This is a genomic window from Caballeronia sp. LZ062, from assembly GCF_031450785.1.
Classification (GTDB): domain Bacteria; phylum Pseudomonadota; class Gammaproteobacteria; order Burkholderiales; family Burkholderiaceae; genus Caballeronia.
The window spans coordinates 683,580-741,087 of the sequence record NZ_JARTWB010000002.1; the positions used below are offsets into that span (position 1 = coordinate 683,580).

At 63.6% G+C, this 57,508-nt stretch carries 50 protein-coding genes and 2 pseudogenes (1 of these 52 running past the window's edge); 28 read left to right on the forward strand and 24 right to left on the reverse strand.

Going from position 1 to position 57,508, the window contains the following annotated elements; genetic code table 11:
* The 4 genes from iolC to P9239_RS09270 form a co-directional block, all read right to left on the reverse strand.
* Nucleotides 1-1,256: the 5' portion of a 5-dehydro-2-deoxygluconokinase gene (gene iolC, locus P9239_RS09255; RefSeq protein WP_309750165.1), read on the reverse strand. Its footprint begins 751 nt before the window's first position; the window shows 1,256 of its 2,007 coding nt (coding positions 1-1,256); its start codon is at nt 1,254-1,256; its stop codon lies beyond the left edge, outside the window.
* A gap of 17 nt (nt 1,257-1,273) precedes the next feature.
* Nucleotides 1,274-2,062: an ATP-binding cassette domain-containing protein gene (locus tag P9239_RS09260; protein ID WP_309750166.1), complete on the reverse strand. Its 789-nt coding sequence runs from the start codon at nt 2,060-2,062 to the stop codon at nt 1,274-1,276.
* Between the two features lie 11 nt (nt 2,063-2,073).
* Nucleotides 2,074-3,243: an ABC transporter permease gene (locus tag P9239_RS09265; RefSeq protein WP_309750167.1), complete on the reverse strand. Its 1,170-nt coding sequence runs from the start codon at nt 3,241-3,243 to the stop codon at nt 2,074-2,076.
* Between the two features lie 138 nt (nt 3,244-3,381).
* The gene (locus P9239_RS09270) at nt 3,382-4,434 is read right to left on the reverse strand and encodes a sugar ABC transporter substrate-binding protein (protein WP_309750168.1); all 1,053 of its coding nucleotides are present in this window, start codon (nt 4,432-4,434) and stop codon (nt 3,382-3,384) included.
* A gap of 229 nt (nt 4,435-4,663) precedes the next feature.
* Here P9239_RS09270 and P9239_RS09275 point away from each other — a divergent pair, with 229 nt between their 5' ends.
* From P9239_RS09275 to P9239_RS09285, 3 genes are read left to right on the forward strand one after another with little or no spacing between them, the layout of a single operon-like run.
* A complete protein-coding gene (locus tag P9239_RS09275; protein WP_309750169.1) occupies nt 4,664-5,542 on the forward strand; it encodes a MurR/RpiR family transcriptional regulator in 879 nt (292 codons plus the stop codon).
* Entirely contained in the window at nt 5,532-6,536 is a 1,005-nt protein-coding gene (iolG, locus tag P9239_RS09280) for an inositol 2-dehydrogenase (protein WP_309750170.1), read from the forward strand. The genes P9239_RS09275 and iolG overlap by 11 nt, the downstream gene beginning before the upstream one ends.
* A complete protein-coding gene (locus P9239_RS09285; protein WP_309750171.1) occupies nt 6,533-7,549 on the forward strand; it encodes a Gfo/Idh/MocA family oxidoreductase in 1,017 nt (338 codons plus the stop codon). Before iolG ends, P9239_RS09285 begins: the two co-directional genes overlap by 4 nt.
* 42 nt (nt 7,550-7,591) lie before the next feature.
* On the opposite strand, the gene P9239_RS09290 is transcribed toward P9239_RS09285, so the two are convergent.
* Both P9239_RS09290 and P9239_RS09295 read right to left on the reverse strand, forming a co-directional pair.
* Nucleotides 7,592-7,927: an XRE family transcriptional regulator gene (locus P9239_RS09290; RefSeq protein ID WP_309750172.1), complete on the reverse strand. Its 336-nt coding sequence runs from the start codon at nt 7,925-7,927 to the stop codon at nt 7,592-7,594.
* A complete protein-coding gene (locus P9239_RS09295) occupies nt 7,924-8,268 on the reverse strand; it encodes a type II toxin-antitoxin system RelE/ParE family toxin (protein ID WP_309750173.1) in 345 nt (114 codons plus the stop codon). The genes P9239_RS09290 and P9239_RS09295 overlap by 4 nt, the downstream gene beginning before the upstream one ends.
* A 228-nt stretch (nt 8,269-8,496) precedes the next feature.
* Between P9239_RS09295 and P9239_RS09300 the strand changes: the two genes are divergently transcribed.
* On the forward strand, nt 8,497-8,724 hold the full coding sequence (locus P9239_RS09300) for a sulfurtransferase TusA family protein (protein ID WP_206466644.1): 228 nt from the start codon (nt 8,497-8,499) through the stop codon (nt 8,722-8,724).
* A gap of 72 nt (nt 8,725-8,796) precedes the next feature.
* Here P9239_RS09300 and galU read toward each other — a convergent pair whose 3' ends face one another.
* A complete protein-coding gene (gene galU / locus P9239_RS09305) occupies nt 8,797-9,678 on the reverse strand; it encodes a UTP--glucose-1-phosphate uridylyltransferase GalU (RefSeq protein WP_244846848.1) in 882 nt (293 codons plus the stop codon).
* A gap of 74 nt (nt 9,679-9,752) precedes the next feature.
* On the reverse strand, nt 9,753-12,620 hold the full coding sequence (locus P9239_RS09310; RefSeq protein WP_309750174.1) for a valine--tRNA ligase: 2,868 nt from the start codon (nt 12,618-12,620) through the stop codon (nt 9,753-9,755).
* A 208-nt stretch (nt 12,621-12,828) separates the two neighbouring features.
* Between P9239_RS09310 and P9239_RS09315 the strand changes: the two genes are divergently transcribed.
* From P9239_RS09315 to P9239_RS09345, 7 genes and pseudogenes are all read left to right on the forward strand, one after another.
* Nucleotides 12,829-15,183, forward strand: a complete 2,355-nt coding sequence (locus P9239_RS09315) for a UvrD-helicase domain-containing protein (protein WP_309750175.1) — start codon at nt 12,829-12,831, stop codon at nt 15,181-15,183.
* A complete protein-coding gene (locus P9239_RS09320; RefSeq protein WP_309750176.1) occupies nt 15,180-15,932 on the forward strand; it encodes a 5'-methylthioadenosine/adenosylhomocysteine nucleosidase in 753 nt (250 codons plus the stop codon). The genes P9239_RS09315 and P9239_RS09320 overlap by 4 nt, the downstream gene beginning before the upstream one ends.
* A gap of 606 nt (nt 15,933-16,538) precedes the next feature.
* Nucleotides 16,539-16,796, forward strand: coding sequence for a hypothetical protein (locus P9239_RS09325; protein WP_309750177.1), 258 nt, complete (start codon nt 16,539-16,541; stop codon nt 16,794-16,796).
* Entirely contained in the window at nt 16,793-17,257 is a 465-nt protein-coding gene (locus tag P9239_RS09330; RefSeq protein ID WP_309750178.1) for a hypothetical protein, read from the forward strand. Before P9239_RS09325 ends, P9239_RS09330 begins: the two co-directional genes overlap by 4 nt.
* A 121-nt stretch (nt 17,258-17,378) precedes the next feature.
* A complete protein-coding gene (locus P9239_RS09335) occupies nt 17,379-19,283 on the forward strand; it encodes a propionate--CoA ligase (protein ID WP_309750179.1) in 1,905 nt (634 codons plus the stop codon).
* A gap of 160 nt (nt 19,284-19,443) precedes the next feature.
* Nucleotides 19,444-19,791 (forward strand): annotated as a pseudogene (locus P9239_RS09340) (BPSL0067 family protein).
* 29 nt (nt 19,792-19,820) lie between these two features.
* Nucleotides 19,821-20,231, forward strand: coding sequence for an STY0301 family protein (locus P9239_RS09345; RefSeq protein WP_309750180.1), 411 nt, complete (start codon nt 19,821-19,823; stop codon nt 20,229-20,231).
* 66 nt (nt 20,232-20,297) lie between these two features.
* On the opposite strand, the gene P9239_RS09350 is transcribed toward P9239_RS09345, so the two are convergent.
* A complete protein-coding gene (locus P9239_RS09350) occupies nt 20,298-21,578 on the reverse strand; it encodes an MFS transporter (protein ID WP_309750181.1) in 1,281 nt (426 codons plus the stop codon).
* Between the two features lie 322 nt (nt 21,579-21,900).
* On the opposite strand from P9239_RS09350, the gene P9239_RS09355 reads away from it, so the two are divergent.
* On the forward strand, nt 21,901-23,559 hold the full coding sequence (locus P9239_RS09355; protein ID WP_309750182.1) for a methyl-accepting chemotaxis protein: 1,659 nt from the start codon (nt 21,901-21,903) through the stop codon (nt 23,557-23,559).
* Between the two features lie 1,433 nt (nt 23,560-24,992).
* On the opposite strand, the gene P9239_RS09360 is transcribed toward P9239_RS09355, so the two are convergent.
* Nucleotides 24,993-26,465, reverse strand: coding sequence for an HDOD domain-containing protein (locus P9239_RS09360; RefSeq protein WP_309750183.1), 1,473 nt, complete (start codon nt 26,463-26,465; stop codon nt 24,993-24,995).
* A 145-nt stretch (nt 26,466-26,610) separates the two neighbouring features.
* On the reverse strand, nt 26,611-28,494 hold the full coding sequence (locus P9239_RS09365; RefSeq protein WP_309750184.1) for a bifunctional diguanylate cyclase/phosphodiesterase: 1,884 nt from the start codon (nt 28,492-28,494) through the stop codon (nt 26,611-26,613).
* A 499-nt stretch (nt 28,495-28,993) separates the two neighbouring features.
* On the opposite strand from P9239_RS09365, the gene P9239_RS09370 reads away from it, so the two are divergent.
* The 3 genes from P9239_RS09370 to P9239_RS09380 are packed head-to-tail and all read left to right on the forward strand — an operon-like array spanning nt 28,994 to nt 31,398.
* Nucleotides 28,994-30,268, forward strand: coding sequence for an EAL domain-containing protein (locus tag P9239_RS09370; RefSeq protein ID WP_309750185.1), 1,275 nt, complete (start codon nt 28,994-28,996; stop codon nt 30,266-30,268).
* A 34-nt stretch (nt 30,269-30,302) separates the two neighbouring features.
* Nucleotides 30,303-30,875: a peroxiredoxin gene (locus P9239_RS09375; protein ID WP_309750186.1), complete on the forward strand. Its 573-nt coding sequence runs from the start codon at nt 30,303-30,305 to the stop codon at nt 30,873-30,875.
* 34 nt (nt 30,876-30,909) lie between these two features.
* A complete protein-coding gene (locus tag P9239_RS09380; protein ID WP_309750187.1) occupies nt 30,910-31,398 on the forward strand; it encodes a hypothetical protein in 489 nt (162 codons plus the stop codon).
* A 16-nt stretch (nt 31,399-31,414) separates the two neighbouring features.
* On the opposite strand, the gene cydB is transcribed toward P9239_RS09380, so the two are convergent.
* The gene (cydB, locus tag P9239_RS09385) at nt 31,415-32,422 is read right to left on the reverse strand and encodes a cytochrome d ubiquinol oxidase subunit II (RefSeq protein WP_309750188.1); all 1,008 of its coding nucleotides are present in this window, start codon (nt 32,420-32,422) and stop codon (nt 31,415-31,417) included.
* 25 nt (nt 32,423-32,447) lie between these two features.
* Complete coding sequence (locus P9239_RS09390; RefSeq protein ID WP_309750189.1) at nt 32,448-33,911, reverse strand: cytochrome ubiquinol oxidase subunit I; 1,464 nt, start codon at nt 33,909-33,911, stop codon at nt 32,448-32,450.
* 223 nt (nt 33,912-34,134) lie between these two features.
* Between P9239_RS09390 and sugE the strand changes: the two genes are divergently transcribed.
* From sugE to P9239_RS09425, 7 genes are all read left to right on the forward strand, one after another.
* A complete protein-coding gene (gene sugE, locus P9239_RS09395) occupies nt 34,135-34,455 on the forward strand; it encodes a quaternary ammonium compound efflux SMR transporter SugE (protein ID WP_309750190.1) in 321 nt (106 codons plus the stop codon).
* A gap of 278 nt (nt 34,456-34,733) precedes the next feature.
* A complete protein-coding gene (locus P9239_RS09400; protein WP_309750191.1) occupies nt 34,734-35,363 on the forward strand; it encodes a DUF4126 domain-containing protein in 630 nt (209 codons plus the stop codon).
* Nucleotides 35,360-37,960 (forward strand): ABC transporter permease, encoded by a 2,601-nt coding sequence (locus P9239_RS09405; protein WP_404980047.1) that lies wholly within the window; start codon nt 35,360-35,362, stop codon nt 37,958-37,960. The genes P9239_RS09400 and P9239_RS09405 overlap by 4 nt, the downstream gene beginning before the upstream one ends.
* Nucleotides 37,961-37,981: 21 nt before the next feature.
* Complete coding sequence (locus P9239_RS09410) at nt 37,982-38,416, forward strand: group II truncated hemoglobin (RefSeq protein ID WP_309750192.1); 435 nt, start codon at nt 37,982-37,984, stop codon at nt 38,414-38,416.
* A gap of 83 nt (nt 38,417-38,499) precedes the next feature.
* Nucleotides 38,500-39,231, forward strand: coding sequence for an alanyl-tRNA editing protein (locus P9239_RS09415; protein ID WP_309750193.1), 732 nt, complete (start codon nt 38,500-38,502; stop codon nt 39,229-39,231).
* On the forward strand, nt 39,228-39,821 hold the full coding sequence (locus tag P9239_RS09420) for a DUF924 family protein (RefSeq protein WP_309750194.1): 594 nt from the start codon (nt 39,228-39,230) through the stop codon (nt 39,819-39,821). The genes P9239_RS09415 and P9239_RS09420 overlap by 4 nt, the downstream gene beginning before the upstream one ends.
* A gap of 66 nt (nt 39,822-39,887) precedes the next feature.
* Nucleotides 39,888-40,763, forward strand: a complete 876-nt coding sequence (locus P9239_RS09425) for a DUF5672 family protein (RefSeq protein WP_309750195.1) — start codon at nt 39,888-39,890, stop codon at nt 40,761-40,763.
* A 16-nt stretch (nt 40,764-40,779) separates the two neighbouring features.
* Here P9239_RS09425 and P9239_RS09430 read toward each other — a convergent pair whose 3' ends face one another.
* From P9239_RS09430 to P9239_RS09475, 10 genes and pseudogenes are all read right to left on the reverse strand, one after another.
* A complete protein-coding gene (locus P9239_RS09430) occupies nt 40,780-41,526 on the reverse strand; it encodes an SDR family oxidoreductase (protein ID WP_309750196.1) in 747 nt (248 codons plus the stop codon).
* 11 nt (nt 41,527-41,537) lie between these two features.
* On the reverse strand, nt 41,538-42,122 hold the full coding sequence (locus P9239_RS09435; protein ID WP_309750197.1) for a TIGR00730 family Rossman fold protein: 585 nt from the start codon (nt 42,120-42,122) through the stop codon (nt 41,538-41,540).
* A complete protein-coding gene (locus tag P9239_RS09440; RefSeq protein ID WP_309750198.1) occupies nt 42,122-42,859 on the reverse strand; it encodes a TetR/AcrR family transcriptional regulator in 738 nt (245 codons plus the stop codon). Before P9239_RS09440 ends, P9239_RS09435 begins: the two co-directional genes overlap by 1 nt.
* A 160-nt stretch (nt 42,860-43,019) precedes the next feature.
* The gene (locus P9239_RS09445; protein WP_309750199.1) at nt 43,020-43,586 is read right to left on the reverse strand and encodes a diacylglycerol kinase; all 567 of its coding nucleotides are present in this window, start codon (nt 43,584-43,586) and stop codon (nt 43,020-43,022) included.
* On the reverse strand, nt 43,583-44,614 hold the full coding sequence (locus P9239_RS09450; RefSeq protein WP_309750200.1) for a glycosyltransferase family 1 protein: 1,032 nt from the start codon (nt 44,612-44,614) through the stop codon (nt 43,583-43,585). Before P9239_RS09450 ends, P9239_RS09445 begins: the two co-directional genes overlap by 4 nt.
* 28 nt (nt 44,615-44,642) lie before the next feature.
* Nucleotides 44,643-45,419: pseudogene (locus P9239_RS09455) on the reverse strand (UDP-2,3-diacylglucosamine diphosphatase); the annotation flags it as partial.
* Between the two features lie 266 nt (nt 45,420-45,685).
* Nucleotides 45,686-46,189: an RDD family protein gene (locus P9239_RS09460; protein ID WP_309750202.1), complete on the reverse strand. Its 504-nt coding sequence runs from the start codon at nt 46,187-46,189 to the stop codon at nt 45,686-45,688.
* 7 nt (nt 46,190-46,196) lie between these two features.
* Complete coding sequence (locus P9239_RS09465; RefSeq protein WP_309750204.1) at nt 46,197-46,949, reverse strand: DUF3106 domain-containing protein; 753 nt, start codon at nt 46,947-46,949, stop codon at nt 46,197-46,199.
* A 28-nt stretch (nt 46,950-46,977) separates the two neighbouring features.
* Nucleotides 46,978-47,430, reverse strand: coding sequence for a DUF3619 family protein (locus P9239_RS09470; RefSeq protein WP_309750205.1), 453 nt, complete (start codon nt 47,428-47,430; stop codon nt 46,978-46,980).
* On the reverse strand, nt 47,427-47,990 hold the full coding sequence (locus tag P9239_RS09475; RefSeq protein ID WP_309750206.1) for an RNA polymerase sigma factor: 564 nt from the start codon (nt 47,988-47,990) through the stop codon (nt 47,427-47,429). Before P9239_RS09475 ends, P9239_RS09470 begins: the two co-directional genes overlap by 4 nt.
* A 369-nt stretch (nt 47,991-48,359) precedes the next feature.
* On the opposite strand from P9239_RS09475, the gene P9239_RS09480 reads away from it, so the two are divergent.
* The 5 genes from P9239_RS09480 (at nt 48,360) to pssA (ending at nt 53,439) form a co-directional block, all read left to right on the forward strand.
* Complete coding sequence (locus P9239_RS09480) at nt 48,360-50,123, forward strand: acetolactate synthase 3 catalytic subunit (RefSeq protein WP_309750207.1); 1,764 nt, start codon at nt 48,360-48,362, stop codon at nt 50,121-50,123.
* A 109-nt stretch (nt 50,124-50,232) separates the two neighbouring features.
* A complete protein-coding gene (gene ilvN / locus P9239_RS09485) occupies nt 50,233-50,724 on the forward strand; it encodes an acetolactate synthase small subunit (RefSeq protein ID WP_008341906.1) in 492 nt (163 codons plus the stop codon).
* Between the two features lie 68 nt (nt 50,725-50,792).
* A complete protein-coding gene (gene ilvC / locus P9239_RS09490) occupies nt 50,793-51,809 on the forward strand; it encodes a ketol-acid reductoisomerase (RefSeq protein ID WP_175944239.1) in 1,017 nt (338 codons plus the stop codon).
* A 105-nt stretch (nt 51,810-51,914) separates the two neighbouring features.
* Entirely contained in the window at nt 51,915-52,559 is a 645-nt protein-coding gene (locus P9239_RS09495) for a phosphatidylserine decarboxylase (protein ID WP_309750208.1), read from the forward strand.
* A gap of 13 nt (nt 52,560-52,572) precedes the next feature.
* Nucleotides 52,573-53,439 (forward strand): CDP-diacylglycerol--serine O-phosphatidyltransferase, encoded by an 867-nt coding sequence (gene pssA / locus P9239_RS09500; protein WP_309750209.1) that lies wholly within the window; start codon nt 52,573-52,575, stop codon nt 53,437-53,439.
* Between the two features lie 76 nt (nt 53,440-53,515).
* Here the strand turns inward: pssA and P9239_RS09505 are convergent, their stop codons facing one another.
* A complete protein-coding gene (locus P9239_RS09505; protein ID WP_309750210.1) occupies nt 53,516-54,220 on the reverse strand; it encodes a glycine zipper 2TM domain-containing protein in 705 nt (234 codons plus the stop codon).
* A 638-nt stretch (nt 54,221-54,858) separates the two neighbouring features.
* Between P9239_RS09505 and P9239_RS09510 the strand changes: the two genes are divergently transcribed.
* Entirely contained in the window at nt 54,859-57,258 is a 2,400-nt protein-coding gene (locus tag P9239_RS09510) for an AAA family ATPase (protein WP_309750211.1), read from the forward strand.
* Nucleotides 57,259-57,508 lie beyond the last annotated feature (250 nt).

The window sequence follows — 57,508 nt, forward strand, 5'->3', positions numbered from 1 at the left end:
AGTTGCAGCTCCTTTTCCGTCTGCGCGACCGCTTCGACGAACGCGCCTTTGAGCCTAGAAATGCGCGCTTCGCTTGCGCCCGTTTGCTGCACGAGTTCGAAGAACTGGTTGCGATGATCGAATGCAAAACCCAGCACTTCGTCCCATGCCTTGCGCGCGGGGCTCACGCGATGCAGCCGTGCGAGCGTCGCATCGCGGTCGGGGCGGCGCATGCGTGCTGGGTCTTGTTTGGCCGACGCGAGGAAATAGTCGAGTTCGGCGGGCGTCGGCATCGCGGGCGCGCAGCCGTGTCGCGAAACGACGAGCGCGCCGCATGCATTCGCCGCGCTCGCGCAGGCTTCGAGCGGCGCGTCGCGCAGCCATCCGGAGAGGAAGCCCGAAGCGAATGCATCGCCTGCGCCGAGCACGTTCAGCACTTCCACTTCGACGCCGCCGTGAACCGGCGCATCGTCGATGGAAGCGGGCACCGCGCCTTCAATGATCGAGCATCCGAGCGGCCCGCGCTTCACCACGAGCGTCGCGCTCGTGACGGTACGCACCATCGTGAGCGCATCGATGAGACGGTCTTTGCCGCCCGCGATACGGAACTCTTCTTCGGTGCCGATCACGAGATCCATTAGCGGCAAAATGCGCTGCAAATGCGCGGTCACGCCTTCGTTGGCGACAAAGCGCGTTTCGCCGTCGGCCTTCCCCGTGAGACCCCACAGCACCGGCCGATAGTCGATATCGAGAATCGTGCGCACCTGATTGCGTCGCGCATATTCCAGCGCGCGGCGGCTCGTGCGGTTCACGTGCTCCGTCGAGAAGTGTGTGCCCGTGATCAGCAGCGCCTTCGATGACGCGATATACGCTTCGTCGAAATCGCTTTCGTCGACGGCCATGTCCGCGCAGTTCTCGCGATAGAAGACGAGCGGAAACGTATCGCGATCTTCTATGCCGAGCAGAACGAGCGCGGTCAGCCGCTCGGGATCGGTTCGAACATGGCTGATATCGCAGCCTTCGCGCGCGAGCGTTTCGGTGAGAAAGCGCCCCATGTGATCGTTGCCGACGCGAGCGAGCATCGACGACTTGAGCCCGAGCCGCGCGCAGCCGAATGCGATATTCGCCGACGATCCGCCGAGATACTTCGCAAACGTCGATACGTCTTCGAGCCGCGCGCCGACTTGCTGCGCATACAGATCGACGGCGAGACGCCCGAGGCACACGATGTCGCGCGTGCGGTCCGGTGCGAAGCGAGAGAAGTTTTGTGCAGGCATGAATGAAGTCCTCGGTATCAGATGGTCGCGCCTTCGAGTTCGCCGATCATCTTTTGCATCTCTGCGCCGCCCGCCATCATGTCGAGCACTTCGTTCTTCGTGATGGTGTCCTTCGTGAAGGTGCCCATCGAACGGCCGCGATTGAGCAGCGTGAACGAGTCGCCGATCGGATACGCGTGATGCACGTTATGCGTGATGAAGATCACCGATATGCCTTTTGCGCGCGCCTTGTGAATGAGCTTGAGCACGTTGAAGCTCTGCTTCACGCCGAGCGCGGCCGTCGGTTCGTCCAGAATCAGCACGCGTGCGCCGAAGTGAATGGCGCGCGCAATCGCGAGACATTGCTTTTCGCCGCCGGACATGGTGCCGATGGGCTGATGCGGATCACGCACGTGGATGCCCATTTCCGCAAGTTTGGCGCGTGACGTTTGGGCGGCGAGATCGAGGTCCATCACGCTGAAAAGGCCGAAACGTTTCTTCTGCGGTTCGCGGCCCATGAAGAAATTGCGCGCGACCGACAGAAGCGGCACGAGCGCCAGATCCTGATACACCGTCGCGATGCCCAGATCGAGCGCCTCTTTCGGCGATTCGAAATGCACGGGCTTGCCATCGACCAGATACTGACCGGAAGAGGGCGCATGCACGCCGGCCAGCGTCTTGATGAGCGTGGACTTGCCCGCGCCGTTATCGCCGAGCAGACAGTGCACTTCGCCGCGTTTGAGCCGCAGCGTCACGCCGTTGAGCGCAATCACCTTGCCGAAGAACTTGCTGACGTTTTCGAGCGCGAGAATGTTGTCGTCGTTCATGGCGTTCGTCCTCATTGCGCCTGCGACACGCGGCGGCGCACGTAGTGATTGAAGAGCACGGCGATCAGCAGCATCACGCCGAGAAACACGCGGAACCAGTCGGAGCTGACGTTCGTGTACGTGATGCCGATTTGCACAACACCAAAGATTAGCGCTCCGAAACATGCGCCGACGACCGAACCGTAACCGCCCGTGAGCAACGTTCCGCCGATGACCGCCGCGATGATCGCTTCGAATTCCTTCTGCAGGCCGCGATCCGCCGCCGCCGAGCCGATGTCGCACACTTGCAGCACGGCGAAGAGGCACGAGCAGAACGCGGTCAGCACGAAGAGCGATATCTTCACGCGCTTGACCGGCACGCCGACGTTCTTCGCGGCGTTCGAATCGCCGCCGACCGCGAGAATCCAGTTGCCGTAGCGCGTTTTCGCGAGCACGAACGCGCCGATCGCCGCGAGCACGAACCACCAGATGATGACCTTCGGAATGCCCGGCACGAGCGGTTCGCCGCTATCCAGCAGCTTGCCGATGCCCAGATGCGCGAGCCACGTGAAGAAGCCGTGCAGCGCGACGCCATGAAAAAGCGTATCGGCGACCCAGTCCTTCTGCGCGAGATCGCCGACACCGGAGATGATCGTGCGGTCCGCGAACATGATCGACAGTGCGAGCGTCAGACCGCGCAGAATGAACAGAAACGCGAGCGTGACGATGAACGACGGCAATCGCGTGCGCATCACGAGATAGCCGTTGAGCGCGCCGAGCAGCATGGACGCGACGAACGCAAAGAGAATCGAGACGGAGATCGGCCAATAAAAATAGACCGAAGGCAGCGCGACCATCATGCCGGCAAAGCCGATCATCGAGCCGATGGACAAGTCGAACTCACCCGCGATCATCAAGAGGCACGCGCCGACCGCGAGTAATCCTAAGTAAGCGGCGACCTGTGACCAGTTCATCACGCCGTCGAGGTTGAACATGCCCGACGAACCCGCGCCGAAGCCGAACACCAGGAACACGAGCACCGTGCCCGAAATGGCCGCGAATTCCGGGCGATTCAGGAAATGCCCGAACCACGACTGCCGGCGCACGCGCTCGTCCGATAGCCTGTCCTTGTCGGTCGCAGCGTCGGCGCTGTCGTGCTGGGGATTCGCGTGTGGAGGATAGTGCTTGCCGGCTACGCCCATGATGGCTCCTTGAAACGATAGCGATGCAGTAACGATGCGTGCGTGCCTGCCGCGCCCACGCATGGACGCCGCAGAGGGTCATGTCGGAGAAAAGCGGGCGGCCCGCCCGGGGCGCCGCCCGAAGCGGTCAACCGTGCATTAGCGATACTGCCCGGCGTACTTCACGACCTTGTCGAGATTGTCTTTAGTGATGAAGCCCGGGCCCGAGCGGATGTTCTTCGGGCCATACGACGGCTGCAAGCCATACGTCTCGAGGCGCGCCTTGAACTTGGGATTCGCTTCGAGAAGCTGGCGGATCTTCGCCGGATCGGTGGTGTGCTCCTTCTTCACGATGGAGAGCACCGCGACCGGAATGTAGCCCTGCAAGTACGGTTGCTGATCGATGGCGAACTTGATCGTGCCGTCCTTGATCGCCTTCGCGATGTCATCGGAGAAGTCGAAGGTCACGAAATAGACCTTGTTTTGCAGGCCCATTTGTGTGACGGCTTTGAGCGTCGCGGACGCGGGCGTCGGTCCGAGCGTGAGAATCGCCTGCGTATCCGGATGATTGCGCAGGAACGCCGACACCTTCGACTGGATCTCGGTCGGGTCCTGTCCCGAGTCCACCGTGGACGCCTTGTAGTCCACGCCGATGGCATCCGCGAAACCGCGGCAACGATCGAACGACACGGTGTTCGTCGCGATATGGTTCACGCACAGGAACGACTTCACGCCGGCCGCTTTCGCCTTTTCGCCCGCCGCCTTGCCCGCCACGTACTCCGGTTGACCGATGTGCATGATCGCGCCCAGTTGTGCGCTCTGTTCCTCGGTGCCGGAATTGATCGTGACGAGCGGGATCTTCTTGGCCGTCACCTTGTTGAGCGCGCTCTTCAGCACGTCGAAGTCTGCGATCGTCGTGATGACGCCGTCGTAATTGCGCGCGGCGGCCTGTTCGATGAGACGCGCCATGTCGGCGATGTCGCCGTTGGGCGGATTGCGATAGTCGGTCTGGACGTTGAAGTCCTCGTCCGCCTGTTTGATCGCGTTCTTGATGGTGTTCCACCACGAGTCCGAGTCCGGCGCGTGGCTGATTAGCACGAATCTGGCGTCCGGCGCCGCGTGAGCGGGGGACGTCGTGAACAACGCGGCGCTGCACAGCGCAGCAGCAGCCGCCAGCGCGCGCAGCGCGGCCCGACCGTTGCAAAGGGTCATTGTCTCCACCTATCTCGGTTGTTGTCTGGTGTGATCTTTTAGCGAGCCGTTCAGAGGCCCAGAGGCCGCTCGAACCATGCTCACGAGCAAGAGTAGGTCAGTTTTCAGCGGCCTGCAATAGATATTTCAACGGTGCGACAAATGGAAAATGCTTTCCAATTTCCGCGCACGCTTTCTATAATCGCCAGCACCGGCGCTCGCTTTCGGGCACCGACGAACCGGGCTTTCCATGCAGGATGAAACCAGTACCGACGTGCTTTCCGTCGACGACCTGATGCAGCGGATCACCGATGCCTACGACTCGCTGCCGCGCCAGTTGAAGAGCGTGGCGTCGTATATCGAGCAGCATCGGCAGAGCGTGATGATGGACCGCACGAGCGATATCGCCGCGTCGTGCGGCGTGCATCCGTCCGCGGTCGTGCGTTTCGCGCAGCGTTTCGGCTTCTCCGGCTTCTCCGACCTTCAGGCGGTGTTCCGGCAGGCGTATGCGGGCGGGAGCACGGCGCAGAGCTACCAGCAGCGCATCCGCAAGCTGATCGACGAGAAAGCTGGCGTCGCGTCGGGCGTTTCCGTGGCGCGCGAATTCATCGCGGCGAGCCGCGCGGGCCTCGACGAACTCGAAGCCGGAATCGACGACGCGCAGTTCGAAGCCGCCGTCGAGATGCTGGAGAAGGCGGAGAACATCTATGTGATCGGCGTGCGCCGCTCGTTCGCGGTGGCGAGCTACATCGTCTATGCGCTCGGCCATACGAAAAAGCGCGTGCATCTGATTTCGGGCGTCGGCGGCATGTTCCGCGAACAGATTCGCAGCGTGAAAAAGGGCGATGTGCTGATTGCGATCAGCTTCGCGCCGTACGGCAAGGAGACGCAATACTGCGTGCGCGCGGCGCAGCATCACGGCGCGGCGACGCTCGTCATCACCGATAGCCAGCTTTCGCCGCTCGCGCGTCACGCGAGCGCGAGCCTGCTCGTGAAGGAGGGCAGCGCGTTCGCGTTCCGCTCGCTCACGAGCACCATCTGCCTGTGCCAGGCGCTGTTTATCGCGCTCGCGTACCGGCTCGAATTGAACGTCGAAGAATCCAGGGAGACAGGCGGTTATGACGATTGACGTGGCGGTGTTTGGTGCGGGGCGCATCGGCAAGATTCACGCGGCGAATCTGGCGCGGCAGCCGGGCGTGCGGCTGAAGTATGTCGTCGATGTGAACCGTGACGCGGCGGCCGCGCTTGCGGAACAGCACGGCGCTCAGGTGGCCGATATCGACGGCGCAATGGGCGATGCGACGATCGGCGCGACCGTCGTGTGTTCGAGCACGGACACGCACGCGGACCTCATCATGCAGTCGGCCTCACAGGGCAAGCACGTGTTCTGCGAGAAGCCGGTGGACCTCACGCTCGAACGCGCGCGCGCCTGCGCTGATGCGGTGGAGCGCGCGGGCGTCGTGTGCATGATCGGCTTTCAGCGGCGCTTCGATCCGACGTTCTCGGCGCTGAAGGCGCGCGTCGAAGCGGGCGAGATCGGCGATCCGGAAATGCTGATCGTCACGAGCCGCGATCCGGGCGCGCCGCCGGTGGAGTACATCAAGCATTCGGGCGGCATCTTCAAGGACATGCTGATCCACGACTTCGACATCTTCCGCTGGATGCTCGACGACGAAGCGGAGACGCTGCACGCGACCGGCAGTTGCCTCTCCGATCCGGCTATCGCGGATGCCGGCGATATCGACTCGACCGCGGTGACGATCCGCACGAAGCGCGGCCGGCTGTGCCAGATCAACACGGCGCGGCGCGCGGCGTATGGCTACGATCAGCGGTTCGAATTGCTCGGCAGCGCCGGCATGCTTCAGGCGGGCAACGTGCGTCCGACCGAAGTCACCGCATATTCGAAGACTGCCGTCTCGTCGGACGTGCCCGAAGCGTTCTTTCTCGAACGGTATCGCGCGGCGTATGCCCTGGAAATCGCGCATTTCTTCGATGCCGTGAATCGCGGCAAGCCGGTGCGCACGACGGTCGCGGACGGCCTGAAGGCGCTGGAACTGGCCGAAGCCGCGACGCTTTCGTGGCGCGAGAAGCGCATCGTGCGGCTTGCGGAGCAAGCGGCGTGAGCGCGGTTCGTGTGGGACTCGTCGGGCTCGGGCGGCTGGGACGGCGCCACGCCGAGAATCTCGCGTGGCATGTGCCGTGCGCGAAGCTCGTTGCTGCTTGCAGTCCCGTCGACGAGGAACGCGCGTGGGCGCGCGAACGCCTGCCGGAGCTTGCGCTCTACGCGGACTACGACGCGCTGCTCGCCGACGCATCGGTCGATGCGGTGTGGCTCGTCACGCCGACATCGCTGCACGCGCGGCAGATCATCGCCGCGCTGGACGCGGGCAAGCACGTCTTCTGCGAAAAGCCGCTCTCGCTCGATCTCGCCGAATGCGACCGCGTGATCGAGGCGCACGCGCGGCATCCGCAGTTGCATGTGATGATCGGCTTCGTGCGCCGCTTCGACGCGAGTTATCGCGATGCATTCGAGCAGGTCGCGAAAGGCGCGATTGGCCGGCCGTTCATGGTGCGCTCGCAGACCTGCGACAAGAACGACCCCGACGGTTTCTTCGTGCGTTTCGCGCCGACTTCGGGCGGACTCTTTCTCGATTGCAGCGTGCATGACATCGACCTCGCGCGCTGGATGCTCGGCAATCCGCGTGCAAAGCGCGTGTTCGCGAGCGGGACGATAGCGATTCACGAAGGCTTGCGCGAATGCGGCGATATCGACAACGGCGTGGGTGTAGTCGAATTCGACGATGGCCGGCTCGCCATGTTCTACGCCTCGCGCACGATGGCGCATGGACATGATACGCAGACCGAAGTAATCGGCACGGCGGGCGCGTTGTCGGTGGGGCGCAATCCGCGGCTCAACCGCGTCGAGATCGCGGATGAGCACGGCATGCGCAACGCGTGCACGCCGACGTTCTTCGAGCGTTTCGAGGACGCGTTCTTGCGCGAGGCGCAGGCGTTCGTCGCGTTGCTGAACGACGGTACGCCGACTGGCCTCACGCTGAACGACGCGCGGGAGGCGACGCGCATCGGCATCGCGTTACGCGAAGCGTATGCGAGCGGGCGGCCGGTGGATCTGTGAGCGCTGCGGTAGGCATCGCCCGCGTTCGAGTTGGTCCCGCCGTCACCCCACGACCAGCGTGACCGGCTTGCCTATGCGGGCGAGCATCTCTACGAGCGAGTCAATCGTGAACTTGCTCGTCTTTTTGTTGACGACGTCCGATACGCGCGGCCGGGTGACGTGAAGAACCACGGCGGCATCAGCTTGCTTGAGATGTTGGGCTTCGATCCAGGCCGCCAGCTCGTCCATGAGTTGCTCTTTGAGAGCGAGAGTCTGACCGATGAGCGCCTGCGACTCGGTTTGATACCGGCGCGCTTCCGCAGGCGTAAAACCGAGCTCTGCGAAGATGTTCGCATCTCGCTTGGTCACGTGCCGGACTTTCGTGTCAACCTTGTTCATGTTCGTGCCTTTCTTTCCCGAACGATCGCCCGATAGCGAATGGCGGCGATCATCTTGTCGTGCGTTGACGTCGTTTGCGATTTCTTCTGGAAGCAATGCAATACGAAAACCGCTTCTTCGAATTTCGCTACGTACATGACGCGATAGATTCCGCTTGTGTCCCTGATGCGGATCTCCCGCACACCGGGGCCAACATCGTCAAAGGGCTTCCAGTCTTCGGGATCAAGCCCGACTTGCAAACGGCCAAGCTGAAAGCCTGCTTCGCGCCGTGCCGCCGAGGGGAACTCAAGAATGTCGTCATAGGACGAGCCGACCCAGCGGATTTCTTTCTCATCGGTCATTGTACAAAATTTGATACAGCGTTGTCGTCACTTACGGTCGAAAGACGCGTGGCACACGAAGACTGCGAAGGGTGATGCAAGAGAGTTGGCGAATTTATCCGCTCGCACTAAAGGCGTTAAGTGGAAAACTCCCAAGTGAGGAGAAGAAAAGCAACGAGCGGGCGGCCGGTGGATCTGTGAGCGCTGCGTTAGAATCCAACCACCAGGCACACGGAAGGTTCAATCGCGATGGAAGTTCACAAGGAAGTCGATGCACGCGGGCTCAACTGCCCGTTGCCGATTCTGCGGGCGAAGAAGGCGCTGGCCGACATGACGAGCGGCCAGATTTTGAAAGTGCTCGCGACCGACCCCGGTTCGCAGCGCGATTTCGCTGCGTTCGCCAAGCAGACTGGCAACGAAATCGTCGAGTCGAGTTCGCAGGACAAGACGTTCATCTTCTTGATGCGGCGCCGCTGAAAATCAGACGCCCAAAGCAAAATGCCCGTCACGAACGTGACGGGCATTTTTTTGTGCAAAGGCCGTTGACGCTTAGCCTTCGAGAACCGGCGAACGCGTGCGCAGGTATTCTTCGAAGTCCTTCGCCACTTCCGGATGGCGCAGCGCGAATTCCACCGTCGCCTTCAGATAGCCGAGCTTGCTGCCGCAATCGAAACGCGTGCCGTGATACTTGTACGCGAGCACTTGCTCATCCGACAAGAGCGACTGGATCGCGTCCGTCAGTTGGAGCTCGCCGCCCGCGCCGGGCTTGAGCGCGCGGATGTGGTCGAAAATGCGCGGCTTGAGCACATAGCGGCCGACCACGCCGAGGTTCGACGGCGCAACCGCCGGCTCCGGCTTCTCGACGATGCCCGACAGCTTGACGATGTTGTCTTCCCACTCCTTGCCGTCGATGATGCCGTACGACTTCGTCTCTTGCGGCGGGATCTCTTCGACGCCGATCACCGAGCTGTGATAGTGGTCGAACACTTCGATCATCTGCGACATGACGGGCGGCCTGCCGTACAGCAAGTCGTCCGCGAGGATGACGGCGAACGGGTTGTCGCCGACGAGCTTTTCGGCGCACAACACCGCGTGACCGAGACCGAGCGCCTCGGCTTGCCGCACGTAGAAGCAGTCGACGTGGCTCGGCTTGATGCTGCGCACGAGCTCGAGAAGCTTCTCTTTGCCGCGCGCCTCAAGCTCGGCTTCGATCTCATAGGACTTGTCGAAATGATCCTCGATGGCACGCTTGCTGCGGCCGGTGACGAAGATCATTTCGGTGATGCCGGCGGCCATCGCTTCCTCGACCGCGTATTGAATCAGCGGCTTGTCGACGACAGGCAGCATTTCCTTCGGGCTGGCCTTGGTCGCGGGGAGGAACCGCGTACCGAGACCCGCAACGGGAAAAACCGCTTTGGTAACTTTTAGCATGTGATGACCCTGATCCTCTTAATCATTTAGAACTTCGAGCGAAGCGACTGACAGGGTGTAAAAACTAACCCTAATCAGACCGGCAGTCGCAATAATTGCGCCTGAAGCTTTTCGATAGTGGTTTTGTATTCTGCCAGCCTTTTGCGCTCCTGTTCAACGACAGCGGCCGGCGCTTTTGCAACAAAGCTTTCATTACCGAGCTTGGCGTTACATTTGACGATCTCGCCGTTCAGACGTTCGACTTCTTTCGTCAAACGCTCGCGCTCCGCCGCCACGTCGATCTCCACTTTCAGCACCAGCTTGTGTCCGCCGACGATCGCCACCGGCGCGCCTTGCGCTTCCTTGTCGAGCGCCGCTTCGTCGTCGATGATCTTCACTTCCGCGAGGCGCGCGAGCGCCGCGACGTACGGTGCGAACGACGCAAGACGCGCGGCGTCGCCGTGTGCGAGCAAAGGCACCTTCACCGCGGGCGACAGGTTCATTTCGCCACGCAGATTACGACATGCATCGATGACTGCCTTCAGTTCGGCGGCCCACTGTTCAGCGGATTCATCCAGCTTTTTCGTCTCGGCGCGCGGATACGGCTGCGTCATAATCGACGCTTCGCCTTCCTGCGCGCCGGCCGGATAAGCATCCGTCAACGGGGCGACTTTCTGCCACAACGCTTCGGTAATGAACGGAATGATGGGGTGCGCGAGACGCAGCACCGTTTCCAGCACGCGCAACAGCGTGCGGCGCGTGGCGCGCTGCTGCTCGGGCGTGCCGTTCTGAATCTGCACCTTCGCGAGTTCGAGGTACCAGTCGCAGTACTCGTCCCACACGAACTTGTAAATGGCGCTTGCGACATTGTCGAAGCGATAGTCCGCGAAACCTTTCTCGACTTCCGCTTCCACGCGCTGAAGCAGCGACACGATCCAGCGGTCCGCCTGCGAGAAATCGGTGTAGCCGCCGGGTCCGCAGTCGCCGGGCTTGCAACCGGCCACGTTCGCAAAACCGCAATCGTGACCTTCGCAATTCATCAAAACGAAACGCGTGGCGTTCCAGAGCTTGTTGCAGAAATTCCGATACCCCTCGCAGCGTGCCAGATCAAAATTCACATTGCGACCGAGCGTGGCCATCGACGCCATCGTGAAGCGCAGCGCATCCGTGCCGAACGCCGGAATGCCCTCTGGGAATTCCTTGCGCGTCTTTTTCTCGATCTGCGCGGCCTGCTTCGGATTCATGAGACCGCTCGTGCGCTTGGCGACGAGCGTTTCGAGGTCGATGCCGTCCACGATGTCGATCGGATCGAGCGTATTGCCCTTGCTCTTCGACATCTTCTGGCCTTCCGCGTCGCGCACGAGGCCGTGCACATAAACGGTATCGAAGGGCACCTTGCCGGTGAAATGCGTGGTCATCATCACCATCCGGGCGACCCAGAAGAAGATGATGTCGAAGCCCGTCACGAGCACCGACGAAGGCAGAAACGCCTTCAGTTCCTTCGTCTCGTTCGGCCAGCCGAGCGACGAGAAGGGCACGAGCGCGGAAGAGAACCACGTGTCGAGCACGTCTTCGTCGCGCTTGAGTGAGCCGGTGTAGCTCTCGCGCTCGGCGTCGGCGCGGGCTTCTTCTTCGGTCTTCGCGACGAAGATTTCGCCGTTTTCGCCGTACCACGCGGGAATCTGATGCCCCCACCACAATTGACGCGAGATGCACCAGTCCTGAATGTTTTCGAGCCACTGGTAGTAGGTCGTGCTCCAGTTCTCCGGCACGAACTTGATCTTGCCGCTGCGCACGACATCGAGCGACGTTTCCGTGATCGACTGGCCCGGATTGAACGTGCCTTCGGGCGCGGGCTTCGTCATCGCGACGAACCATTGGTCGGTGAGCATCGGCTCGATGACGACGCCCGTCCGGTCGCCGCGCGGCACCATTAGCTTGTGCGGCTTGACGGAGTCGAGCAGACGTTGCGCTTCGAGATCGGCGACGACCTGCTTGCGCGCCTCGAACCGGTCCATGCCGCGATACTTCTCGGGCGCGTTGTCGTTGATCTTTGCGTCGAGCGTGAGGATCTCGATTTGCGGCAGCTTGTGACGCTGGCCGACCGCGTAGTCGTTGAAGTCGTGCGCGGGCGTGACTTTCACGACGCCCGTGCCGAACTCGCGGTCCACGTAGTCGTCCGCGATCACGGGAATCTCGCGATCGCACAGCGGCAGCACGACCGTCTTGCCGATCAGATGCGCATAGCGCTCGTCCTCCGGATGCACCATCACGGCGACGTCGCCGAGCATGGTTTCGGGGCGCGTCGTCGCGACCGTCAGATGCCCCGAGCCGTCCGGCAGCGGGTACTTGATGTGCCAGAGGCTCCCGTTCTCTTCCTCGCTCACGACTTCGAGATCGGACACGGCGGTGCCCAGCACCGGGTCCCAGTTCACGAGCCGCTTGCCGCGATAGATGAGCCCTTGTTTGTAGAGCGTGACGAAGACGTCGCGCACGGCGGCGGACATCTTGTCGTCCATCGTGAAGTATTCGCGCGACCAGTCGATCGACGCGCCGAGCCTGCGCACCTGCCGCGTGATGGTCGAGCCGGATTCCTGCTTCCACGCCCACACGCGCTTCAGAAACTCTTCGCGGCCCAGATCGTGGCGCGAGATGCCTTGCGCATCAAGCTGTCTTTCCACGACGATCTGCGTCGCGATGCCCGCGTGGTCCGTGCCCGGCACCCACAGCGTGTTTTCGCCGAGCATGCGGTGATAGCGCGTGAGGCCATCCATGATGGTCTGGTTGAACGCGTGCCCCATGTGCAGCGTGCCGGTGACGTTCGGCGGCGGCAGTTGAATCGAGAAATTCTTCGCACCTTCCTTGAAAGTGGGCGCGGAATAGCCGCGTTTCTCCCATTCCGGGCCCCACTGGGACTCGATGTTCTGGGGCTCGAAACTCTTCGCAAGCGTGCTGTCGCTCATCGTGAAATCTGCCGAAAAATGCGTGAAAAGATGCGGGGTAATCACCGATTATAAGGTTTGAGGCGCGCAATCGGACGAATCCGGGCGCGGCCGGTCCGCGGTCGCGAATGGCTCGCCCGGCGACGCCATCGGCGCGGTCTTATAATGGTCGGCTCGCCGGCGACTCCTTGCCGGCTTCTTCGGTGCGCTTGCCGCCGCTCACTTTCCCATGCCCGATTTACTCGCCAATCTCAATCCCGAACAGCTCGCCGCCGTGACGCTGCCGAACGAGCCCGCGCTGATCCTCGCGGGCGCGGGCAGCGGCAAGACGCGCGTGCTCATCACCCGCATCGCGTGGCTGATCCAGCAGGGTTACGCATCGCCGCAGACCATCCTAGCCGTCACGTTCACGAACAAGGCGGCCCGCGAGATGCTGTCGCGTCTGTCGGCGCTTTTGCCCATCGACACGCGCGGCATGTGGATCGGCACGTTCCACGGCCTCTGCAACCGCATGTTGCGCGCGCATTACCGCGACGCGGGCCTGCCGCAGTCGTTCCAGATTCTCGATACGGCGGACCAGCTTTCCGCGATCAAGCGGCTCATGAAGGGCCTGAACGTCGACGACGAGAAGTATCCGGCGAAGAACCTCCAGTACTTCATCAACAACGCGAAGGAACAGGGGCTGCGTCCGAAAGACGTCGATGCGACCGACAACTTCAACCGCAAGTTCGTCGAGCTGTACGAGGCTTACGACCAGCAATGCCAGCGCGAAGGCGTCGTCGATTTTCCGGAACTGCTGCTGCGCTGCTACGAGTTGCTCGCGCACAATCCGCCGCTGCGCGCGCATTATCAGGCGCGCTTTCGCAATATCCTCGTCGACGAGTTTCAGGACACCAACAAGCTGCAATACGCGTGGCTGAAGCAGCTCGCGGGTGAGCACAACGCGATCTTCGCCGTGGGCGACGACGATCAATCCATCTACGCGTTTCGCGGCGCGAACGTCGGCAACATGCACGATTTCGAGCGCGAATTCCGCGTGCGCAATCTCATCAAGCTGGAGCAGAACTACCGCTCGCACGGCCATATTCTCGATACCGCGAATTACCTGATCGCGAACAACGCGCGGCGGCTCGGCAAGAATCTGCGCACGGACGCGGGACACGGCGAGCCGGTGCGCGTCTACGAAGCCGCGACCGATTCGCAGGAAGCGGGCTGGATCGTCGAAGAAATCAAGGCGCTCATCAACACCGGCCTCGCGCGTGGCGAGATCGCGGTGCTGTATCGAAGCAACGCGCAGTCGCGCACCATCGAACATACGCTCGTGAACGCGGGCATTGCGTATCGCGTGTATGGCGGCCTGCGGTTTTTCGAGCGTCAGGAAATCAAGCACGCGCTCGCGTATCTGCGCCTGATCGACAATCCGAACGACGATACCGCGTTTGCCCGCGTGGTCAATTTCCCGACGCGCGGCATCGGTGCGCGTTCCATCGAGCAACTGGCCGACGCCGCGCGTCTCTACAACTGTTCGATGGCCGCCGCCGTGCCTTACGTGACCGGCAAGGCAGGGTCGAGCCTCGGCGCGTTCGCGACGCTCATCGCCAAAATGCGCGCTGAAACGCAGCAGATGAGCCTGCCGGAAACGGTCGAATACGTCGTGCGCGCAAGCGGCCTTGCCGCGTTCTACGAAACCGAGCGGGAAGGGCAAGACCGGCTGGAGAACTTGCAGGAGCTGGTCAACGCCGCGGCGGCGTTCGTGAGCGAAGAAGGCTACGGGCTGGATACGCCCGCGCGCTCCATTCCGCTGCGCCCCGGCGCGACCGCCGCGCAGGAGATCAGGGCGGTCAGCGAGGACGGCGAGATTGAAGTGCTGGATGCGCCCGGTATCGCCGATCCCGCCCAGAATCCCGACACCATGACGCCGCTCGCGGGCTTCCTGTCGCATGCATCCCTCGAAGCGGGCGACAATCAGGCGCAAGCCGGACAGGACGCCGTGCAGTTGATGACCGTCCACGCTGCGAAGGGGCTGGAGTTCACGGCGGTGTTCATCACCGGGCTGGAAGAGGGGCTCTTTCCGCACGAGAACAGCGCGCAGGAGTCCGACGGTCTGGAAGAAGAGCGGCGGCTCGCGTATGTCGCGATCACGCGGGCGAAGGAGCGGTTGTATCTGTCGTTTGCGCAGAGCCGGATGCTGCACGGCCAGACGCGCTACAACATCCGCTCGCGGTTCTTCGACGAACTGCCGGAAGGCTCGCTCAAGTGGCTCACGCCGAAAGTGGAGGCGGGCGCGCGTTGGGGCGGACGCGCCGACAACGCCGGCTGGGGCCGCGACTGGTTCGCGCGGCCGGGACAGGAACGCGGCGCGCAATCGACGGCGAGCGCGGCGCTGCCTTCGTTCGCGAACGAACAGCGCGCAGCCGATACCGGCTTCAAGGTCGGACAGGCCGTGTTTCACACGAAGTTCGGCGAAGGCACCGTGACCGCGCTCGAAGGCTCCGGCGGCGATGCGCGCGCGCAAGTGCGCTTCAAGCGGCACGGCGAAAAGTGGCTCGCGCTGGCCGTGGCGAAGCTGCAGGCGGTGGAATGAAGCGGCTCGCCATCATGGCGGCGCTGCCGCAGGAACTGGGCGACCTGATCGCACACATGCGCGCCGCGGGCGACGTGCGCACGGTCACGCTCGGCAAGCGCGAATACCACGTCGGCGAGGCGCATGGCGTGCCGGTCGTCGTGACGCTCGCGCGTATCGGCAAGGTCGCGGCGGCGGCCACGGCGAGCGCGCTCATCCACGTGTTCGGCGTCGAGGCGATTCTCTTCACCGGCGTCGCGGGCGGCGTGCGCGCGGACGTGCGCGTGGGCGATATCGTCGTCGCGAACGCGCTGCTCCAGCACGATCTGGACGCGTCGCCGTTTTTCCCGCGCTACGAAGTGCCGCTGCTCGACCGCACGCATCTCGACGCCGACACCGCGCTCTCGGATGCGCTCGCCGCTGCGGCGCTCGCGTTCATCGAGGCCGAGGGCGACGCGCTCGCCGACCGCTTCGCCGTCATGCGGCCGCGTGTGCATCGCGGGCTCGTGGTGAGCGGAGACAAGTTCATCGCGAGTCACGAGGGCGTGACCGCGCTGCGCGCCGCTTTGCCGGACGCGCTCGCGGTCGAGATGGAGGGCGCGGCGCTCGCGCAGGTTTGCTACGAGCACGGCGTGCCGTGCGCGGTCGTGCGCACGATTTCCGATACCGCCGATGCCGCCGCGCCCGCGTCCTTCGCCGAATTCCTGACGGCGATTGCGGGGACGTATTCGTCGGGCGTGTTGTCGCGGTACTTGATGCGAGCCGGCTGAAGTCAAGTGCGCGGCGGCCGGAAAAGCGGTCAACGGATCGGCCGCTGAAGCCGGCCAAGATCGGGCGCCGCGCGTTAGTCGTCGCACCTGCGCTGGGCACGTCGTCTCGGGACTTGTGGGCGGCAAGCCGCGCTTATTTCTTGACACGCATCGGCTAGTGAGTCGGTCACTCGTCTGTGTTCCGTGACGTAGCCGCCCCTTGGCTGCGCATGTCGCGTCCCGGAGTTCATGCGACGCCGAACTGCGCCTGCGCCTGACGCGCATCGGCACTAAGTCGGCAAAAGTCTGTGCTTCGTGACGTAGCCGCATCTGGGCTGCGCGCGTCGCGTCCCGGAGTCCGTGCTAGCCGAGCTGCGCCGTGCGCCTGACACGCATCGGCCGCTGAGTCGGCCACTAGGTCAGCTACCCGTCTGTGCTCCGTGACGTAGCCGCATCTGGGCTGGGCAAGTCGCGTCCCGGAGTTCCTCGACACGCATCGCCACTGAGTCAGCCACCGTCGCGCGTGTCCGGACCCGATGTCACACGCCGCAAATCCCGCTTGTTATTGAGAATGATTCTCAATACAATCCCAGTCATGCATCGTGAACGCACGACTGGAGGCCCGACGTGACCAACGATCCGAATGCCAACCGCGTGACAGGCGAACCGCGAGATGCCCACGCGCGCTGCGCTATCGCCGCGAACGCCGCGAAAGTCCTCGAAACCACGCGCCGCGCTTGGAGCGACGCGCCCGCCGCGCCGTCCCAGGCTAGCGCCGAACGGCGGCCACCGCGCGCCGCACAACAGAAGCGCGTCGTGCCGCGCCGATCCCGCTGGGCGAGTGTCGTCGCCGCGTTCAACGAATGGAGCCCGAAACCGCTGTGAACGCCGACGACCTTACTTTCAACGCCCTCGACAATCGAATGCTCGACGCGAGCCGCTTCCCGCTCGTGCGCGTGCGTCGCCACGCAATGCAGCCGGGCTACGCGTTCGCGTGGTCCGCGCAGATGCGCCGTCTACTCGCGCTCGCGACGCCGTTCGTCATCGTCGCCGAGCACAGCGACGACGAAACGCCCGACGACTTCGCTCTGCGCGCCGCGTGGCTGCGCACGCATCGCGTGGCGCTCGCCGCATACTGCCGCGGATTCGTCGTGATCGAACCGCGCATCGAGGCGCGGGCGACGACGCGCGAAACGCTGCGCACACTCACGCAAGACAGCGGCGTGCGAACGGTCGTCGTATCGAGCATCCGCGTGGCAGGCGAACTCGCGCCCGTGCTGCTGAAACACGGCGCGGCACAGGCGAGCGCGCCGCCATCTCGCAGATCGAGCAGCCGCGCGGTTTGAGCGCGCCGGACTGCGCATGATCAGGGCGCGCCCTCTCTAGGCAGGCATTCGCCGGCTGCTCTATGCTGTGGAGCGAGTCAGACACAGGCTCGCCACGGATTGCATCTTGCAGAGGACGCGCATGCCGACTTACCGAGAAGCGTATCGCCAGTCGATCGAAGAGCCCGAAGTGTTCTGGGCCGAACAGGCCCGCCGCATCCATTGGCACACGCCGTTCCAACAGGTGCTCGATGCGAGCAATCCGCCCTTCGCGCGATGGTTCGTCGGCGGGCGCACCAATCTCTGCCATAACGCGGTCGATCGCCATCTCGCCTCGCGCGCGCAGCAGGACGCGCTCGTCTACGTCTCGACGGAAACGGGCATCGAACGCCGCTACACGTATGCCGAACTGCACGCGGAAGTGAACCGCATGGCCGCCGTCATGCGCTCGCTGTCGGTCAAGAAGGGCGACCGCGTGCTCATCTATCTGCCGATGATCCCCGAGGCGCTTTTCGCGATGCTCGCGTGCGCGCGCATCGGCGCGGTCCATTCGGTCGTGTTCGGCGGCTTCGCGGCGCCGAATCTCGCGGCGCGCATCGACGATGCCGAGCCCGCGCTCATCGTCACCGCCGATGCAGGCGCGCGCGCGGGCAAGGTGATCGATTACACGCCGCTCGTCGACGAAGCCCTGTCGCGCGCCGAATTCAAGGTGCCGCAAGTGCTGCTGATCGACCGGCAGCTTGCGCCCGAGCGCCTGCAAGCGAGCTATCTCGTCGCTTACGAGCCGCTGCGCGAACAGTTTTTCGATGCACACGTTCCGTGCGAATGGCTCGAATCGAACGAGCCGTCCTATGTGCTCTACACGTCGGGCACCACCGGCAGGCCGAAGGGCGTGCAGCGCGATGTCGGCGGTTACGCGGTCGCGCTCGGGGCGTCGATGGAGCATATCTTTCAGGGCGCGCCAGGCGACACGATGTTCACGGCATCGGATATCGGCTGGGTCGTGGGGCACAGCTACATCATTTATGCGCCGCTGATTGCGGGACTCACGACCGTCATGTACGAAGGCACGCCCGTTCGCCCGGACGGCGGCATCTGGTGGCGGCTCGTCGAGCAGCACAAGATCAACCTGATGTTCACGGCGCCCACCGCGATCCGCGTGCTGAAGAAGCAAGACCCGGCGCTGATGGCGAAATACGACCTGTCGAGCCTGCGCACGCTTTTCCTCGCGGGCGAACCGCTCGACGAGCCCACCGCGCAGTGGATTCAGAGCGCGCTGCAGAAGCCCGTGATCGACAATTACTGGCAGACCGAAACCGGCTGGCCGATGCTCGCCATTCCCCGCGGCATCGAGGAATTGCCGTCGAAGCTCGGCTCGCCCGGCGTGCCGTCGATGGGCTTCAACCTGACGCTGCGCAACGAGTTCACCGGCGAGCCGTGCGCGCCGGCCGAAAAGGGCGTCGTGACGCTCGGCTATCCGCTGCCGCCGGGCTGCATGCAGACGGTTTGGGGCGACGACCGTCGCTTCGTCGAGACGTACTGGCAGAGCGTGCCGAACCAGATGGTCTATTCGACGTTCGACTGGGGCGTGCAAGACGAGGACGGCTACGTGTCGATTCTCGGCCGCACGGACGACGTCATCAACGTGGCGGGGCATCGCCTCGGCACGCGCGAGATCGAGGAGGCGCTGTCGGCGCACGCGGCGGTCGCGGAAGTCGCGGTCGTCGGCGTGACGGACGCGCTCAAGGGACAGACGGCGACGGCGTTCGTCGTACTGCGCGACGCCGATCGCATCGAAGCGCCCGGTGCGCGCGCAGGCATGGAAGCGGAGCTATGCCATGCGGTCGATACGCAACTCGGCCCGATCGCGCGTCCGGCACATGTGCATTTCGTCTCGATGCTCCCGAAAACGCGCTCGGGCAAGCTCCTGCGCCGGGCCATTGCCGCGCTGGCGGAAGGGCGCGATCCGGGCGATCTACCGACTATCGAGGACGCCGGCGCGCTAGCGCAGATCAGAGCGGCGCTGGAAGGGTCCGCCAAGCGATAAGGCAGACATGCGGCATTGATTTTCCGCAAGCAATGCCGCAATTTGGCGCTCGCAAGCGAGATCCGCTGAGCGGGCAAAGCATACGATCAGGAGACCTTTCCAATGGAGGGTCTCCATGTCCTACCGTTATCCCGACGCAGCGAAGCTGGAAGGCACCGACATGGTCGGGACGCATCAGTGCGTCGATCTCGTCAAACACTACGCGCACGCGCCTGTGACCGCTTTGTGGCGCGAGGGGCCGCGCGTGCTCGACACCGCGTTGATTCCGGCCGGAACCGCCATCGCAACGTTCGTCGAGGGCAGATACCGCAGCCACGCTCACGGTAATCATGCGGCGCTTTTCCTGCGCCGCGAGGGCGATTGCATCTGGGTGATGGATCAATGGGCGCACGACGAGGACAACTAGCCCGTCGTTTCATCGCGACTGATCTGCCGCAAAGGTAGGCTGAAGAACGGTCATTTCGCGGACCCGAGCAACAACGCGGACGCGTTTTTCATCATCGAATGAGGTCGCGCGTGAAGTCATGCAAGTGTTGGATGCGGACCGTGATCGGCGCTGCGCTTCTGGCGGCAGCGGCTGCGGCCGCCGCCATCGAGATCGAATGCCCTGCACGTGTCACGATGCAACCGGCCGTCATCACCGATGCGCCGGACGGATGGCAGCCGCAGCAACGGCGCACGATCCTCTCGGTGCAGGACGTCGTCGTGACGATCGGCCCGCCGGAGCAACGGCACGATCTCAAGCCGGAAATCACCGTGATCAACGGCCGCAAGTCGTACAACTGGCAGTTCGTCGCCGCTGAGAACGAGGAGGGCGTCTGGCTGTCGTGCGGATACGGCAACACGATCCTGCTCTCGCGCAAACTCACGACGCCGGTATCGCGATGTCGGGCGCATGAGCCCTTCGTCGAGAATGGCTACAGGAAGCTCGTCGCGGACTGTCGTTGACGGTGCGCGTAAAGACAAACGCCCGGCCACGTTTCCGTGACCGGGCGTTCTGCTGAAACACTCCGCTCAAGCCTTCGCGTCGTGCGTCTTCGGCAGAAACACCGTCAGCACGCCGATCAACGGCAGGAAGGCGCACAGCTTGTACACGTAGTCGATGCTCGTCACGTCCGCGAGATGCCCGAGCACCGCCGCGCCGACGCCGCCCATGCCGAACGCGAAGCCGAAGAACAGGCCCGCGACCATGCCGACCTTGCCCGGAATCAGTTCCTGCGCATAGACGAGAATCGCCGAGAACGCCGACGCCAGCACGAGCCCGATCACCACCGACAACACGCCGGTCCAGAAGAGGTTCACGTACGGCATCAGCAACGTGAACGGCGCGACGCCGAGAATGGAGACCCAGATCACCGCCTTGCGTCCGACCTTGTCGCCCACCGGCCCGCCGATGATCGTGCCCGCCGCGACCGCCGCGAGGAACACGAACAGATGAATCTGCGCGGCCTGCACCGATACGCCGAACTTGCTGATCAGGTAGAACGTGAAATAGCTCGTGATGCTCGCGAGATAGAAGTACTTCGAGAAGACGAGCAGCACGAGCACGCTCATCGCCATCACGACTTTCTCGCGCGGCAGCGCCGCGTGCGCCGACTTCGCGCGGCCTTTCTTGATCGCCGGATGCCGCTTGTACCAACGGCCGATGTTCGCGAGCACGAACATGGCGAGCAACGCCGCCGCCGAGAACCACGCGATGCTGCGCTGGCCGTGCGGAATGACGATCAGCGCGGCGAGCAGCGGCCCGAGCGACGAACCGGCGTTGCCGCCCACCTGAAACAGCGACTGCGCGAGGCCGTGCTTGCCGCCGGACGCCATGCGCGCCACCCGCGACGATTCCGGATGAAACACCGACGAACCGCAGCCGACGAGCGCCGCCGCGATCAGCAGCGTGCCGAAGTTGCTGGCAATCGACATCAAGAGCAAGCCAGACAGCGTGAAGCCCATGCCGACGGGCAGCGAATACGGCTTCGGATGCTTGTCCGTGTACAGCCCGACGATGGGCTGCAAGAGCGACGCGGTGATCTGATACGTCAGCGTGATGAGGCCGATCTGCCCGAACGTCAGCGCGAACTCGCTCTTGAACATCGGGTAGATGGCGAGGATCAGCGACTGAATCATGTCGTTCAGCAGATGCGAGAAGCTGATCGCACCGAGCACGGAATACACGGTGCGCTGCACGGGCGCCGCTGCCGTGGACGCGTTCGCCGCGGCACTTGCAGCCGGGGTCGCCCCATTGACTGCCGACGCGCCGCCCGAACCCGGGAAAGCGCCTTTGTCGATACTCGTTTGCATGGTGTGAGGGAGAGAAAGCCGTGGGTCTCGACTACGTTGTCTTGCCCGCGATTGATGCGGGAACGGAATGCCTGACAAGTTTAGGATGGCTCGTGCGCGTTGTCATGCCAAGGTTTGTCGCGAATCGGACACGGAACGGCCGCTGAATCGGCGCTAATGATCCGACTAAACGAATTTTGTCCGGTTATAAACACGCGACGCGCGGGCGAACGACTGTGCTTGCCGCGCTAAAGAAAAGCCAGACGCCTGCCGTAGACCAGCGATGTGGGCGTGCCGCACAGCGGGCGTACCGTTTTAAGAACAATGACTCGGGGATGAATCGATGAAACTCTTTCCGCTACGCGGCGCGGGCTTGTTGCCGGCCACCGGTTCTGCCCAGGCGGCCCAGGCTGCACGGAGCGAGAAGGCCACGAAGCGCGCGCTGTCCGTGAAGGCGTCGCTGCGCCTCGCGTTCGGCCTCGTGCTGGCGGGCACGCTGGGTATCGGCGCCATCGCGCTCACGCAGATCAGCCGGCTCAACGGCGCGACTGAATCGATCTATTCGCAGGGCTACGTCGCGAGCCGCGCGGCGGAGGAAACGCGCGGCAATCTGCTGCGCGCGAGCCGCTCGCAAAAGATGCTGCTCACCGCATCGACGGCGAAGGAGCGCGACGAACTAGGCAGCCAGATCGAAGAGGCGCTCGCGCAGATCGGCACGGAACAGTCGCAACTGGCGCAGTACATCGATCACGCCGATACCGGCGCGCTCGCGCAACAGAAGCGGTTCGCAGCCGCGCTCGCGACGTGGAGCGGCAATGTGCGCACCTTCGTCAAGCTGGTGAAGGAGCAGCCGCTCGATCTCTCGCAGATGAACTGGCAAGTCGGCATGCAGGACGTTTCGCTGCTCGTCGAAACCGGCAAGCTCGAGAAGATGGTCGACGAACTCGTCGCGCGCCGGGGCGCCGCGGCGAAAGCAACCATCGACGCCGCCGCGTTCATCTTCCATTCGTCGTTCGTCATGGTGTCGATGCTGACCGTTGCGCTCTTCGTGCTCGCGATCATCGTCAGCGAATGGGTGGTGCGGCGTCTGTCCGGTCAGCTTGGCGGCGAGCCCGGCTATGCCAAGGAGATCGCGAGCCGCATCGCGTCCGGCGATCTCGCCTATCCGATTCGTCTCAAGCGCCGCGACGACGCCAGCATGCTCTACGCGTTGTCCGAGATGCAGTCGGGCTTGTCGGCGACGGTCGGCGACATCGCGGCGAGCGCGGAAGCCATCGCATCGGCATCGAGCGAGATCTCGACCGGCAACGTCGATTTGTCGCGCCGCACGGAAGAGCAGGCCGTCGCGCTGGAAAAGACGGCCGCGAGCATGGAGCAACTGACTTCGACGGTGCGCCAGAACGCCGATAACGCGATGCAGGCGACCACGCTTGCGCACAACGCCTCGGAGATTGCGGAGAAGGGCGGCAAGGTGGTGGGCCGTGTCGTGGAGACGATGGAGCGCATCGACGCGAGCGCGAAGAGCATCGGCGACATCATCGGCGTGATCGAGGGCATCGCGTTCCAGACCAACATTCTCGCGCTGAACGCGGCTGTCGAAGCGGCGCGCGCGGGCGAACAGGGACGCGGCTTCGCGGTCGTCGCGGGCGAAGTGCGCGGCCTCGCGCAGCGGTCGTCGGCGGCGGCGAAAGAGATCAAGACGCTGATCGACACGTCGGTGTCGCGTGTGTCGGACGGCTCGACGTATGCGCAGCAAGCCGGCGCGACCATGGAGGAAGTGGTGCGCGCGGTGCGCCGCGTAACCGACATCATGGGCGAGATCTCGGCTGCTTCAGCCGAGCAGAAGTCGGGCATCGAGGCGATTGGGCACGCCGTGTCGCAGATGGACGCCGGGACGCAGCAGAATGCGGCGCTCGTCGAGCAGGCGGCGGCTGCGGCGCAATCGCTCGATGATCAAGCGCGCGCGCTTAAGGCGCTGGTGGGGAAGTTTCAGTTGGTCTGAGGTTTTTTTTGCTGCGGCGTGTTGTGGTGCTTCGATGGGCTGCTTTTCGTCGGGGGAACTTGTTCTCCCGTCGGTTTATGGTGTTGCCCCTTCCCGGGGCGGGGAATTGCGTGCCTCCGCGCATCGAAGCTCGTTTCGCCAGCTCTCCTCTGAAACTTGTTTTCGCGTCGGTCTGTTAGGACGCCCCTCCCCGAGGCGAGGGTTTGCGCGCCTCAGCGCATCAAAGCTCGTTTTGCCAGCTCTTCTCTGAAACTTGTTTTCGCGTCGGTGTATTAGCGTTGCCCCTCCCCGGGGCGGGGATTTGCGCGCCTCAGCGCATCGAAGCGCGTTTTGCCAGCTCTTCTCTGAAACTTGTTTTCGCGTCGGTGTATTGGCGTTGCCCCTCCCCGGGGCGGGGGTCACTTTCTTTGCTGCTGCAAAGAAAGTAACCAAAGAAAGCAGCTTTTCTTTCGCCCGCAGCAGTCACAGGGTGGTCACTCCGTAGAAGAACCGTGGCCCTCAGCTAATCGGCAGCCTTGGATCACCTTCCACGCCCGCTGAGCGCCACGTCCTCCGAGCCCCTTGGCTCGTCAAGAACAGTGGGACGCTTCGCATCACTGGGAAGAAGGCAAACGACAACCATTGCCGTAGGCAAGGCAAGGCAAGGCAAGGCAAGGCAAGGCAAGGCAAGGCAAGGCAAGGCAAGGCAAGGCAAGGCAAGGCGAGGCGCAGCGCGTGCGCGCCCGCACTCGTCGCTGAGATGTTCGTCGTGCCCTTTTGCACGTCGTCGGTTGCCGTGACTGATCACGTGCATCTTTGGGCGCAGCCGTTGTTTTGTGTTGTCGATCGAGCGACGACGCTTCTCGCGTACTCTCTTGCACTTCGTCAATTGGTTTGCGACGTGTCCGTTTTGGGCACAGTCGTTGAGTCCCGTTGGTTTTGTCGAGCCAAGGGGCTCGGAGGACGTGGCGCTCAGTGGCCGTGGAAGGTGATTCAGGGTTGCTATTAGCTGAGTGCCACCGCTTTTCTGCGAAGTGGTCGGACGGTTCGTTGCTTCGTGCGGTTCAGAAAAAAGCTGCTTTCTTTGGTTACTTTCTTTGCAGCAGCAAAGAAAGTGACCCCCGCCCCGGGGAGGGGCAACGCCAATAGACCGACGCGAAAGCAAGTTTCAAGAGAGAGCCGGCAAAGCGAGCCTGGAAGCGCTGAGTGCGCAATCCCCGCCCCGGGGAGGGGCAACGCTAATAGACCGACACGAAAGCAAGTTCCAAGAGAGAACCGGCAAAACGAGCCCCGATGCTTTGAAGTGCACAAACCCCCGCCCCGGGGAGGGGCAAAGCTAATAGACCGACGCGAAAGCAAGCTTCCCGACAAAAATCGCCGCGCGATCAAGAACGAAGAGCAAGGAACAAAAAGCAAAAAGCAAAGAATGCCCGCGACCGCAAAAAAACAAACCCTCAAATCAACTCAACTTCCTTCCAGTTAGCACTAGAAAAAAAGCGGCTCAACTCCCGCGTGAGTTCATTCAGTGCGCTCATCTCCTGCGGAGAAATCTTGTGCACATGCGACCCAACCGTCCAGTCTCCATAAACGAGCGCAACGGTCGAATCGTTCGACTTGACGGGCAACAGCACGAACGCCTGCGCCTCGCCGAGCGTCTCCTTGTACCAGCGCGGCAGACGCGCGTCGATCCGCGCATCGTGTGCATTTTCGATGAAGATGCCGACCGGATTCGTGATCGCGAGATGGAACACGTCAGGCCGGAACTCGGCGCTGAAGGAAAGCGAGGAAAGCATCGGCTCGATGCCCGCGCCCATGCCCAGCCGCGCCTGAAATTCGTGGTTGGCCTGGCGCACGAAAACGATCGTCCGTGAAAGACCGAGTCCCGCGAGCACCGCCTCCAACGCAAGCGAAAGAGCAGGCGCGAGCGCATTCTTCGACGGCAGCGAGCGCAAGTCCGCGAGACTCGCGCCGATGCGCGCCTCCGCCGATACGCTCGCCCGCGCCATGGCGTCCGCGTTCGCCTGCAATTCGACGATCTCCCGCATCACGCCGTCGCCGCTTTCCTCGCTCGCGAGCGCGAGGCTCATCGAAGCCAGCGTTTCGGCGTCCGTGTTCAGCGCGTCGCTGTAACGCTCGGCGATATCCACGAGCATCGACTCGCGCCCGCCCGCCGCGACGTTCTGCGCGGTGAGCGCATCGGCGACTTCGGTCGAATAGTTGGTGACGGCCTGCAGCCAGCGCACATGCTTCGGGACGGTTTCGTCGGGCGGCGCGGTCGGGTCGCTCACGCGCATCCCGGCGCGAATCGTTTCCGGCAGACGCCAGCGGTCCGCCGCCTCGATGCCGATTTCCTCGAACGTCACGCCGAGCAACGCGGCGCACGCGTTGCTGTCGCTGATGTGCTCGGCGGCGGCCTTGCGGCGCAACTGGTCCCACTCGTGTTCCAGATAGAACGCGACGAGCAGCTTGCCGATTTGCCGCATCAGTGTGCAGACCACTGCTTCTTCCGCTGAACGCAGGTCGATGCGCTCGGTCACTTGCCGCGCGACCGTCCCGGAGAGCAGCGTGCGGTTGAGTTCGAGCTTGGCGTCGATGCGGCGCGGCGCGCTCTGATGAAAGTGATCGACGAGCTTGAGCCCGACGACGAGATGCCCGACCGCGTCCATGCCGAGCACCATCAGCGCGCGGGTGACGGTGGTGATGTTGCCGCCGAAAGCCATGTACATGGCGGAATTGGCGAGGCGCAGCACCTTCTGCGTGAGCCCGAAGTCCGACAGCACGACCTGCACCAGCGCGGTGAAGTCGAGGTCGTCGTCGCTCATCGCGGACACGGTCGTGCGCAGCGCCTGCGAAAGCATGGGGAAGTCCCCGCGCTCGCTCATGCGCGCCCACAACTTGTCCAGTAATTCGGCCTTGGTGCGTGCCATGCGTTAAAAAAACCTGTTGTTGCGCAACGGCTAATCCGAAGCGGTTCAGCCTGATCCGCCCATTCGGCGGTCAGCCCCGAAAGATACACGGATTCAGGGTCCTACGGCGCGCTGTTGGATCAGAACACGAACATTTGTGCTCTCATCATGCCTCGTGCAGCACGAGAGAACTCGACTGGAACGAACGCGCCAGTTCGTCCGACGGCATGGCGTGGCTGATCAGCCAGCCCTGTATGTGATCGCAACCGAGTTCGGCGAGCAGGTCGCGCTGCGCCTCGGTCTCGACGCCTTCCGCGACGAGTTCCAGCCCGAGCGACTGCGCGAGCCCGACCACCGCGCTCACGATCGCGCGATTATTCCGCGACGTAATCAGGTTCTCGACAAAACTGCGGTCGATCTTGAGCTTCGCGAGCGGAAACCGCTGCAAGTACGCGAGGCTCGAATAGCCGGTGCCGAAGTCGTCCACGGCGAAGCGGATGCCGAGCGAGCGCAGCGTCTCCAGAAGCCGCGTCGCTTCCTCGGGGTCCTGCATCAGCAGGCTTTCGGTGATCTCGAATACGAGGCGTTGTGCGTCGATGCCCGTCAGCGCGATGGCTTCCTTCACCGCTGCCGTGAAGCGTTTGTCGCGGAACTGCTGCGGCGAGACGTTCACCGACACGTAATCGAGCCGGATGCCGATCCCGTCCCATTGCACGAGCTGCATGCACGCGGCCTTCAGCACCCAGTTGCCGAGATAGTTGATGAGGCCGATGGATTCCGCGAGCGGGATGAACGTCGAGGGCGGCACGAGTCCATGCACCGGATGATGCCAGCGCATCAGCGCCTCCACGCCGACGACCGCGCCGGTGCGGATCTTCGTGATCGGCTGGAAGAAGAGCGAGAACTCGCCGTTGCGCACGGCCTCGTAAAGATCGGCTTCGAGCTTCAGGCGTTCCGCGTCGGCGGGATTGTCGTCGCGCGTATGGACGACGAGCGTGTTGCCGCCTGAAGCCTTCGCCTGCGCGAGCGCGAGATCGGCCATGCGTAAGAGGCTAGGCTGCACGCCGGAATTGCTCGTCGCGTCGTTTGCCGCGTGGTCCGGATACAACGCCACGCCCACGCTCGCCGACAAATGCGTGTGCTGCCCGCGATACCGGTACGGCTGCGCGATAGCGGTGAGCAGCCGTCGTCCGAGACTTTCGGCGGCTTCGGCGGTGGCGCCCGCGGGCAACAGCACCGCGAACTCGTCGCCGGCCACGCGCGCGACGCGCTCGCCGTGCGCCGCCGTGTGCTGAATGCGGCGTGCGGTTTCGCGCAGCATGTCGTCGCCGGCCTCGGATCCGAGCGCGCGGTTGATGCGCTGATAGTCGTCGATATCGAGCAGCACGAGCGCCGCCTGCGTGCGCGTGCGTTCGGCTTCGGCCTGCATCGCGCCGACGGCCGCCTGCAGCGCGGTCGCGTTTTCGAGACCGGTGAGCGGATCGTGATTCAGCGCGTGCGTGAGCGATTCCTCGCGCTCGCGCCAGCGCGATACGTCGAATGCGGCGAGCGCGAAGCCGGGTGTGCCGTGCGCCGCGGTCGCGAGGAGCCGCAGTTCGACGCTGATCGGGTAGGTGAGCGACTTCACGAGATTGAGCGTCGCGCGTTCCAGCTTGCCGCTTTCGCGCGCGCGGGCGATGAGCGCGTCCAGTTCGCCCGCTTCCTCGGACGGCACGAGATCGTGCAGCGTCAGCATACTCAGATAGTCGTGGTGATAGCCGATGAAGTCGATGCTTGCGTGCGACACGTACTGGAAGCGCAGCGCGTCGTCGACCTGCGCGAGGAAATCGACCGCGCCGAGTGTGGTTTCGAGTGCGGCTGCGGGTCTGCTCGCGATGGACGCCTCGTGCGCAACGGAAGACGCGGGCGCGGCGGCGTGGTCTGCCGGGTCGTCGTGGGCGTCGCGGGCGTCTCGTTCGGCGGGTCTCCACGCGCGACAGAGCGCATCGAGCGCATTAAGCGCGATGCGCCAGGGTGCGCGGCGGGAGACGTGGGTCCGGTTCGCTTGCATGGTCAGTTCAGGTTCTCGCGGCGGCGCGCAGCCGATGGTCGACGCACATGCAGGCGTCGGATGCTTCGGCGGCGCGCGAATGCCGCTTCGAGCGGCTCGGCGTGCGGCGCGCCCACATGAGGCGCGACACGCTCTATCAGGCGAGTTATCGGCCGCGTGGCGGATTTCTTTAACCGTTACGCCGAGCGGGGCGGCCGGCGCGCGGCAATCAGGGAAAACGCGCTGCGCGGCCCGTGCGCAGATGCGTAATATTGGCGCAGGCGATTTCGGTTACAGTGCGCCTTTTCGGCGGAAACGCCCCGGCCGCGGTCGCTTGGCGGCGGGCGTCGCACGCCACGTTTGCCCGATTCGGGTATGTGTCGCATACGTTACGCTTCATGATCGATTGCCTTTCATCGCCGGCCGGCGTGCGTCACAAAAACGCGCCGGGCCGCAAAGCTTTGCGCCGATGCCGGCACGCCTTGCCTGCCGGATTCGTTGCCCTCATTCCGTTTTCGTCATGCCCGATTCCTGGCTGAAGCTGCTCGCGAGACGGGAGCCGAGCGTCTATGTCGGCCGCCAGCCGATTCTCGACGGCGCGGGCGCGCTCGCGGCCTACGAACTGCTTTTCCGCGACAGCCCGGAAAACCGCGCCGACGTTCACGACGACGTGCAGGCCACCGCGCATGTCGTCGCGCGTACGGTGGGGGAGCTGGGCGTGCCGGCGGTGCTCGGCCTGCATCCGGGCTACGTGAACATGAGCCGCGAGCTGATCTTCGACGACATCGTGCATCTCATGCAGCCCGAGCGTTTCGTGCTGGAACTGCTGGAAAGCATCGAGTTCGACGACGCGCTTTTCAAGCGTTGCGCGCAGTTGCGCCGCAGCGGTTTTCGCTTCGCGCTCGACGACGTCACGCGCATCGACGATACGCTGCTCGCCGCGCTGCCATCGGTCGACATCGTGAAGGTGGATCTGCTCGCGACCGAACGTGCGCACCTGTGCGAACTCGCGTCGCTCGTGAAGCAGCACGGCAAGGTGCTCGTCGCGGAGAAGGTCGAAACGCACGAGGTCTTCAATGAGGCGCGCCAGCTCGGCTTCGACCTCTTCCAGGGCTATTTCTTCGCGCGGCCGCAAGTGCTCTCGGCGCGGCGCGCGAGCCCGGCGCGCGGCACGCTGTTGCGGCTGCTGTCGGTGCTCGGCAGCGATCCCGGCATGCGCGAACTGGAAGCCGAACTGAAGCGCAATCCGGATGTCGTTCTGCAACTCATGCGCCTCGCCAATTCGAGCGCACATGCGCGCGCGCGCAACGTCTCGTCGCTGAAGGAAGCGGTCGCCGCCACCGGCACGCGCCAGCTGATGCGCTGGACGCAACTGCTGCTGTACGCGGACGGCAGTGGCTTGCCGTGGCGTTCCGACCCGCTCGTGCAGCTTGTCGGCACGCGGGCGCGCTTCATGGAACTGGCAGCCGGTGCGTTGCGTCCTTCGGATGACGCGTTCTCCGATGCCGCGTTCCTGACCGGCATCTTTTCGCTCGTGCATGTCGTGGTCGACATGCAGCCCGCCGAGATTGTCGATAAGCTGCAACTGGCCGACGACATCCGCTCGGCCATTCTCGCGGGCGCGGGCGAACTGGGCGCGCTGCTCGGCATCGCGCGGGCGACCGAGCGCGGCGATATCGTCGCGCTCGACAACATCCGGCTCGCTCACCGGGCGTTCGATGCACTGACGCCCGAGTTGCTGGCCACGCTTCAGGTCGAGGCGGCGGCATGGTTCAGCGAGCAGCGGCTCGACTGAGCGCGCCTCGAAACGATCACGGAGAGACATCCGCATGAAAAGAAGGATCACGACGGTGGCAGGCGTCGCGCTTTCGGCGGCGATCACATGCGCGGCTGCGGCTTATCCGCTCGTGGCGGGCGCGACGCTCAAGCCGGGCGATGCCGCGCCCGCGTTCCACGCGCAGGCATCGATCGGCGGCAACGTCTACGATTACTCGCTCGCCGACGCGCTCAAGAAAGGCCCCGTCGTGCTGTATTTCTATCCGGCGGCATTCACGAAGGGCTGCACGATCGAGGCCCACGAATTCGCCGAAGCGGTCGATCAGTACAAGGCGCAGGGCGCCACGGTCATCGGCGTGTCGCACGACGATATCGGCACCTTGCAGCGCTTTTCCGTGAGCGAGTGCCGCAGCAAGTTTCCGGTCGCGGCCGACACCGACGCGAAGATCATCGGCGCATACGACGCCGCGCTGCCTTTCAAGAGTTCGATGGCCAATCGCGTGTCGTACGTGATCGCGCCGGATGGCAAGATCATCTACGAGTACACGAGCCTGTCGCCGGACCAGCACGTCGCGAACACGCTGCAGGCGCTGCGCGACTGGAACGCGAAGCACAAGGCGCAGTGATGACGGCGGCTTCGATCATTCACGAAAGGTAACCATGCCGATCGTTCTCGCGCTCATTGCGCTCGCGGCGCTGATCTACGGCGCGGTGTGGTCCTTCGACGCGCTCCATACGCGCTTCGGGCTGGGCGTCGCCGTTGGCGTCGCGGTCGTCGTGGCGGCGGCAGTGGCGGCGGGCATCGCGTACTGGATCGCGCGGCGTCGCGAGATCGCGCCGAATCTGCCGCGCGTCAAGGGCGACGCCGCCACGAACTGGACGCACGAACTGAAGCGCGACTGGGGCGGCGTGCGGCTCGCGGCCGACAAGCGCCTGCTCGACGTGCGCGTGGGCGAGGCGAGCGGGCACTACATCTTCGCGGATTTGCGCGATGCCCGCATGACGCAAGACGATGCGCAAGGCGCGTGGCATGTGATGCTCGACGTCGCCGATACCGCGCACAGCCAGTGGCGTCTGCCGATGGCCGACCGCGCCGAAGCGCGGAAATGGACGCGCATTCTCTCGCTCGCGGTTCAGCAGAAACTTTGACCGAGCCGATACAACTTTATTCCACGTGATAGCCGATATCGCTGCGCACCTTGCCGCGAAACACCCAGTACGACCAGGTCACGTAGATCATCAGCACCGGCAGCAGAAACAACGTTCCGATGAGAAAGAACTGATGCGTGATCGGCGCGGCCGACGCGTCCCATAGCGTCACCGAAGGCGGCGCGATGAACGGCCACAGGCTGATGACGAGCCCCGTGAACGCCAGAAAGAAGAGGCCCATCGAGCAGACGAACGGCAGCACTTCGCGGCCTTTCGACAGGCTCGACCAGAGCTTCCACGCGAGAAACGCGGTGAGCAACGGCACAGGCGCGAACGCGAACGCCATCGGAAAGCCGAACCAGCGCGCGGCGATGCGCGCGTCTTTCAGCGGCGTCCACAAGCTGATGAGCAGAATGAACGCGAGCACGCCGATGAGCGCAACGCGCGCCATCTTGCGGCCCCACGCCTGCAAGTCGCCTTCGGTCTTGAGCACGAGCCACGTCGAGCCTTGCAGCGCGTAGCCGAATATCAGGCCGACGCCGACGAGCAGCGGAAACGGCGCGAGCCAGTCCCAGCTCGTTCCCACGTACTGCCGCCCCGCTATCGGAAAGCCCTGAATGAACATGCCGAGCACGATGCCTTGCGAGAACGTGGCGAGCAGCGACCCGTATGCGAACGCGCGATCCCAGAGCCACTTGCGCGCGCCGACGACTTCGCGGAATTCGAAGGCCACGCCGCGAAAGATCAGGCCGAGCAGCATGAAGAGCACGGGGAAATAGACGGCCGGCACGATGATCGCGTAGGCGAGCGGGAACACGGCGAAGAGTCCGCCGCCGCCGAGCACGAGCCACGTTTCGTTGAAGTCCCAGACGGGTGCGACGGAGTTGATCATCAGATTGCGCTCGTCGTGGTCGCGGCGCAGCAGAAAGAGCATGCCGACGCCGAGATCGAAGCCGTCGAGCAGCACATACATGAACACGGCCAGCGCGAGAATGGCGGCCCACAGCGGCACGAGATCGAGCATCGCGTTCTCCTGTTCTGGAAGAGGGCTAGTTGGGCCGGCGCGGCGGCACGATGTCGTCGCTCGGCGCGACGTCCGCCGTTTGTCGCGACGTATCGCCGCCCGAGGAAACCGCCGAGAGCGGCCGCGCCGCGCGCGTCTTCGGCTGAAGCAGTTCGTTCTCGTGGCCCTGCGTGGCCTCCGACGGACCGATGCGTACGAGACGCCGCAACAGGATGTAGCCCGAGCCGAAGATCACGCAATACGCGAGCACGTACAGCAGCCACGACAAGCCGACGTCGCCGGTAGTGAGCGACGGCGTCACGGAGTCGCGCGTGCGCAGGACGCCGTACACGGTCCACGGCTGGCGGCCCGCTTCGGTCGTGGTCCAGCCGGCGAGCACGGCGATGAAGCCGAGCGGCATCGCGAACGTGGCCGCGCGCAGCCATCGCCGGCTGCGTTCCAGCTTGCCGCGCGCGAAGAGCACGATGCCGGACAGCACCACCAGGAACATCAGCATGGCGATACCGACCATGATGTGGAACGCAAAGAACACGACCGCGACAGGCGGACGGTCCTCGCGCGGAAAGTCCTTGAGCCCGCGCACGTAGCCGTTCGGATCGTGCGTCAGATAGATGCTGCCGAGCACCGGCACGGAGATTTCGAAGTGGTTACGCTCTTCGTCCTGATCGGGAATCGAAAAGAGATTGGCGGGCACGCGCGAGCCGGACTCCCAGAGCGCCTCCATCGCGGCGAGCTTGGCCGGCTGGTGCTTGAGCGTGTTGAGGCCGTGCGCGTCGCCGAGCACCATCTGCACCGGCACCATGATGATGAGAAAGATCAGCGACATCTTCAGCATCACGCGGCTTTCCTCGATCGCGCGGCCCTGACGCATGTACATGGCGCCGACGCCGAGAATCACGAAGGCGGTGGTCACGAGAAACGCGCTCACCGTATGGCTCAGCCGGAACGGAAACGACGGCGAAAAGATCACGTCGAAGAAGCTCACCACTTCGAAGCGGCCATCGGGGAGCAGACGGTAGCCTTGCGGCGTTTGCATCCAGCTGTTGACGGCGAGAATCCAGAACGACGAGATGAGCGTGCCGATCGCGACGAAAAGCGCGGACATCACATGCGCCCATTGCGGCACGAGCTTGCGGCCGAACAGCAGCACGCCGAGAAACGCCGACTCCAGGAAGAACGCGGTGAGCACTTCATAACCCATCAAGGGGCCGACGACATTCGCGGTGCGGTCGGCGTAGCGGCTCCAGTTGGTGCCGAACTGAAACGGCATCACGATGCCCGACACCACGCCCATGCCGAACGACACCGCGAAAATCTTGAGCCAGAACGCCGACAAACGCCGGTAGACGTCGCGCTTGGTGATCCACCAGTTGACTTCCAGCGTGGCGATGAAACAGGCGAGCCCGACGGTGAAAGCCGGCAGCAAGATATGGAACGCAATCACCCACGCGAACTGAAAGCGCGAGAGCAGCACCGGATCGATATGCATGAACGCTCCTTGGTCGATTCTTGCAACGTTTGCGTCGAACGATGCGCGGGGGCACGCGAAGGCGGCGATCGTTCCTCAAGACACGGCTTGCTGGCGCGGGACACGCGGCGCATGAACCCGTTTGCTACAATTTCGGCTTCGCTCATCAGCTAATCGCGTGCCGGACGGCCGGCACGCGCATCGACTCATTCGGGGACGGCCCCATTTCCATGGGAGTCACCCAATGTCCTGGATTCTTCTTTTCATCGCCGGCCTGCTGGAAGTCGCGTGGGCAGCGGGGCTCAAGACGTCCGAAGGTTTCACGAAGCTCGGGCCGTCCGTCTTCACGCTCGTCACGGCCGTCGGCAGCTTCGTGCTGCTCGCGCTCGCCATGCGCCAGTTGCCGCTCGGCACCGCGTATGCGGTGTGGACGGGCATCGGGGCGGTCGGCGCGTTCGTGTTCGGGATCGTGTTCATGGGCGAGGCGGTGTCGGCGGCGCGCATCGTGAGCGCTGTGCTCATCGTCGCGGGGCTGATCGGGCTCAAGCTCACGTCGGGCCACTGAAAGGCGCGTCGCGTGAGCGCGGCGCGCCGGGAACGGCAATCGCTTGGCCGCTCGCTGCAACGCGCGCTTTTTGCGTGGATATAATGGTCTGAAGTCAGTCTGACGGGCGCCTCGCGCGGTTGCAGCTTTCGCGCGGGAAAGGCTGGCGGTTTCATCTCACGAGCGCCCGCGTCGCGGCTTCTTCCGGTCATGCTTAGAGCACCGTCGCAAGCCAATTGTTTCAGCTGGTACAGCAGCGCCTAAGCCAAAAGCGCGGCTGGCGCCACAAGGAGGCGGCAATGCTGGAGTCACTTTCGCTCGCTGCGGGCTTGTCATGGGCGAGCGGGCTGCGCCTGTACCTCACGGTCTTCGTCGCCGGCCTTTTCGAGCGCATGGGCGTCATTCATCTGCCGGATACGCTCGCGGTGCTCGCCTCGCCTTGGGTGATCGGCGTCGCGGCGGTGCTCGCGGTCGTCGAATTTCTCGCCGACAAAATTCCCGCGCTCGATTCCCTGTGGGACGCCATTCATACGCTGATTCGCATTCCGGCGGGCGCCGTGCTGGCGGCAGGCTCGCTCGGCCACGCCGATCCGACGCTGCTTACCATCGCCGCGCTCGCGGGCGGTACGCTCGCCGGGGCGTCACATTTCGCGAAGGCGGGCACGCGCGCGCTCATCAATCTTTCGCCGGAGCCGGTGTCGAATTGGGCGGCATCCGCCACCGAAGACGTCGGCGCGACGCTCGGACTCGTGCTCGCGTTCTTCGTGCCGCTCTTGTTCCTCGTCATGCTGATCGCGTTTCTGGTGGTCGCCGGCTGGGCGCTGCCGCGTCTCGTGCGCGGCGTGCATGGCGGCGTCTCGCGCATGGCCAAGCACATGCTGCCGGGCACGCATAACCCCATCAGCCGCCTGCGGAGCAAGCACGATTGAGCACGGCGGCCAACGACAAACCGGCGGCGAAAGCGTCGCACGCACCGCACCACACGCACCCGAGCGCCCGACTCGACTTCCTCCAGACCGTGCGCCAGTCGTGGCGCATGACCGCGCGCGACTGGCGCGCGGGCGAACTCACCATGCTGCTGCTTGCGCTCGTGCTGGCGGTCGCCGCGCTGTCGAGCGTCGGTTTTCTCGCGGATCGCATGCGGCAGGGGCTTGCCCGCGATGCGCGTCAGATGATCGCCGCGGATTTCGTCGTGCGCGCCGATCACCCCGTCGATCCGATGTTCGCGCAGGAAGCGCGTGCGCTCGGGCTGGACACGGCGGGCACGACCATCTTTCCGAGCATGGTCAGCTCGGGCGGGCAGACGCCGCTATCGCGGCTCGCGGCAATCAAGGGCGTGACGCCGGGCTATCCGTTGCGCGGCGCGCTGCGCATCGCGCCGGGCGCCGATGCCGCTGACGCGCCCGCGCAAGGCATTCCCGCGCCCGGCACCGTCTGGGTCGATCCTGCGCTGCTCGACGCGCTCAAGACGAAAGTCGGCGGCGCGGTAAAGGTCGGCACGCGCACCTTCACGGTCGCGGCGGTCATCACGCGGGAAATGGATCGCGGCTTCTCGTTCGTCAACTTCTCGCCGCGTCTCATGATGCGCGCCGACGAAATTGCGGGAACCGGGCTGATCGGCTATGGCAGCCGCGTCACGTACCGGCTGCTCGTGGCGGGGCTGGATGCGCAGGTCGAGCGGTTCGCGCAGTTCGCGCGCGGCAAGACCGACGGTGGCAAGCTGCGCGGGGTGGCGCTCGAATCGCTCTCGGACGGCCAGCCGCAAGTGCGGCAGACGATCGACCGCGCTAGCCACTTTCTCACGCTCGTTTCGCTCTTGACGGCACTGCTCGCGGCCGTCGCCATCGCCATGGCCGCGCACCGTTTCGCGCGACGGCATCTGGACGGCTGCGCGGCGATGCGCTGCCTCGGCGTCAGCCAGCGGACGCTGCGCGCGCTTTTCGTCAACGAATTTCTGGCGATCGGCGTGATCGGCAGCGTGGCGGGCATCGTGCTCGGGTTCATCGGGCATCTGGTGCTGCTGCATGCGCTCGGCTCGCTCGTCGATGTCGAGTTGCCGCAGGCGAGCGTCTGGCCGGCGTTGCAGGGTATCGCGATGGGCCTCGTGCTGCTGCTCGGCTTCGCGCTGCCGCCGCTTTTGCCGCTCACGCGCGTGCCGCCCGTCCACGTGATCCGCCGCGAACTGGGCGATGCGAGCCGCGTCGCGTATGCGGCGTATGGCGTCGGCGTACTGCTGTTCGCGGCGCTGCTCGTCATCGCGGCGGGCGAGCTGAAGCTCGGCGTGATCGTCGCCGGCGGGTTCGCGGCGGGGCTGCTGCTCTTCGGCGTCATCGCGCGCGCGGCGCTGTGGGCGGCGGCGCGCTTCGTGCGGCGCGAGAGGAGCCGCGCGGGCGTCGGCTGGCGCTATGCGCTCGCGTCGCTGGAGCGGCGCAGCGGCGGGAGCGCGCTGCAGATCACCGCGCTCGGCATCGGGCTGATGTGTCTCTTGCTGATCGGCATGACGCGCAACGATCTCATCAAGGGGTGGCGCGACGCTACGCCGCCGGATGCGCCCAATGAGTTCCTGATCGACATTCAGCCGGACCAGCGCGACGGCGTGCTCGCTTATCTGCACGGCCACGGCCAGCCCGACGCCGTGCTCTCGCCGATGGTGCGCGCGCGCCTCATCGCGATCAACGGGAAAGCGGTGAATCCCGACAGCTACGACAAGCCGGACGCCAAGCGGCTGGTGGACCGCGAGTTCAACCTGTCGTACACGACCGCGCTGCCCGACGACAATCGCGTGACGCAGGGCGCGTGGTATGGCACGAGCGGCAAGCCGCAGGTGTCGATGGAAGAGGGCATTGCGAAGACGATTCGCGTGAAGATGGGCGACATGCTGCGTTTCGACGTGGCGGGCCTGCCGGTGGAAGCGCCGGTCACCAGTCTGCGCAAGGTGGACTGGAATTCGTTCAAGGTGAACTTCTTCGTGCTGATGCCGCCCGAGGCGCTCGCGGACTTGCCTGCGACCTTCATCACGAGCTTCCATCTGCCCGCGAACGACCAGCGCATGATCGACGGCCTGATTGCCGCGTACCCGAACGTCACGGCTATCGACACCGCGCCGATTCTCGCGCAGATTCAGCGCACGCTCGCGCAGGTGATCGGCGCGGTGCAGTTCCTCTTCATCTTCACGCTCGCGGCGGGCGTGCTCGTGCTGTACGCGGCGCTCGCCGGCACGCGCGACGAGCGCATGCGCGAGTCGGCGCTGTTGCGCGCGCTCGGCGCATCGCACCGGCAAGTGCGCTCGGTGCAGGTCGCGGAGTTCGTCGCGGTCGGCGCGTTGGCGGGCCTCATGGCCGCGCTCGGCGCGCAGGGCATCGGCTACGTGCTCGCATCGCGCGTGTTCGAGTTCCATATCGATTTCAATCCGTGGCTCGTGCCGGCGGGCGTCGTCGCGGGCATTGCGTGCGCGGGGCTCGGCGGCTGGCTCAGCCTGCGGCGCGTGCTGGCGCGCCCGGCGCTGCAGTCGCTGCGGGACGCATAGGTTTTCAGTCAAAGCAAAGCAATGAGCGAAGTGAATCAACCGGCTTCCGAAGACGAAGCGACGAATCAACAACGAGCGCCGACCGCGTTCGAACTGATCGGCGGCGAAGAGCGCCTGCGCGCGCTCGTCGACCGTTTCTACGATTTGATGGATCTCGAGCCGGAGTTCGCGGGCATTCGCGCGCTGCATCCGCCGACGCTCGACAATTCGCGCGACAAGACCTTCTGGTTCCTGTGCGGCTGGATGGGCGGGCCGGATCACTACATCAGCCGCTTCGGGCATCCGCGGCTGCGGGCGCGGCATTTGCCGTTCGCCATCGCGTCGAGCGAGCGCGATCAATGGCTGCGCTGCATGGCGTGGGCGATGCAGGACATCGGCCTTGCCGAGCCGCTGCGCGAGCGTCTGCTTACATCCTTCTTCGATACCGCCGACTGGATGCGCAACCGTCCCGGCTGATTCGCCCCGTTGTGTACCGGGCGAGGCCGCGCCCGTTTGCGGCATCATCTGCGATCAACCGACGCATTCGAGGACACGAAGTCATGAGCACACGCGCACTCTTTCGCGAGGACGCTTATCAAAGGCGCTGCGAGGCGACCGTCACCGCCATCGACGAGGCGGGCATCCATCTGGACAAGACAGTGTTCTATCCGCTCGGCGGCGGTCAGGCGGGCGATGCCGGGACGCTGACGCTCGCGGACGGCACGGTCATCGCCATCGCGGACACGCGCAAGGCCAAGTTCGAAGGCGCGACGCCCGACGATGCCGTGCATGTGCCCGCGCCCGGCCAGGAAGACGCGCTCGCGAAGCTGAAGGTCGGCGACACAGTGAGCGCCGAAATCGACTGGGAGCGGCGGTACCGGCACATGCGGCTGCACACGGCGAGCCACCTGATCTGCGCGGTGCTGCCGTATCCGGTGGATGGCTGCAGCATCACGACCGACTACGCGCGGCTCGATCTCGCGACCGTCGAGCCGATCGAGCGTGAAACGGTGGAGGCGAAGCTGCGCGAACTCGTCGGCGGTTCGCACGACGTGCGCACGGAATGGATCACCGACGACGAAATGGCCGCGCGCCCCGAACTCGTGCGCACCATGAGCGTGAAGCCGCCGATGGGCCTCGGCCGCGTGCGGCTTCTGCGCATCCAGAACGTGGACTTGCAGCCGTGCGGCGGCACGCATGTGCGCAATACCGGCGAGATCGGCACCTTGCGCATTGCCAAGCTGGAGAAGAAGAGCGCGCGCACGCGGCGGCTCGTGCTGGAGCTGGCTTGACCGTCTTGACCGGCGATCCCCGCGCGCGTGAACTCCTCGATTTCTGGTTCGGCACGCCGGGTTCGCCCGAATTCGGCACCGAGCGCAGGCAGTGGTGGACCAAGAAGCGCGCATTCGACGCGATGATCGCGGAGCGCTTCGGCAGCCTGATCGAAGCAGCGCAGGCCGGCGGCTTGCAGGCGTGGGAGCGCGAGCCGCTTTCGGCGCTCGCGCTGATCGTGGTGCTCGATCAGTTCTCGCGCAATGCTTATCGAAATACGCCGCGCGCGTTCGCCGGCGACGCGCGGGCGCTCGCGCTCGCGAGGAAGCTGGTCGAGCAGGGCGACGATTTGCGGATGCCGAGCCCCTGTCACCGCGCCTTCGTGTACACGCCGTTCCAGCACGACGAAACGCTCCCGAGCCAGCGCGAATCCGTGCGCCTTTTCGCGAAACTGCGCGACGACACGGGCGTCGCGAGCTTTCACGACTCCGCGTTGAGGCACGCGGAAGTCATCGAACGGTTCGGGCGCTTTCCTCATCGGAACAGGATACTCGGGCGTGAGACGCTGCCCGCCGAAGAAGCGTGGCTCGCCGAGCACGGCGGCTTCTAGAACTCCGTCGATAGTCACGCGCCGCGCGCCGCCTTATTTTCATCGCTTTGCTTTTGCGGGAACGCGATGAAAGACTTCAGCAAGATCACACTGGTTTCCGTGACAGGAATGCCCGACGCGACGCGCGCCGTCTACGCGCTCACGCTGAGTCTGCGCCAGATGCCCGGCGCGCGAGCCGTGCTGTGCAGCCCGCACGCGCCCGCGAGCTTGCCGCCCGGCATCGAGCATCGCAAGATCGCGCCGCTCAACTATCAGGAATACTCGTGGTTCATGATGTACGCGCTGTGGCGCGTCGTGGAGACGGAGTTCGCGCTGATCGTCCAGGACGACGGCTGGGTGCTCGATACCGCGAACTGGAGCGACGATTTCCTCGACTACGATTACGTCGGCCCGACCGCGCACGTCGGACGGATCGATACGAAAGACGGCACGCGCTGGGTCACGCGTTACACGTGGAGCGCGGAACTCGGCAAGCCCGGGCAGACCGTGATGCCGGTGATTAACGGCGGCTTTTGCTTGCGCAGCCGGCGCATGATGCGCGCACTCATCGACCATCCCGAGATCCGGATGACGATTCCCGCGCCCGACACCATTGGCGGCGATCCGCTCAAAGTGGAATGGACGAACTGCGCACTCAACGAAGACGTGCAGCTCACGTGCGTGCTGCGGCCCGAACTGGAAGCGGTCGGCCTGCGATTCGCGCCGATCGAGGTTTGTCTGCGCTTCGGGATCGAACACGCAGGGGCGGTGCATCGCGACGTCGACATGACGTCGCTCTTCGGACAGCACTGCAAATGGCGGCGGCTCATCGGCATCGATCCGCCGACGATTCAGTATCGGACGAAGCGCAGCATCGCCGAGCGGGCGTTTCGGGAAATGGATATTGCGCGCATGCTCGAAGCGCGCGGCTATCAGCTGCGCTTCGCGCCCGAAGACCTGTGATGTGCGGCGCGCGAACTCAACGTCCGCCTGTCACATCCAGAATCGCGCCGGTCACATACGACGACGCATCCGAGAGCAGCCAGACGATCGACTCTCCCACTTCGTCCGCGGTGCCGGCGCGCCCGAGCGGCGTCTGCACGCCGAGCACCTGCGCGCGGTCCGGCTTGCCGCCGCTCGCGTGAATGTCGGTTTCGATGAGGCCGGGGCGAATGGCGTTGACGCGCACGCCTTGCGGGCCGAGTTCCTTCGATAGCCCGATGGTCAGCACGTCGATCGCGCCTTTGGAACCCGCATAGTCGACGTATTCGTTCGGCGACCCGAGCCGCGCCGCCGCCGACGACACGTTCACGAGCGAACCGCCGTGGCCGCCGCGCGTGCGCGACAGACGCCGCGCCGCCTCGCGCGCGCACAGATAAGCGCCGAGCACGTTGGTGTCGAAGATGCGCTTCAGCCGCTCGATGTCCATGTCCGCCAACGGTGCGCCCGGCGCGACGATGCCCGCGTTGTTCACCACGCCGTCGAGCTTGCCGAAGGCTCGCTCGGTGGCGTCGAACATGCCGATGATCGCGGCTTCGTCGCGCACGTCGCCGGCAATCGCGATGGCCTTGCCGCCCGCCGCCTGCACCGCCGCGACGGTTTCGTCGGCGGCTTGCGCGTTCGACGCGTAGTTCACGCCGACCGACCAGCCGCGCGCGCCCGCGAGAATCGCAGCCGACCGGCCAATGCCACGGCTCGCGCCGGTGATCAGAATGACTTTCGACATCGGTTTGCTCCTTAGACGGCGTTGCGTTTCTCGGACCACTTGTCGTTCGCGGGCGGCGTGTAGGCCGCGAGCTTCGCGAGCATCTCTTTCGGCTCGGCGGCTACCTGAATCATGTCCAGATACGGCTTGCGCATGAAGCCCTCGTCGATGGTATGTCGCAGCATCGCCAGAAGCGGGTCGAAGTAGCCGTTGACGTCCAGCAGGCCGACCGGCTTCTGGTGATAGCCGAGCTGCGCCCAGGTATAGACCTCGAAGAACTCTTCGTACGTGCCGACGCCGCCGGGCATGGCGACGAAGGCATCGGCGAGATCGGCCATCTTCTTCTTGCGCTCGTGCATGTCGGGCACGACGTGCAGTTCGGTGAGATCCGTATGGCCGACTTCCTTCGCGAGCAGCAGTTCCGGAATCACGCCGACCGCGCGCCCGCCGGCGGCGAGCACTTCATCGGCGATCAGGCCCATTAGCCCGACGCGGCCTCCGCCGTACACGAGCGACAAGTTCGCCTCCACGAGCGCGCGACCGAACGCGCGCGCGGCTTCAGCATAGACGGGGCGGGCTCCGGGCGCGGAGCCGCAATATACACACACTGCCTTCATTATCGGGAATCCTTCGGTGTTTCGTTCTTCGGTGCGTTGGCGGCATCGTCGCGCGGCGGCAGGAAGTCCGCGTACTCGCGCTTGGGCAGCTTGCCGGACACGAGGTCGTCGAAAAGCTGGCGCGAGCGGCCGCGCAGATACGGCGCCATGATCGAGATGATGTGCACGCTCACCTGATGCAGCTCCGCGCGGATCGCTTCCTGATCGTTGTACTTGCGCGGGTTCATCACGTACTGATACGAGAGCCAGTACGTCGCGATCACGCCGATGTTCGTCGCAATGACCTCGATCTCGGCGGGCGTCGCGACCATTTCCTGATCGGCGACGAGCGCCTCGCACAGCTGCTGCGCAAAGCGCACCTTGTGCGTGATGATCTGCTTGAAGTGTGTTTCCAGCGTGCGATTGCGCGCGAGCAAGTCGTTCAGGTCGCGGTAGAGAAAGCGATACGTCCAGAGGAAATCGGCCATGTACTGCAGATAGGACCACATCTCGTCGATGGTCGGCCGGTGATCGTCCGGAAAGCGCAAACGCTTCTGAATCTGCTGCTCGAACTGCGCGAAGATGCTGTTGATGATGTCGTCTTTGTTGCGGAAATGGTAGTACAGATTGCCTGGACTGATTTCCATCTCTTCGGCGATCGTCGTCGTAGTGACGTTCGGTTCGCCGATATCGTTGAACAACTTCAGCGACAGCTCGAGAATCCGTTCGCGGGTACGGCGGGGAGGTTTGGCTTCCATGTCGTCCGACCTTGGCATCCGGTTGCGGCGGCCTCGTGCAGACATGCCCGCGTCCGGTTCCGTTGCTATTTTTGAGAATATCGGACGATTATAAACCGCTCGTTCTCCGTTCCGGACTTGACCGCGCAGGCCGGCGGCGGCTTTACGAGACAGGGCGCTGTCAGTCGATGAGACGCGCCAGCCACGCTGCGAAGGCCGGCGCGAGCGGCCACAGAATCATGACCCATGTGAGCACGCAGACCGCGAGCGCGACCATCACGGCAGCGCTGCCAAAGTCCTTCGCGCGCTTGGACAACTCGTGCCGTTCGAGCGAGATGCGGTCGATGGCGGCTTCGACGCTCGAATTGAGCAACTCGACGATCAGGACGAGCAGCACCGACGCGATCAGCGCGGCGCGCTCGACGGGCGCGACCGGCACGAAGAGACTGCACGGCAGCAGAATCGCGGCGAGCGTCAGTTCCTGGCGAAACGCGCTTTCCTCGCGGATCGCGATGCGAAAACCGGCGATCGAATTCTTCATCGCGTGCCAGGCGCGCGTGAAGCCGCGATTGCCCTTGTAGGGATTGAAGGGCAGGTCGTCGGTGCCGAGCGGTTCGGTCGCCCGCGGCGGCGTATCGGCCGAATCGGCGCTCGCGTCGGCTTCGTCGTCGAACGGGTCGATGATGCGGCCCGCCGCAGTGCGGGCGTTCGCTTCGGCGCGTTCCTGCGCCAACGGGCGACGCGTCATGCGGGCGCCCGGTCGGCGCGCGGCGCGCGCGGCTCGAACTGCCGCAAATGCGACGCGAACTGCTCGGACGCCGCACGCCACGAAAAGCGCTCGGCCCAGGCGCGGGCGTCGGCGCGGTCGATCTTCAGCGCCTGAAGGCACGCCTCGCGCAGGTCGTCGTTGAGCGCGCCGGGTCCGTGTTCGCCGAGCACGTCGATCGGCCCCGTGACCGGGTACGCCGCGATGGGCGTGCCGCAGGCCATCGCTTCCAGCAGCACGAGGCCGAAGGTATCGGTGCGGCTCGGGAACACGAAGACATCGGCTGCGGCGTACACCTTCGCGAGTTCCGGCTGCGACAGCACGCCGAGATAGTTCGCGTTCGTATAGCGCGACTTCAGTTCGGCGAGCGCCGGGCCTTCGCCCGCAACCCATTTCGAGCCGGGCAAGTCGAGCTTCAGAAAGGCTTCGACGTTCTTTTCGATTGCGACCCGCCCGACGTACAGAAAGATCGGCCGCGCGGTGTTGAGCACCTTCGAGTCCATCGGATGGAAGATGTCGAGATCGACGCCGCGCGTCCACAGCACGACGTTCGTGAATCCGTAGGCTTCCAGATCTTTCTTGACCACGGGCGTCGGCGCCATCACCGCCTGCGACGGTCCGTGGAACCAGCGCAAAAAGCGATACGTCATTGCGAGCGGGATGCCGAAGCGCGCCTTCACGTATTCGGGAAACCGCGTGTGATAGGCGGTTGTGTACGGCAGCTTGTGACGCAGCGCGTAGGAGCGGGCGGCAAGGCCGAGCGGGCCTTCCGTCGCGATGTGCAGCGCATCCGGATCGAACGCGTCGATCCGCTCTGCGACATGACGGCCCGGCATCAGCGAGAGGCGAATCTCGGGATAGGTCGGGCAGGGAATCGTCTTGAACTCGAGCGGCGTCAGCATCTCCACGCGATGCCCGAGCGCCGTCAGTTCCTTGCTCGTGTTCTTGAGTGTGCGCACGACGCCGTTGACTTGCGGCTCCCATGCATCGGTCACGATCATGATTTTCATTGCGGTTTCCTGTGCCTGATGGATGCGTTCACACCGTCGCGCGGGCTTTCGCGGCGGGTTGTTCGGACGCTCGCATGACGGTCCAGTAGACGACCTTGAGTTCGCCGTCGTAGGTTTCGACAAGCGCGGAAAGACTCTCTACCCAGTCGCCGTCGTTGCAGTACAGGATGCCGTCGATGTCGCGAATCTCGGCCTTGTGAATGTGCCCGCACACGACGCCGTCGCAGCCGCGGCGGCGCGCTTCATCGGTCATCACGCGTTCGAACTGGGAGATGAAATTGACCGCGTTCTTGACCTGATGCTTCAGGTACTGCGAGAGCGACCAGTAATTGAAACCGAGCTTCGTGCGCACGCGATTGAACCAGCGGTTGAGCAGCAGGATCGCGGTGTACGCGGTGTCGCCGAGATAGGCGAGCCACTTGGCGTGCTGAATGACGCCGTCGAAAAGATCGCCGTGGACGATCCACAGGCGCTTGCCCGCGAGCGTCGTATGGAACGCTTCTCCGCGTACGTGGATGTCGCCGAACGCGAGGTCGCAGAACTGGCGCGCGGCTTCGTCGTGATTGCCGGGGATATAGACGACCTGCGTGCCTTTGCGCGCCTTGCGCAGGATTTTCTGCACGACGTCGTTGTGCGCCTGCGGCCAGAACCAGCCTTTGCGAAGCTGCCATCCGTCGATGATGTCGCCGACGAGATACAAGTATTCCGATTCGTGATGCCGCAGGAAGTCGAGCAGATAGGCGGCCTGACAGCCGCCTGAGCCTAAGTGGATATCCGAGAGCCAGATCGTGCGATAACGATGCGTTCCGTCCGCCGATTCGCCATCGGCGGCAGGCGCCCCGGCCTCAGGCGCATCGGGCGACTCCGGCACGAGCGCTGATGGATCGACGCGCACGCCGGAACTGCGCGAGCGGTAAGCGGTGGAAGCGTCGAATGCCGGCGTGACTGTCGGGTGGAGGGCCATTGGCTCGCGCATCGAGTTTTGGTATGCGCATTACGCCGTGCGGCTGTGACCGAGCCGTGACAGTCACGAGAAGTTCTTATTACGCGGGAAGCGGGGCAGGGAATGACTTACGCAGCGACGATGCGGGTGCCGGCGAGGCGGTCGTGCAGGAACTGGCGGGCCGGATCGAGCCAGACAGCCGCCGCCCACAGCGCGATCCAGACGGCAAGCACGATCAGCGTCTGCGGCACCGCCAGCGAAAGGAGCGGGTGCAGCGCGAGCGGCGGCAGGAACCACAGCCACGCGAGCGCGTAGCGCGCGAGCGCCCGGCCGACGGTGAGCGGCTCACCGCGCGCATCGACGACTTTCAGGCGCCAGGTTTTCATCGGCAGCGTCTGGCCGCCGTGCGTCCAGAACCACACGAAATATGCCGCCAGCACGAGACCGATCCACGACATCAGCCAGTCGTGATGCGTGAGGCCGTTGCGTTGCTGCGTGAGCGTGCTGAAGAGATATCCGGCGATGAACACGACGCCGAACAGGATGACGCCTTCGTAGACCATCGCGAAGAGACGCCGGCGCAGGCTCGGCGCGGAGAGCGGCGGGAGGGTCGCGGCGGCGGAGACGCTCATCGCGGGATCACGAACCGTTGTACATCGAAGGCGCCTGCTGCGGCGAAACGGGAATCGGCGTAGCCGGGACGATGCTCGCGGCGTTCGGCACGGCGGGCGGCATCGGCGCGCCGGAAGCCGGAGCGCCCGCGCCCGGTCCCGCTTCCGCGTGCGAAGCCGCGTGGCCCTGCTCGCGCGCCGCCACAAGACGGTTGATGTCCTTCACTTCGGCCTTGCCGGTCGGCGGCGCGCTGACCACGGTCGGGCGGCGGCTGCGCTCGCTCGCGGCGAGCTTTTTCTTCTGTTCTTCCGAGAGCTTCTGATACGCGTCCCAGGCCTTTTCCCGCTTGTCGGGCGGCACGAGCTTCGAGACCTGGTAGTTCTCCCGCGCGACCTTGCGCTGGTCGGGCGTCATGCGCACCCATTCCTCCATGCGCTGCTGCAGCCGCTTCTGTGCGTCCGGCGACATGCGGTGATAGCGCGAAGCGATCTTGAGCCACTTTTGCTTGCGCTCGTCGCTGAAGGAGTCCCACTGCGTGGCGAAAGGCGCGAGCGCGACGCGCTGTGCCTCCGTCAGGCGGCTCCACGAAAGCGGATTGTCAGTGACAAGCGCGGCGAGCGGCGACAGCGACGCATCTGTGCCCGCGCTCGCGCCGCTGGGCGCGGCGGCGGACACGGACGCCGTGGAGGACGAATAGAAGCGCGGGTAAGTAGCGGCGAACGCGACCAGACCCGCAATCGCGCAGCCGAAGACAATCGCGAGACCGCGCTTGTAACTCACCCGAAAATTCCCCCGCTCGGTTCGATACTTAGTGATTGCGCGTCAGATACGCGTTGAAGCCGTGATCGAGATAGGCGTCGAGCGGCAGGCTGTCGCTCATCATTGCTGCGTCGATATCGGCGAGTTCGGCCTTGCGCTGCTGGTCTTCCCAATACGCGATGCCCGCGAGCGCCACGGCGAGCGCGAACACCGGCCCCGCGAGGCCGAAGCCGCCCAGGCGCGCGAACAGGCTCTTGCGGCCGTGCGCGTCGCCGGAACCGCCGGCCGAGAGCGCGGCGCCCGCGCCGGCCAGAACCGGCGCGAAGACAGGCGCGGCGGCGGCGACGGCTACTTTCTCGGGCTTCTTGCGCGCAATCGCGGCGCGGCGCGCCTGGGCGAGCCGGTCCACCGCGGCGGCCGGAATGGCCGACGTGCTTTCGTCGAGCGCGCGAACGACCTTCAGCGCGAACTCGTTTTCCTTCGTTTCAAGAGCGGAACTCATAGCGTGATCCCTTTGGCTTTCAGGGCTTGCGCGAGAGCGTGCGTGGCGCGAGAACAGTGCGTCTTCACGCTGCCCTCGGAGCAGCCCATCGCGGCGGCCGTCTCTGCGACATCCATATCTTCCCAGTAACGCATGAGAAAAGCTTCTCGTTGACGCGCCGGTAATTTCTGGATTTCCGCGTCGATCAGGTTCAGCACCTGTTCGCGCGCGAGGCGGCTCTCGCTGCTTTCGCTGCAGGTTGCGCCGTCCTCGGATTCGAAGGTTTCGAGCGGGTCGAACTCGTCGTCGTCTGCGCTGCCGAACGAGGAGAACAGGCTGATCCAGGTATTGCGTACTTTCTGGCGGCGAAAGTAATCGTGCGTCGCATTCTGGAGGATACGCTGGAACAAAAGCGGAAGCTCGGGCGACGGCTTGTCGCCGTACTTCTCCGCGAGCTTGATCATGGCGTCCTGGACGATGTCGAGCGCCGCGTCGTCGTCGCGGACGGTGTACACGGTCTGCTTGAACGCGCGTCTTTCGACGCCCGCCAGAAAATCGGCGAGTTCCTTGTCTGATGCCATCCGTTGGGGACCCGGCGCAACGAATTTGCGTCGAAAGAGATTGTGGAGTTCCAGGAAAACCTGCGGATGCTAGCAAATTTTCGCTGTCGCGGGAGCATCGGCAAACGATTTGTTGCTCGGCACCGCATAAGCGAAGCGCGGGACGAGCGCGCGAACGACGAATCCTCGAGCGCGCCGGGGAAGTTTTTGCTTGACCGTCGACGCGAAACCGGGCTATCTTCCTCGACTCGCATCATAAAGTGAATTGTCTGCTTTGAGGCGAGCCCAAGAAGTTCGCCTGTCAAACCAAGACGCGCCGCTTGAACCCGAGCCACAAGCCCGGCAGAGAGCACCCGATCAATTTTTTGCCGAAAATTCGAAAGGTGATGAATGAACATGCCTAGCGCGGAATTCTCCACGTCGGATACCACTCCCTCTCACGAAGCCGATTCGATCGGCGCGACGGTGCTGATGCGCGCGCTCGCCGACGAAAACGTCGAGTTCGTGTGGGGCTATCCCGGCGGCTCGGTACTCTACATCTACGACGAGCTGTACAAGCAGGACCAGATTCAGCACATTCTCGTGCGCCACGAGCAGGCCGCCGTGCACGCCGCCGACGCGTATTCGCGCTCGACCGGCAAAGTGGGCGTGTGCCTTGTGACTTCCGGCCCGGGCGTCACGAATGCCGTCACCGGCATTGCCACGGCCTACATGGATTCGATTCCGCTCGTCGTCATCAGCGGGCAGGTGCCCACTGCGGCCATCGGCCTCGACGCGTTCCAGGAATGCGACACCGTCGGCATCACGCGGCCCTGCGTCAAGCACAACTTCCTCGTGAAGGACGTGCGCGATCTCGCCGCTACCGTCAAGAAAGCCTTCTACATCGCGCGCACGGGGCGTCCCGGCCCGGTGCTGATCGACATTCCGAAAGACGTGTCGAAAGCCCCGTGCCGCTACGAGCCGGTCAAGAGCGTGTCGCTGCGCTCGTACAACCCGGTCACGAAGGGCCACTCCGGCCAGATCCGCAAGGCGGTGCAACTGCTCTTGTCGGCGAAGCGCCCGTACATCTACACCGGCGGCGGCATCATTCTGGCGGACGCATCGCGCGAACTGAACCAGTTCGCCGACCTGCTCGGCTATCCCGTCACGAACACGCTGATGGGCCTCGGCGGCTATCGCGCGAGTGACAAGAAGTTCCTCGGCATGCTCGGCATGCACGGCACGTACGAAGCCAACATGGCCATGCAGCACTGCGACGTGCTGATCGCCATCGGCGCGCGATTCGACGACCGCGTGATCGGCGACCCGAAGCACTTCGCTTCGTCGCCGCGCAAGATCATTCATATCGACGTCGATCCGTCGTCCATCTCGAAGCGCGTGAAGGTCGATATCCCGATCGTCGGCGACGTGAAGGAAGTCCTGAAGGAGCTGATCGAACAGCTTCAGCACGCGGAGCACGGCCCGGACACGGCCGCGCTCAAGTCGTGGTGGGACCAGATCGAAGGCTGGCGCTCGAAAGACTGCCTCGCCTACGACCGCAAGAGCGAGATCATCAAGCCGCAATACGTCGTCGAGAAGCTCGCGGAGCTGACGGACGGCAACGCCTTCGTGTGTTCGGATGTCGGCCAGCATCAGATGTGGGCGGCGCAGTTCTATCCGTTCAACAAGCCGCGCCGCTGGATAAACTCGGGCGGCCTCGGCACGATGGGCTTCGGCCTGCCCGCCGCGATGGGCGTCAAGATGGCTTATCCCGACGAGGACGTGGTCTGCATCACGGGCGAAGGCTCCATCCAAATGTGCATTCAGGAGCTCTCGACCTGCAAGCAGTACAACACGCCGGTCAAGATCATCTCGCTCAACAACCGCTATCTCGGCATGGTTCGCCAGTGGCAGCAGATCGAGTACAAAAAGCGCTATTCCAGTTCCTACATGGACGCGCTGCCCGACTTCGTGAAGCTCGCCGAAGCGTACGGCCACGTCGGCATTCGCGTCGAAAAGACCGCGGACGTCGAACCGGCGCTCAAGGAAGCGCTGCGTCTGAAAGATCGCACCGTGTTTCTCGACTTCCAGACCGATCCGACCGAAAACGTATTCCCGATGGTGCAGGCAGGCAAAGGCATCACGGAAATGCTGCTCGGCTCTGAGGATCTCTAACGCGGCTTTGTCACGCGAGGCTCGCGCGCGCCCGTCTCCACAAAGGACGAGCGCCGCGCGCGGGCTTTTCGTACGAACGCTTCTTCTGGACATATCGGGAAACACGCACATGAAACACATCATCTCCGTACTGCTGGAAAACGAGCCGGGCGCGTTATCGCGTGTCGTCGGGCTCTTTTCCGCGCGCGGCTACAACATCGAAACGCTGACGGTGGCGCCGACCGAAGACAGTTCGCTGTCGCGGCTCACCATCGTCTCCATCGGCTCGGACGACGTGATCGAACAGATCACGAAGCACCTGAACCGCCTGATCGAGGTGGTGAAAGTGGTCGACCTGACAGAGGGCGCCCACATCGAGCGCGAGCTGATGCTCATCAAGGTAAGGGCAGTCGGCAAGGAACGCGAAGAGATGAAGCGGATGGCGGATATCTTCCGCGGCCGCATCATCGACGTGACCGAAAAGACCTACACCATGGAACTGACGGGCGCGTCCGACAAGCTGGACGCATTCATTCAGGCGCTCGACGCCACAGCGATTCTGGAGACGGTTCGCACGGGCAGTTCCGGCATCGGCCGGGGCGAGCGCATCCTGAAGGTGTAGCACCACACGCAACTCGACTCATTCCCTCTGCTTCGCGCGGAGACAGACCCAGGACTCAAGGAACCACCATGAAAGTTTTCTACGACAAAGACGCCGACCTCTCCCTCATCAAGGGCAAGCAAGTCACCATCATCGGTTATGGCTCGCAAGGCCATGCGCACGCGCTGAACCTGAAGGAAAGCGGCGTGAACGTGACGGTCGGCCTGCGTAAGGGCGGCGCTTCGTGGAGCAAGGCCGAGAACGCCGGTCTGCCGGTCAAGGAAGTGGCCGAAGCGGTGAAGGGCGCGGACGTCGTGATGATGCTGCTGCCCGACGAGCAGATCGCCGAGGTGTACGCGAAGGAAGTCCACGCGAACATCAAGAACGGCGCGGCGCTCGCTTTCGCGCACGGCTTCAACGTGCACTACGGTCAGGTGATTCCGCGCGCGGACCTCGACGTCATCATGATCGCCCCGAAGGCGCCGGGTCACACGGTGCGCAACACGTACACGCAAGGCGGCGGCGTGCCGCACCTGATCGCGGTCGCGCAGGACAAGACCGGCTCGGCGCGCGACGTGGCGCTGTCGTACGCGGTGGCCAACGGCGGCGGCCGCGCGGGCATCATCGAGACGAACTTCCGTGAAGAAACGGAAACCGATCTGTTCGGCGAGCAGGCGGTTCTGTGCGGCGGCACCGTCGACCTGATCAAGGCCGGCTTCGAAACGCTGGTGGAAGCGGGCTACGCGCCGGAAATGGCGTACTTCGAGTGCCTCCACGAACTGAAGCTGATCGTCGACCTGATCTACGAAGGCGGCATCGCCAACATGAACTACTCGATCTCGAACAACGCCGAGTACGGCGAGTACGTGACGGGTCCGCGCATCGTCACGGAAGAGACGAAGAAGGCGATGAAGGCCGTGCTGAAGGACATCCAGACGGGTGAATACGCGAAGAGCTTCATCATCGAGAACCGCGCCGGTGCGCCCACGCTGCAATCGCGCCGCCGCCTGACGGCCGAGCATCAGATCGAGCAGGTCGGCGAGAAGCTGCGTGCGATGATGCCGTGGATCGCGAAGAACAAGCTCGTCGACCAGTCGAAGAACTAAGTTTTTCGCGCGTCACGGTTCTTGCTGTCACGAAAGCCGCCCGAAGCCGCTGTGCCGAGGGCGGCTTTTGCTATCCTACGGGTTTTAAAAACACAGACATCGTTCATGAACTATCCCCATCCGATCATTGCCCGCGAAGGCTGGCCGTTCATCGCCATCGCGGCCGTCGTTGCCATTCTCGTGCAGGCGATCGGCGGCTTCGGCTTCGCCTGGATCTTCTGGCTGATCGTGATTTTCGTCGTCCAGTTCTTCCGCGATCCGCCGCGCCCCATTCCCACGCAGGCCAATGCCGTGCTGTGTCCGGCGGACGGGCGCATTGTCGCGGTCGAAACCGCGCACGATCCGTACGCGGGCCGCGAGGCGCTGAAGATCAGCGTGTTCATGAACGTGTTCAATGTGCACTCGCAGCGTTCGCCTGTCGATGGCGCGATCACCAAGGTGCAGTACTTTCCGGGCGCGTATCTGAACGCGGCGGTCGACAAAGCGTCCACCGAGAACGAGCGCAACGCGATCGTGCTGCAAACCGCGGGCGGTCATACGGTGACGTCCGTGCAGATCGCCGGACTCATCGCGCGACGCATTCTCTGCTACGTGCACGCCGGCGAGCCGCTCACCCGCGGCCAACGTTACGGCTTTATCCGCTTCGGTTCGCGCGTCGACGTCTATCTGCCGGTGGGCAGCCGGCCGCGCGTGTCGATCGGCGAGAAGGTGTCCGCCTCGTCGACGATTCTCGCCGAGTTCGCGGAATAACGCGGGGGCGTCGATGGCGGCATTCAAACCGCGCCGGAACCGCATGAACGGAACGCCGCCGCGCGCGTTCCGTCGCAACAAGGCGGCGCAGGACGTCGGCGCCGTGGAAACGCGGCGCGCCAAGCGGCAGCAATTCCTGAGAAAGCGCGGCATTTATCTGCTGCCGAATGCGTTCACCACGGCGGCGCTCTTCTGCGGATTCTTCGCCGTCGTTCAGGCGATGAACGTGCGCTTCGAGATCGCGGCCATCGCCATTTTCGTCGCGATGGTGCTCGACGGCATGGACGGCCGCGTCGCGCGCATGACGCATACGCAGAGCGCCTTCGGCGAGCAGTTCGACAGCCTTTCGGACATGGTGTCGTTCGGCGTCGCGCCGGCGCTTGTCATGTACGAATGGGTGCTGAAGGACCTCGGGCGCTGGGGCTGGCTCGCGGCGTTCGTGTACTGCTCGGGTGCAGCGTTGCGGCTCGCGCGCTTCAATACGAACGTCGGCGTGGTCGACAAGCGCTATTTCCAAGGCCTGCCGAGTCCGGCCGCGGCGGCGCTGATCGCCGGCTTCGTGTGGCTCGCGACCGACAATCGCGTGCCGCTCAAGCTCGTCTGGTTGCCGTGGGTCGCGTTCGCGCTGACCGTCTACGCGGGCGTCACGATGGTGTCGAACGCGCCGTTCTACAGCGGCAAGGCGCTGGACGTACGGTATCGCGTGCCGTTCGCGGGCGTGCTGCTGGTCGTGGTGGCGTTCGTGCTCGTTTCGTCCGATCCGCCCGTCATGCTGTTTTGCCTGTTCGTGCTGTACGGCTTCTCGGGCTACGTCTGGTGGGCGTACATGGCCATGCGTGGCAGACCGAATCCCGCGCGCAGCTCGCAACGGGATCACTAGCGCAGATCACTTTCGATGCAAAAAGGGCGACGGGTCGCGAAACCCGTCGCCCTTTTTTACGTGAGGCAGTCGCTCGTTACCCTGCGTCGACCAGTGTGCCGTTATGCACGCGCACATGCTGGCCCTGCGCGAACGGCGGCTGCTGATGATAGGTGAAGTAGCGCGTCTTGCCGTTTTCCATCCGCACGCGCACGGAATAGTCGGTTTCGCTGCGCAGGTGCTTTTCGACCGAATTGCCAGCCAGCCCGCCGCCGAGCGCGCCGAGCAGCGTCATGGCGGTGCGGCCGCCGCCGCGTCCGAACTGATTACCGACGACGCCGCCTGCCACCGCGCCGCCGACCGCGCCGATGCCCGTTCCGTGCCCTTCGCGGCGCACGGCGGAGACGGCTTCGACCGTGCCGCACGTCGAGCAATACGCCGGGTGTTGCGGCTGCTGCTGTGCGTATGATGGTTGCGCGGGCGCTTGCTGTACCGGCTGAGTCGCGGCTTGCGCGGGCGCAACAGAGGGAGCGGGAGCGGGCGCGGGCTGCGCGGCCATCGGCTGGGCTGCGGGCGGCGCGGCGGGCGCAACCACGGGCTGCTGCTGCGCGACCGCTGCCGTTTGCGTCTGCGGATTTTGCGCCGAATTGCTATGCGCGCCCGGGAAAATCCCGGTAAGGGCGGCCGTCGCCGCGAGGCTCGCGACGATGACCGCGCCCGCAGCCGTCGCGACCAGCGGATGCAGGCGGCGCGGCTCGCCGGTGCCGGGCGTGGGCGTGATGTTGTTGGTCCCGTTGTCCATTTCTGACCTCCGTTCGAGGCGAAGTGCCGATAGCGTCAATTCTGGCGCAGATGGCGCGTCGGCGCTTTTTCAGGTTGTAACTGCGTCTTTCTTAGTCAGAAGCACGTTGGATGCCAGGCGTGATGGGCAAAAAAGGTTCTTCGTGGATTGCGGGGAGAGGCCGTATGCGGCCCTGGACTGCCTTCGACCCAGTGCGAAAGCTATGACTGGTCGAAAATCGGAGCGGACCATCGCGCGGCGTCTCGGCGGCCATGTTGTCGGTCTTTGTCGACATTGGAGCGAGCCCAGTTGTAAATCGGCAACAGAGCGGCGGAGGCTTCGATCAGGCGAACGACGGCTTCGTGCATCGACGAATAAACGCGCCCGAGCCGCTGCGGTCTGTCGGCGTGAGAAGATTTGGATACTGCTCCCGGGAGGCAGTCCCGTGTGTTAGCGCTTACTTGAAACTTGCACACCGGCGGAGAAAATTCAATCGGCGTTGACAGCGAGTTTTGGATGAAGCCTATCGAAGTGGGCGGGGTCTTGGGGAGCCCCAGCAACCCATGAAATGCACGCTGCCCTTTAGAATGAAGAAGCATATCGTGCCCTAGAGTAAACTACTCATCACGAAAACGAACAATATGCGAGGGGTATAAGAGATGATTACTGGACTTGACATCACCAGCTTCGGTAGCTTTACAGGCTTGGATTGGAGAAGGCGTATTCGGGATGCTGGAGACAACCCGCAGAATTTCAAACGCTTGAACATCCTGTATGGTCGCAACTATTCCGGGAAGACTACCCTTTCGCGAATCTTCCGGGCTTTGGAAACCGGACGCCTTCCGCAAAACTATACAGGCTCGTCATTCACCGTTCACGGCGACAAGGGTGATGTCACTCAGCTCACCATCGGCTGTAATGCCTACGACGTTCGGGTCTATAACCGTGATTTCGTAAGCGACAATCTCAGCTTCCTTGTCAATCAAACCAATGACGGCGAGATCAAAACCTTTGCTATCGTCGGCGAGAAGAACAAGGAGATTGAAGATGCTATTGCTGCCATCGGCGTCAAGCTGGGCAGTGTCGAGAACAAGACCGGTCTTCGGCATGACCTGGAAGAAAAGCGCAAGGAGCGGGACAGGACAACAGGCAACCATAAGACTGCATTTGATTCTCTGGAAGGAAAGCTGCGAGCTCATGCCAACGAGAAGATCAAGCAAAACCGTACGTATGGCCCTGCCGTCTACAACATAGAGAGCATCAAAAAAGACATCACTGCGGTCAAGAAAGCAGGCTTTGTCCCACTAACGACTGAAGAGCAAGCTGCAAAGATCAACCTGCTCAAGCAAGAAGCCCTGCCCGACATTACAGACACGGCGTCTGTTACTCTGAAGATCGAGGCAATCGCAATAGTTGCGAAAGAGTTGCTGGACAGACAGATTAAGCCGACCCAGGCGATTGGCGAGCTACTTAGTGATACTGTTCTTCAGCTCTGGGTGAAACAGGGTATCCCGCTACATAAAGACAAGCGCGACACCTGTGCTTTCTGCCGTCAAAGCTTGCCGGCCAATATTTGGCATGCCCTCGACGCCCACTTTAGCCAAGAATCTGCAGACCTTGAATCCGCACTGGATGCATGTATTACCTCTGTTGACTCTGAGATTAACCGAGTTCCCGGCTTCATGACGTTAACCGGCGATAGATTCTATGCGGAAGAGAAAGTCCAGTTCGAAGCAAGAAAGAAGGCGCTTGCCGAGTGTCTGAAGGTCTACAAGCAGAATCTAGAAACACTTAAAGCCGCACTGCACGCGCGAAGAAACAGCCTCTTCGAGCGGGTTGCCATGCCCTCGTCCGACTACGACTCTGCCGCTATCCAAGGCTGTGTGGACGATATCAATTCCCTGATAGCCAAGAGCAACAGCAAAACGAGTTCTCTCGAAAAGGACAAGATTTCTGCACGCGAAGCACTCCGGCTTACCGATGTAGCGTCGTTCGTTGCTGACATTGCCTACGATGCGGAAAAAATCCGTATCGCCGATCTTGAAACTGAGGCACGCAACGCCTACACCGCTTACACCGTCGTCAACACTCAGATCGTCAATTCAGAAGCCGAAGTCGTCATCCTACAGGGCAAGCAGAAAGATGAGCGCAAAGGTGCCGAGAGGGTCAATTCACTCTTGAATCACTTCTTCGGTCATGACGGAATCAAGCTAGAAGCCAAAGACAACGGCGAGAAGACTGCCGTTCGTTTCGAAGTCACGCGCGACGGAAAGTCGGCTTACAACCTCAGTGAAGGCGAATGTAGTCTCATCGCGTTCTGCTACTTCATTGCCAAGCTGGAAGAGCCCAACAGCAAGGGCAGAGATCTGATCATCTATATTGACGATCCGATTTCCAGCTTGGACGGTAACCACATTTTCTTCATGTTCAGCTTGATCGAGAGCTTGATTGCAAGGCCAACCAAGAAGCAGGATGGATCAAACGGTTATCGCTATAAGCAACTCTTCATCTCTACCCACAATCTGGACTTCTTGAAGTATCTCAAGAAGATTTCAATGCCCGCCGAGAAGAACCACGGTGGAAACCAGCATTTCATCATTGAGAGAAATGGTGGTTCGAGCAATATTTCCTTGATGCCCTCGTACCTGCGGGACTACGTCACTGAATTCAACTACCTGTTCCACCAGATTTACAAATGCAAGAATCAGGATGCAGTTCAAGGTGGACATGAGCCGTTCTACGGCTTTGGGAACAATCTTCGCAAGTTCCTCGAAGCATTTTTGTTCTTCAAGTTTCCGCATCATGACGACAAGAATGACGCTTTTGAACGCATCAAGAAATTCTTTGGCGAAGAGGATGCTACAGCAATCGCACTGATGAACCGGCTCAACAACGAATTCTCACACCTTGAGTCGATCCCAGATCGAGGATTCAAGCCAGTCGAAATTCCCGAGATTGCAAAGGTGGCTAACTTCGTCCTAGATAGGATCTACGCAACTGATCCTGACCAATACAATGCTTTGCTGAAGAGCATTGGTGAGCCTGCAAGGGCGCAATGAGGTTAGGGGCCATCGGCCCCTTATTTTCTTCTGCTGCAACTTAGTTTCGCCTCAGGAACGAGTGCCTCTGAATGTCCGTAAACGCCGAATGCGCGCACGGCTCGTCCGTCAGGTTCTGGGAGGACTGCGGTTGTACTGCTGGCAACTTTCGCGCTCGCTGAACGGCAGGTTATGCTCGAATAAGCTTTATCGCGAACGGTTCCCCGGACATCCACGAAGGAGCAAAAAAAAGCGCGCCCCGAAGGACGCG

Excerpts from the sequence above, each read along its gene's own strand:
- P9239_RS09450 (WP_309750200.1), bottom strand. The coding sequence starts at position 44,614 with ATGAAAATCATGATCGTGACCGATGCATGGGAGCCGCAAGTCAACGGC.
- P9239_RS09360 (WP_309750183.1), bottom strand. The coding sequence starts at position 26,465 with ATGGCACGCACCAAGGCCGAATTACTGGACAAGTTGTGGGCGCGCATG.
- P9239_RS09320 (WP_309750176.1), top strand. The coding sequence starts at position 15,180 with ATGAAGCGGCTCGCCATCATGGCGGCGCTGCCGCAGGAACTGGGCGAC.
- P9239_RS09375 (WP_309750186.1), top strand. The coding sequence starts at position 30,303 with ATGAAAAGAAGGATCACGACGGTGGCAGGCGTCGCGCTTTCGGCGGCG.
- P9239_RS09310 (WP_309750174.1), bottom strand. The coding sequence starts at position 12,620 with ATGAGCGACAGCACGCTTGCGAAGAGTTTCGAGCCCCAGAACATCGAG.
- P9239_RS09295 (WP_309750173.1), bottom strand. The coding sequence starts at position 8,268 with ATGACCGATGAGAAAGAAATCCGCTGGGTCGGCTCGTCCTATGACGAC.
- P9239_RS09390 (WP_309750189.1), bottom strand. The coding sequence starts at position 33,911 with ATGCATATCGATCCGGTGCTGCTCTCGCGCTTTCAGTTCGCGTGGGTG.
- P9239_RS09480 (WP_309750207.1), top strand. The coding sequence starts at position 48,360 with ATGAACATGCCTAGCGCGGAATTCTCCACGTCGGATACCACTCCCTCT.
- P9239_RS09505 (WP_309750210.1), bottom strand. The coding sequence starts at position 54,220 with ATGGACAACGGGACCAACAACATCACGCCCACGCCCGGCACCGGCGAG.
- P9239_RS09440 (WP_309750198.1), bottom strand. The coding sequence starts at position 42,859 with ATGGAAGCCAAACCTCCCCGCCGTACCCGCGAACGGATTCTCGAGCTG.
- P9239_RS09445 (WP_309750199.1), bottom strand. The coding sequence starts at position 43,586 with ATGACGCGTCGCCCGTTGGCGCAGGAACGCGCCGAAGCGAACGCCCGC.
- P9239_RS09355 (WP_309750182.1), top strand. The coding sequence starts at position 21,901 with ATGAAACTCTTTCCGCTACGCGGCGCGGGCTTGTTGCCGGCCACCGGT.
- iolG (WP_309750170.1), top strand. The coding sequence starts at position 5,532 with ATGACGATTGACGTGGCGGTGTTTGGTGCGGGGCGCATCGGCAAGATT.
- P9239_RS09495 (WP_309750208.1), top strand. The coding sequence starts at position 51,915 with ATGAACTATCCCCATCCGATCATTGCCCGCGAAGGCTGGCCGTTCATC.
- ilvN (WP_008341906.1), top strand. The coding sequence starts at position 50,233 with ATGAAACACATCATCTCCGTACTGCTGGAAAACGAGCCGGGCGCGTTA.
- P9239_RS09350 (WP_309750181.1), bottom strand. The coding sequence starts at position 21,578 with ATGCAAACGAGTATCGACAAAGGCGCTTTCCCGGGTTCGGGCGGCGCG.
- P9239_RS09435 (WP_309750197.1), bottom strand. The coding sequence starts at position 42,122 with ATGAAGGCAGTGTGTGTATATTGCGGCTCCGCGCCCGGAGCCCGCCCC.
- P9239_RS09270 (WP_309750168.1), bottom strand. The coding sequence starts at position 4,434 with ATGACCCTTTGCAACGGTCGGGCCGCGCTGCGCGCGCTGGCGGCTGCT.
- P9239_RS09470 (WP_309750205.1), bottom strand. The coding sequence starts at position 47,430 with ATGAGTTCCGCTCTTGAAACGAAGGAAAACGAGTTCGCGCTGAAGGTC.
- P9239_RS09400 (WP_309750191.1), top strand. The coding sequence starts at position 34,734 with ATGCTGGAGTCACTTTCGCTCGCTGCGGGCTTGTCATGGGCGAGCGGG.
- P9239_RS09290 (WP_309750172.1), bottom strand. The coding sequence starts at position 7,927 with ATGAACAAGGTTGACACGAAAGTCCGGCACGTGACCAAGCGAGATGCG.
- P9239_RS09345 (WP_309750180.1), top strand. The coding sequence starts at position 19,821 with ATGCGGACCGTGATCGGCGCTGCGCTTCTGGCGGCAGCGGCTGCGGCC.
- ilvC (WP_175944239.1), top strand. The coding sequence starts at position 50,793 with ATGAAAGTTTTCTACGACAAAGACGCCGACCTCTCCCTCATCAAGGGC.
- P9239_RS09365 (WP_309750184.1), bottom strand. The coding sequence starts at position 28,494 with ATGCAAGCGAACCGGACCCACGTCTCCCGCCGCGCACCCTGGCGCATC.
- P9239_RS09335 (WP_309750179.1), top strand. The coding sequence starts at position 17,379 with ATGCCGACTTACCGAGAAGCGTATCGCCAGTCGATCGAAGAGCCCGAA.
- P9239_RS09300 (WP_206466644.1), top strand. The coding sequence starts at position 8,497 with ATGGAAGTTCACAAGGAAGTCGATGCACGCGGGCTCAACTGCCCGTTG.
- P9239_RS09510 (WP_309750211.1), top strand. The coding sequence starts at position 54,859 with ATGATTACTGGACTTGACATCACCAGCTTCGGTAGCTTTACAGGCTTG.
- cydB (WP_309750188.1), bottom strand. The coding sequence starts at position 32,422 with ATGCTCGATCTCGTGCCGCTGTGGGCCGCCATTCTCGCGCTGGCCGTG.
- P9239_RS09410 (WP_309750192.1), top strand. The coding sequence starts at position 37,982 with ATGAGCGAAGTGAATCAACCGGCTTCCGAAGACGAAGCGACGAATCAA.
- P9239_RS09260 (WP_309750166.1), bottom strand. The coding sequence starts at position 2,062 with ATGAACGACGACAACATTCTCGCGCTCGAAAACGTCAGCAAGTTCTTC.
- P9239_RS09415 (WP_309750193.1), top strand. The coding sequence starts at position 38,500 with ATGAGCACACGCGCACTCTTTCGCGAGGACGCTTATCAAAGGCGCTGC.
- P9239_RS09370 (WP_309750185.1), top strand. The coding sequence starts at position 28,994 with ATGCCCGATTCCTGGCTGAAGCTGCTCGCGAGACGGGAGCCGAGCGTC.
- P9239_RS09380 (WP_309750187.1), top strand. The coding sequence starts at position 30,910 with ATGCCGATCGTTCTCGCGCTCATTGCGCTCGCGGCGCTGATCTACGGC.
- P9239_RS09430 (WP_309750196.1), bottom strand. The coding sequence starts at position 41,526 with ATGTCGAAAGTCATTCTGATCACCGGCGCGAGCCGTGGCATTGGCCGG.
- P9239_RS09275 (WP_309750169.1), top strand. The coding sequence starts at position 4,664 with ATGCAGGATGAAACCAGTACCGACGTGCTTTCCGTCGACGACCTGATG.
- P9239_RS09265 (WP_309750167.1), bottom strand. The coding sequence starts at position 3,243 with ATGGGCGTAGCCGGCAAGCACTATCCTCCACACGCGAATCCCCAGCAC.
- P9239_RS09460 (WP_309750202.1), bottom strand. The coding sequence starts at position 46,189 with ATGAGCGTCTCCGCCGCCGCGACCCTCCCGCCGCTCTCCGCGCCGAGC.
- P9239_RS09475 (WP_309750206.1), bottom strand. The coding sequence starts at position 47,990 with ATGGCATCAGACAAGGAACTCGCCGATTTTCTGGCGGGCGTCGAAAGA.
- P9239_RS09315 (WP_309750175.1), top strand. The coding sequence starts at position 12,829 with ATGCCCGATTTACTCGCCAATCTCAATCCCGAACAGCTCGCCGCCGTG.
- galU (WP_244846848.1), bottom strand. The coding sequence starts at position 9,678 with ATGCTAAAAGTTACCAAAGCGGTTTTTCCCGTTGCGGGTCTCGGTACG.
- pssA (WP_309750209.1), top strand. The coding sequence starts at position 52,573 with ATGGCGGCATTCAAACCGCGCCGGAACCGCATGAACGGAACGCCGCCG.
- sugE (WP_309750190.1), top strand. The coding sequence starts at position 34,135 with ATGTCCTGGATTCTTCTTTTCATCGCCGGCCTGCTGGAAGTCGCGTGG.
- P9239_RS09425 (WP_309750195.1), top strand. The coding sequence starts at position 39,888 with ATGAAAGACTTCAGCAAGATCACACTGGTTTCCGTGACAGGAATGCCC.